At 40.2% G+C, this 51,979-nt stretch carries 41 protein-coding genes and 3 pseudogenes (1 of these 44 running past the window's edge); 21 read left to right on the plus strand and 23 right to left on the minus strand.

All coding sequences use genetic code 11. The annotated features are described in order from the left end of the window. The 6 genes in view from IIB39_01395 to IIB39_01420 are tightly spaced (at most 53 nt apart) and all read right to left on the minus strand, a layout consistent with a single transcriptional unit that may run on beyond the window. Positions 1–528, minus strand: the 5' portion of a protein-coding gene (locus IIB39_01395) for a WbqC family protein (GenBank protein MCH8927354.1). Its footprint begins 117 nt before the window's first position; 528 of the gene's 645 nt are visible here — the first part of the coding sequence; the start codon lies at positions 526–528; its stop codon lies beyond the left edge, outside the window. A gap of 53 nt (positions 529–581) precedes the next feature. Further along, positions 582–1,091 (minus strand): GNAT family N-acetyltransferase, encoded by a 510-nt coding sequence (locus IIB39_01400; GenBank protein ID MCH8927355.1) that lies wholly within the window; start codon positions 1,089–1,091, stop codon positions 582–584. Further along, positions 1,088–2,170: a hypothetical protein gene (locus IIB39_01405; GenBank protein MCH8927356.1), complete on the minus strand. Its 1,083-nt coding sequence runs from the start codon at positions 2,168–2,170 to the stop codon at positions 1,088–1,090. Before IIB39_01405 ends, IIB39_01400 begins: the two co-directional genes overlap by 4 nt. Continuing rightward, on the minus strand, positions 2,167–3,672 hold the full coding sequence (locus IIB39_01410; protein MCH8927357.1) for an oligosaccharide flippase family protein: 1,506 nt from the start codon (positions 3,670–3,672) through the stop codon (positions 2,167–2,169). Before IIB39_01410 ends, IIB39_01405 begins: the two co-directional genes overlap by 4 nt. Continuing rightward, entirely contained in the window at positions 3,656–5,269 is a 1,614-nt protein-coding gene (locus IIB39_01415; GenBank protein ID MCH8927358.1) for a glycosyltransferase family 39 protein, read from the minus strand. The genes IIB39_01410 and IIB39_01415 overlap by 17 nt, the downstream gene beginning before the upstream one ends. Positions 5,270–5,286: 17 nt before the next feature. Continuing rightward, positions 5,287–6,252 (minus strand): GNAT family N-acetyltransferase, encoded by a 966-nt coding sequence (locus IIB39_01420; GenBank protein ID MCH8927359.1) that lies wholly within the window; start codon positions 6,250–6,252, stop codon positions 5,287–5,289. 140 nt (positions 6,253–6,392) lie between these two features. Here IIB39_01420 and IIB39_01425 point away from each other — a divergent pair, with 140 nt between their 5' ends. The 4 genes from IIB39_01425 to IIB39_01440 all read left to right on the plus strand — a co-directional run bounded on the left by IIB39_01425 (position 6,393) and on the right by IIB39_01440 (position 11,457). Beyond that, positions 6,393–6,896, plus strand: a complete 504-nt coding sequence (locus tag IIB39_01425; protein MCH8927360.1) for a ferritin — start codon at positions 6,393–6,395, stop codon at positions 6,894–6,896. 77 nt (positions 6,897–6,973) lie between these two features. Beyond that, positions 6,974–7,789, plus strand: coding sequence for a carbon-nitrogen hydrolase family protein (locus IIB39_01430; GenBank protein ID MCH8927361.1), 816 nt, complete (start codon positions 6,974–6,976; stop codon positions 7,787–7,789). Beyond that, entirely contained in the window at positions 7,786–9,633 is a 1,848-nt protein-coding gene (locus tag IIB39_01435; GenBank protein ID MCH8927362.1) for a M28 family peptidase, read from the plus strand. The genes IIB39_01430 and IIB39_01435 overlap by 4 nt, the downstream gene beginning before the upstream one ends. A 15-nt stretch (positions 9,634–9,648) precedes the next feature. Next, the gene (locus IIB39_01440; protein MCH8927363.1) at positions 9,649–11,457 is read left to right on the plus strand and encodes a M61 family metallopeptidase; all 1,809 of its coding nucleotides are present in this window, start codon (positions 9,649–9,651) and stop codon (positions 11,455–11,457) included. On the opposite strand, the gene IIB39_01445 is transcribed toward IIB39_01440, so the two are convergent. The 3 genes from IIB39_01445 to radC all read right to left on the minus strand — a co-directional run bounded on the left by IIB39_01445 (position 11,454) and on the right by radC (position 14,429). After that, positions 11,454–12,836 (minus strand): aminopeptidase P N-terminal domain-containing protein, encoded by a 1,383-nt coding sequence (locus IIB39_01445; protein MCH8927364.1) that lies wholly within the window; start codon positions 12,834–12,836, stop codon positions 11,454–11,456. The genes IIB39_01440 and IIB39_01445 overlap by 4 nt on opposite strands. Before the next feature lie 51 nt (positions 12,837–12,887). Beyond that, the gene (locus IIB39_01450; GenBank protein MCH8927365.1) at positions 12,888–13,628 is read right to left on the minus strand and encodes a hypothetical protein; all 741 of its coding nucleotides are present in this window, start codon (positions 13,626–13,628) and stop codon (positions 12,888–12,890) included. Between the two features lie 75 nt (positions 13,629–13,703). Continuing rightward, entirely contained in the window at positions 13,704–14,429 is a 726-nt protein-coding gene (gene radC / locus IIB39_01455) for a DNA repair protein RadC (protein MCH8927366.1), read from the minus strand. A 65-nt stretch (positions 14,430–14,494) separates the two neighbouring features. Between radC and IIB39_01460 the strand changes: the two are divergent. Then, positions 14,495–14,683, plus strand: a pseudogene (locus IIB39_01460) (IS1 family transposase). Positions 14,684–14,849: 166 nt separating this feature from the next. Here the strand turns inward: IIB39_01460 and IIB39_01465 are convergent. From IIB39_01465 to IIB39_01475, 3 genes are read right to left on the minus strand one after another with little or no spacing between them, the layout of a single operon-like run. After that, positions 14,850–15,002 (minus strand): hypothetical protein, encoded by a 153-nt coding sequence (locus tag IIB39_01465; GenBank protein ID MCH8927367.1) that lies wholly within the window; start codon positions 15,000–15,002, stop codon positions 14,850–14,852. A gap of 38 nt (positions 15,003–15,040) precedes the next feature. Then, positions 15,041–15,439, minus strand: coding sequence for a type II toxin-antitoxin system PemK/MazF family toxin (locus tag IIB39_01470; GenBank protein ID MCH8927368.1), 399 nt, complete (start codon positions 15,437–15,439; stop codon positions 15,041–15,043). Then, the gene (locus IIB39_01475) at positions 15,436–15,705 is read right to left on the minus strand and encodes a hypothetical protein (GenBank protein MCH8927369.1); all 270 of its coding nucleotides are present in this window, start codon (positions 15,703–15,705) and stop codon (positions 15,436–15,438) included. The genes IIB39_01470 and IIB39_01475 overlap by 4 nt, the downstream gene beginning before the upstream one ends. 236 nt (positions 15,706–15,941) lie before the next feature. Between IIB39_01475 and IIB39_01480 the strand changes: the two genes are divergently transcribed. The 4 genes and pseudogenes from IIB39_01480 to cadA all read left to right on the plus strand — a co-directional run bounded on the left by IIB39_01480 (position 15,942) and on the right by cadA (position 21,382). Next, a complete protein-coding gene (locus IIB39_01480; protein ID MCH8927370.1) occupies positions 15,942–16,598 on the plus strand; it encodes a metal-dependent transcriptional regulator in 657 nt (218 codons plus the stop codon). Then, the gene (locus IIB39_01485) at positions 16,595–16,873 is read left to right on the plus strand and encodes a ferrous iron transport protein A (GenBank protein ID MCH8927371.1); all 279 of its coding nucleotides are present in this window, start codon (positions 16,595–16,597) and stop codon (positions 16,871–16,873) included. The genes IIB39_01480 and IIB39_01485 overlap by 4 nt, the downstream gene beginning before the upstream one ends. 55 nt (positions 16,874–16,928) lie before the next feature. Then, positions 16,929–19,048: pseudogene (gene feoB / locus IIB39_01490) on the plus strand (ferrous iron transport protein B). 12 nt (positions 19,049–19,060) lie between these two features. After that, positions 19,061–21,382: a cadmium-translocating P-type ATPase gene (gene cadA, locus IIB39_01495; GenBank protein MCH8927372.1), complete on the plus strand. Its 2,322-nt coding sequence runs from the start codon at positions 19,061–19,063 to the stop codon at positions 21,380–21,382. 11 nt (positions 21,383–21,393) lie between these two features. On the opposite strand, the gene IIB39_01500 is transcribed toward cadA, so the two are convergent. Continuing rightward, positions 21,394–23,856 carry a patatin-like phospholipase family protein gene (locus IIB39_01500; GenBank protein MCH8927373.1) on the minus strand — a complete coding sequence of 821 codons (2,463 nt, stop codon included), beginning with the start codon at positions 23,854–23,856 and terminating at the stop codon, positions 21,394–21,396. A gap of 139 nt (positions 23,857–23,995) precedes the next feature. Here IIB39_01500 and IIB39_01505 point away from each other — a divergent pair, with 139 nt between their 5' ends. Next, complete coding sequence (locus IIB39_01505; protein ID MCH8927374.1) at positions 23,996–24,889, plus strand: alkaline phosphatase family protein; 894 nt, start codon at positions 23,996–23,998, stop codon at positions 24,887–24,889. On the opposite strand, the gene IIB39_01510 is transcribed toward IIB39_01505, so the two are convergent. The 6 genes from IIB39_01510 to IIB39_01535 form a co-directional block, all read right to left on the minus strand. Beyond that, on the minus strand, positions 24,854–25,372 hold the full coding sequence (locus IIB39_01510; protein MCH8927375.1) for a hypothetical protein: 519 nt from the start codon (positions 25,370–25,372) through the stop codon (positions 24,854–24,856). The genes IIB39_01505 and IIB39_01510 overlap by 36 nt on opposite strands. 21 nt (positions 25,373–25,393) lie before the next feature. Then, on the minus strand, positions 25,394–26,221 hold the full coding sequence (locus IIB39_01515) for a tetratricopeptide repeat protein (GenBank protein ID MCH8927376.1): 828 nt from the start codon (positions 26,219–26,221) through the stop codon (positions 25,394–25,396). A 164-nt stretch (positions 26,222–26,385) separates the two neighbouring features. Then, positions 26,386–26,565 (minus strand): hypothetical protein, encoded by a 180-nt coding sequence (locus IIB39_01520; protein MCH8927377.1) that lies wholly within the window; start codon positions 26,563–26,565, stop codon positions 26,386–26,388. 22 nt (positions 26,566–26,587) lie between these two features. Beyond that, a complete protein-coding gene (locus tag IIB39_01525) occupies positions 26,588–26,947 on the minus strand; it encodes a cupin domain-containing protein (GenBank protein ID MCH8927378.1) in 360 nt (119 codons plus the stop codon). A gap of 72 nt (positions 26,948–27,019) precedes the next feature. Then, positions 27,020–28,384 (minus strand): hypothetical protein, encoded by a 1,365-nt coding sequence (locus IIB39_01530; GenBank protein MCH8927379.1) that lies wholly within the window; start codon positions 28,382–28,384, stop codon positions 27,020–27,022. Positions 28,385–28,398: 14 nt separating this feature from the next. Continuing rightward, positions 28,399–28,707, minus strand: coding sequence for a cupin domain-containing protein (locus tag IIB39_01535; GenBank protein MCH8927380.1), 309 nt, complete (start codon positions 28,705–28,707; stop codon positions 28,399–28,401). Between the two features lie 373 nt (positions 28,708–29,080). On the opposite strand from IIB39_01535, the gene IIB39_01540 reads away from it, so the two are divergent. From IIB39_01540 to IIB39_01585, 10 genes are all read left to right on the plus strand, one after another. Continuing rightward, positions 29,081–29,839 (plus strand): MurR/RpiR family transcriptional regulator, encoded by a 759-nt coding sequence (locus IIB39_01540; protein ID MCH8927381.1) that lies wholly within the window; start codon positions 29,081–29,083, stop codon positions 29,837–29,839. Between the two features lie 119 nt (positions 29,840–29,958). Continuing rightward, on the plus strand, positions 29,959–31,833 hold the full coding sequence (locus tag IIB39_01545) for a T9SS type A sorting domain-containing protein (protein MCH8927382.1): 1,875 nt from the start codon (positions 29,959–29,961) through the stop codon (positions 31,831–31,833). A gap of 176 nt (positions 31,834–32,009) precedes the next feature. Then, a complete protein-coding gene (locus tag IIB39_01550) occupies positions 32,010–34,868 on the plus strand; it encodes a TonB-dependent receptor (protein ID MCH8927383.1) in 2,859 nt (952 codons plus the stop codon). A gap of 5 nt (positions 34,869–34,873) precedes the next feature. Beyond that, positions 34,874–38,146, plus strand: a complete 3,273-nt coding sequence (locus IIB39_01555) for a hypothetical protein (GenBank protein ID MCH8927384.1) — start codon at positions 34,874–34,876, stop codon at positions 38,144–38,146. 8 nt (positions 38,147–38,154) lie between these two features. Then, positions 38,155–39,255: a PorV/PorQ family protein gene (locus IIB39_01560; GenBank protein ID MCH8927385.1), complete on the plus strand. Its 1,101-nt coding sequence runs from the start codon at positions 38,155–38,157 to the stop codon at positions 39,253–39,255. A 46-nt stretch (positions 39,256–39,301) separates the two neighbouring features. Then, a complete protein-coding gene (locus IIB39_01565) occupies positions 39,302–40,831 on the plus strand; it encodes a hypothetical protein (protein ID MCH8927386.1) in 1,530 nt (509 codons plus the stop codon). A 70-nt stretch (positions 40,832–40,901) separates the two neighbouring features. Beyond that, positions 40,902–42,200 carry an MFS transporter gene (locus IIB39_01570; GenBank protein MCH8927387.1) on the plus strand — a complete coding sequence of 433 codons (1,299 nt, stop codon included), beginning with the start codon at positions 40,902–40,904 and terminating at the stop codon, positions 42,198–42,200. A 37-nt stretch (positions 42,201–42,237) separates the two neighbouring features. After that, positions 42,238–43,794 (plus strand): NAD(P)/FAD-dependent oxidoreductase, encoded by a 1,557-nt coding sequence (locus tag IIB39_01575; GenBank protein MCH8927388.1) that lies wholly within the window; start codon positions 42,238–42,240, stop codon positions 43,792–43,794. 8 nt (positions 43,795–43,802) lie between these two features. Beyond that, positions 43,803–44,798: an NAD(P)/FAD-dependent oxidoreductase gene (locus tag IIB39_01580; GenBank protein MCH8927389.1), complete on the plus strand. Its 996-nt coding sequence runs from the start codon at positions 43,803–43,805 to the stop codon at positions 44,796–44,798. A 34-nt stretch (positions 44,799–44,832) separates the two neighbouring features. Continuing rightward, entirely contained in the window at positions 44,833–46,338 is a 1,506-nt protein-coding gene (locus IIB39_01585; GenBank protein MCH8927390.1) for an alkaline phosphatase D family protein, read from the plus strand. A 16-nt stretch (positions 46,339–46,354) separates the two neighbouring features. Here IIB39_01585 and argH read toward each other — a convergent pair whose 3' ends face one another. From argH to IIB39_01605, 4 genes are all read right to left on the minus strand, one after another. Further along, on the minus strand, positions 46,355–47,536 hold the full coding sequence (argH, locus tag IIB39_01590; GenBank protein ID MCH8927391.1) for an argininosuccinate lyase: 1,182 nt from the start codon (positions 47,534–47,536) through the stop codon (positions 46,355–46,357). 10 nt (positions 47,537–47,546) lie between these two features. Then, positions 47,547–48,809 carry an argininosuccinate synthase gene (locus IIB39_01595; GenBank protein MCH8927392.1) on the minus strand — a complete coding sequence of 421 codons (1,263 nt, stop codon included), beginning with the start codon at positions 48,807–48,809 and terminating at the stop codon, positions 47,547–47,549. A 176-nt stretch (positions 48,810–48,985) separates the two neighbouring features. Beyond that, positions 48,986–50,575, minus strand: a complete 1,590-nt coding sequence (locus tag IIB39_01600; protein ID MCH8927393.1) for a phospholipid carrier-dependent glycosyltransferase — start codon at positions 50,573–50,575, stop codon at positions 48,986–48,988. Positions 50,576–50,597: 22 nt separating this feature from the next. Beyond that, positions 50,598–51,338 carry a glycosyltransferase family 2 protein gene (locus IIB39_01605; protein MCH8927394.1) on the minus strand — a complete coding sequence of 247 codons (741 nt, stop codon included), beginning with the start codon at positions 51,336–51,338 and terminating at the stop codon, positions 50,598–50,600. Between the two features lie 347 nt (positions 51,339–51,685). Here IIB39_01605 and IIB39_01610 point away from each other — a divergent pair. Next, a pseudogene (locus IIB39_01610) lies at positions 51,686–51,793 on the plus strand (MBL fold metallo-hydrolase). The last annotated feature ends 186 nt before the right edge of the window (positions 51,794–51,979 follow it).

Here is a 51,979-nt window from a genome sequence, read left to right on the forward strand (position 1 = left end):
TTTTACCGGAAGGTAATTTTGATATTCTAAAGCTATTTTCTTATCCTTAAAAAGTTCTTCGTTCAGATATTGCTTACCGCCGCTGCCTGATAGATACGAATCAGCATTGAGTTCTTCACAATAAAAAAGTAAGAGTTCCGTTCCCTTAAGATTAATCTCAGGCAGTTCAGATGCCAAAATCATCCGTGTTTCAATGCCAAGCATATTCTTAATCTTAGTAATGAGTAAAATGTTTAACTCAATGAGAGACTCTGAATTTTCATCATACGTATCATACAGCAACGATTTAAATTCCTCAAAATGGGGCGTTTTAGAATAGTTATATGTTACAGTTTTCTTATGAAGTTTTTTCCAATCAACATTTTTAGAAATCTTCACGTCCCGGGAAAGAGTATTAATTTTGGGCGTACTGACGGGAACCGTCAGCCACTGTTCTCCATCGGCAGTTTTTATTTTGCACCTGTTGTCGTATTCAGATTTTACAAATTGAACGGTATCGAGTAAAAGAAAAACGTCTGCTGAAGCCATTTTATGAAAATATCCCGGCCATGGTAAAAAATTCGGTTGGTGAATCGCTAATTTCAATTTTTACTGTTTTCGATTTCAGTTAGAATAGATTCGGGTGTCCCCCGGAGAAGGAAATAAGTTACGCCTTCTTCATCGTTTCGTTCTTCACCGTAAACTGTGAATCCGAGCTTTAAATGAAAATTCATTGACATTTCATTTCCCTCTTCGACTTTTACAGTAACAAAAGTTTCACCCAATGTTTTCGCCATAGTTGCGCTGTTAAACATCATTGCTCTTCCGATCCCGGATCTTCTATGTGATTTATCAACTGAAGTCATATGGTGGTGACGGGAGTCTCCCTTTTTTGATACAAGTTGCACACCAATTATTTTCTCGTTATCCATAGCCAGAAGGCTGTATTCCCATTTCATAGGTCTGTCTGCTGTTATTTCTTCTCTGGACCATTTTCTTCCGGGTATCATATCCAGGAGCTCTTTTATCCGGTTGTAATTTTCTGACATAATATCCTTTGTCAATCTGATGTTTACGATTTCAGGCTTGTGTTTCGAACTATTCCCGGTCAAAATTGTATTCCGATACCCTTATAATAGTCATATAGTTTGCTCACAACGTTGGAAACATCATGATATTTCACGACCCATTTTCTGCCTTCAATCATTTTATCTTTTAATTTTTCACGCTCCGAAATCAGTCTGTTCAATTCGGATTTGAGGTTATCGGCAGAAACGTTTACGAAAGGATGATCCGGAATAAAATTAACATATTCCTCGTTCATCTTGGTGAAACAGACAGCGCCCATTGAAAGAGCCTCAACGCTGTTCATGCCATATCCCCAACCAATATCAGTGATTTGATCGATATAAATATCGCTTCTGGATTTTGCTTCCAAGACCTCCGAATGCGGTTTGTCTTCAATAAAGATAAATTTAATTTTTCCTTCGTTTTCCAATTCGGTACATATCCTGAGAATATCATCAGAGCCTTTTGCCTTACGATTCCGGGTAGCATGAGAAACAGTAATTAAATCATTAGGTTCTGTTCGTGGAATGAAATCGGAAGTAGCAAATGGTAAAAAAAGATAATGAATCTCAGGATGCATTTGCATAAGATCGAGCTCACTTGTCAGATTCAGATCGCTCAAAGCATCAATAGAAGGGATAACTCCGCGGTTTCGCATATCCTGACCATGATATGTGCATACGATATGCTTTCCCTCGTTTTTCCTTTCAGCGATGAATCTGCCGTCTCTGTAAAATTCCATACCCCATTCGAGGTGATAAACGTCATAACCGGATAATTCATATTTTATAATCGCTTTCTTGATATAAAAATTCCAAATAAACTCTCTCATAGTAAAAAATAACGATTCGGCCATGTTCTTCGGATGCCAGACAGGCGGGAATCCGGTTTTGATAGTCTTACTTCCAAGTTCACCGTGAGTGCGATAGACAAAATTCCGAAGATTATCATATATTTTTCCTGTGGAAACAAGAGGAAGATTAAGACAAATATCTTCTTCATATCCGCTTGCCGACGGATAAAGAGTAACGAATCTGCAATCGTTACCCCGTTTTTCATGTTCTTTTTTCCAGAGAGAAAGAGCGCCCACAGTGTGCTCAGGAGAAATGTAAAGTATCTTCAACTCTGATTTGTCCTGCCAATCAGTTTCAAACTTAAACTCTTCATCTCATTCCATTCGGATTTCAGGAAGAATTTGAATATAAAGAGAAGAACGGGATATGCTAAAAGGATAGCAAATTTGATTTCGATAGTTGCTTCCGAAAAGTATATCTTGAAAGTAGAAAAAACAATGGCTGTGGATACAAGAATCTTCAGGAGTCTGCTATATTCATATTTGATGTGATAGAATTTTTGTACGGTAAAGTATTGAATAATAGTCATCACTCCATAGCCGATAGCTGTCGATATTGCGGCTCCATAAATTCCCAATATAGGTATCAGGATGATGTTCGCCATAAAATTTGTTAAGAGCCCCGCTCCGGTAAATATTGGAGTATATTTTGTTTTTTTCTCAATATGAATTCCCGCAGCGAAAATAACGTATGACCCGGAGATCAAGTAAGAAAATAGAATCCATGGGATTATGAATGTACCTTCCCAATACTTTTCCGCAATTAGATGGAATCCGCCGATGTTGACTCTTACAATGTTATCTATAAAGATTGATATGAAAAGGAATATTCCGCATGAGAATAATAAAAAGTATGAAAAAACTCTGGCGAAAGTGCGTTTGGCATCGGGGGAATTACTTAAAGATAAAAAGAACGGATGCCACGCAAGCCTGAAAGCGTTGACTATTATTGACATCGCAGCTCCGAGCTTGTAATTGGCGGAGTATAAGGCAACCTTTTCTGCATTTATAAATCGTTCGAGCAGAAGCCGATCGCTGAGGTCTATCAATACCACAAAGAGATAGTTGGCAACGTACGGTATTCCGTACTTAACAAATTCTTTATATTTAGCAATTGAAAAATGGAATGTTAAGTTTTTCAATACGAGTGGAATCGTAACTACAAAAGCGCCTATTCCGGCGATTAATGCGGAGTATAAAACTCCGTTTATGCCAAGTCCCCGCTGAACAATAAAATAATAGCTTAATCCGAGATTAAGAGTCACATTCAGAAAAACCACACCAATATATCCGAGTGATTTATTCTGTGCCTGAAGAAGCATTTGGGGGAAATGGAAAAGAGCGTCCATAAGGAGTATGAATCCTGCGATAAACAGCATCGGTTGGTAAATTGTATCACGAAGAAGTATTTCAGCAATAGATGCTGATGAAGTAACTGTTATTAACGTGAGGAGAAGGGTTACTCCGGCAATTCCATAGTAGCAAATGCTGAATATTCTCTTTCGCTCCTGAGCGTCCGTTTCCGGTACATACCACCTCAAAAATGAAACGTTGAGACCGTAAGTTGTGAATACGGTAGCGATGCCTATGAATGATAGCACCAAGATCAATATCCCGTAATCGTGCTGTGAGAGATATGCCGTATGTATCGGTAATAGGATAAATGATGTGAGCCTGCTTAGAACACCCACTCCGTAAATGATGGAATGTTTGGAAAGTTCTTTTATGTTTTTATTTAATGATTGAGAGGGAGCGTTATCGGAGACTGTCAATACTCACCTTATAAATTTTAAATAAATGTTCGTTTTTGTAGAATGCATCGGGATGGTTGGTATGTGTAGTCAACTTCCACAAAAGAAAATTTCTTTTAGTCTCAAATGTCTTCACAAGTTCTGTATTATAATCAGCTAAAATATGGTTTATTCCTTTGATATTAGCAGCCGGATACATCATGAGCAAATTTTCTTCCCTCTGCCAATATTCATTCATAATAAGATAAGTATCCGGATGCTTGAATAATATGCTATCTACATTATCAAAGACCGAATACGTTTTTCTATCCGAATAATATTCACCTACCCAGATGTCCTGTCCGATCGCTTCCCAAATATTGAAGTGTCCATAATAAGGCGATTGAGTCAGAACGGCGCTCTCCGGAGCGGTATTCTCTTTCACCCAGCTGAATGAACTACTCATTGCTGAGAGATGCTTTTTATTTGATGAAGCGAGCCTGAATGTTTGAGCTGCAAAAGGCAGTAGAATAGTCAATAGAACGGATATGAGTAAGATTCTTTTTTTGTATGATCCAAATTTTGATAAGAACGGTAATTCCCTAATTCTTTTAATGATTTCTTCGCCGCCGACTGCAATCAGGAGAATTAGCGGAGCGGACACAATGAAAAAATATCGCGGAACTACTAAATAGAATATCATTGGCAGAATGCCTAACAGCGTCCAAATCGTCAATAAGGATAGAATTTTCGGACGGTTTCTAATTACGAAATATCCGGTAACCAAAAGCGGTATTCCAATGGGAGCATATATATCAAAGGAAAAAAACAGGCGATAAATTATACGAATAGGATTTAGAATAATTTTAAACGTTTCGGTATCGAACCCGGAAGAAGTCGCAGCGGCGTATTGAATGGGAAATATGTTTCCATACCCAGCGTAGTTAATCTGAAATTGGACAATTGCGAAAGGAATCATCGCACCGAAGAAAATAATAATCGGAGTGAGGAAGTTTCGGGATTGTTTAAGAAAATTTGGCAGTTCTCTTTTACGCTTTTCCCAAAGTACGTATAAAAAGGGAAGTAAGATAAACGTGGCGGATTGATAACGCGTTATCACGGCCATAGAGAAAAACAGTCCGGAAAGAATAATTAATTTTGAAGAATAATGTTCTCTTAATATGATGAAAAAATAAATTCCTGACAGAGTAAAAAACAGTGCGTGGGTGTCCGATGCCACATTTACCGAGCTAAAGAAAAACGTTTCAGAAAATCCGAGCAGCAGCGCCGCGGTCAGTCCGGTTCTTCTCGAGAATAGTTCTGCTCCGATGAGATAGAGCATAATCATACCCAACGTGGAAAAGATAATACTTGAAGCTATTGCTGCGTTAACTCCGCTGAAGAGCAAGAAAAACGGAATGATTGTTAATGAGTATCCAACCGGCCAGATGACAGGTATCCCCATAGCGTAGTAGCCGTTTCCCGAAAATAGATTTTGAGCGCCGAGAAAATAATTTACCGGATCGCCGTCAAAAAGATATGGTGTGGCGAACAGCAACCTGAAAATTATCGAAGCGACGAGCAATAGCAACAGATACGGAAAGTGTTGTTTTAAAGTAAGATTATTATTTTCGTTCATTCAGAAAAGTTTACCATTTATAATTCAATCTTGAATGTGTCACGGAAAAGACCGCTGGCTCCAAAACTTTCCTTGAACCGACCAAGTCCCCAATTAGGATCCATATCTACCGTGAACGTTCCGAAATCCAAAAATTTAAATTTCTTTTGGATGGCTCTCTTTATGATATCGTGAAAGAGAAGGTTTACAGCTCTGAATTGTTGATATTTTTCGTCGTGACAAATATAAAAAGCGATAATTGCTTTCGGATTACATTCAATCAGTATCACTCCGGCGATCATTTTCCCTTCGGCGAATGCCGCAAGCAGTTCAATCCGATCCGGGAAAAGATTTTTTAATTTAACTAACTCGTCTATCGTATGAGTTGGAGTTACGCCGTGACGTATGGAAAGGTTGGATTCGAGCAGCTTATAAAATGTGGAATAATCGTCCGATTCCTGTATTTCCACACCGAGCTTTTGCGCACGGCGGAAAGCTGTTCTTGCCTCTGCTCTGAAATTTTTCAAGTTTGCCGCAAAAGATGGCTTCAGAGAAAGGACGCTGGAAAGTTCTCTTTTGGAGTGTGAAAAACCGTTTTTAATCAGAGCGAAATCAAGGTTGTTTGATAGCCTGGTCAGATAAATGATTGGCGGCAGAGTTAGAACTATTTCGTTGAAATTATTTTCCTGAGAGTAATTTTTTAGGGCTTCCACGAGATCAAAAGTCTCTTTCAATCCGGCAGATTCTTCTAACACGAATCCGCCGAATGAAGCTCCCCGATGAGAATGAAGAGTTGTTTTTGAACCGTTCCGTACAATACAGGCGGGAAAGGCGGCTACGAGTTTACCGTTCTTATGAAACAGCAGCGAATGGTCCTCGAACCTGTTTTTTGGATGATACCCCAAAAATCGGCGTAGATGAAATATGGTGCCGTTGTTTGCGGAAGTGACAAACTTATCCCACTTTACGCTATCCTTTTCACCGTAAACGGAACACTCAATCATCTTATTAACCAATTATTTTTTATATTCAATAAGGACCCGACAAATAAGTCGCCTATAGTAATTTAACATCAAGTTTCATAAATTAGTATAACGATTTACCAAAAATATGATGAATTTAAAATATAAGGAGCGCAGATAAAATGTTAAGTAAAACGCTTGAAGATGCTCTGAATGAGCAGGTAAACAAAGAATATTACTCAGCTTTTCTTTATCTATCAATGGCTTCACATTTTGAAACTATCAATATGCTCGGTATGGCGAGCTGGATGAGAATGCAATATGAAGAAGAAATTATGCATGCTATGAAGATATTCGATATGATCATTGATATGGAGGGTAGGGCAGTATTGAAAAAAATTGACGGCCCGCCCACTGAATTTGATTCGGTGATAAGCGTGTTTGAACAAACGTTGGAACATGAGCGGAATGTCACAAAAATGATTAACGGAATTTATGCACTTGCTCAAAAAGAGAACAATTATGCGGTGCAATCAGCTCTTCAGTGGTTCATTGACGAGCAGGTGGAAGAAGAAAAATCGGTTCTCGAGATAGTCAATCAATTGAAGATGATAGGTGATGAAACTACTCCTCTGCTTATGTTAGACAGCAAATTGGGCAGCAGGACGGATTCTCCTGAAGCTTGAAAATTGCGAATTATCTTTTACCGAAAACTTTATTTACTTTCACATTTAATCGGTAAATGAGAAGATAGGGAAAGAGGATGAAAGTCGCCGCTATTCAAATGAACTCCAAGGATGATGTTTCGGCAAACCTCCAAAGTGCGCTTTCACTCACAGCCGAAGCTGCGCAAAATAGCGCTGAGTTTGTAGCGTTTCCTGAAAATATGCTTTATATCGGATCCGATAAATTCTTCGATTTTGAGGCCGATGGAGAGGAGATAACAGCGCTGGGCAACGCCGCCAAGACTCATAATCTGTATCTACTTGCCGGTTCAATTCCCGAGCGGATAGAAGACGATGAAAGGCATTACAACACAAGTTTGCTTTTTTCTCCTGACGGAAGTGAATTAGTGCGTTACAGAAAGATTCATCTGTTTGATGCAGACCTGCCCGATGTAGATCATAAGCGGCTCGAATCGAAACGGGTGAAAGCCGGCGATATGGCAGTAACTACCGATATTCCTTTCGGTAAAATCGGGCTTGCTATCTGTTTTGATTTACGTTTCCCGGAGCTGTTCAGAACTCTTGCTTTCGAAGGCGTGGATGCAATATTTTTACCATCAAATTTTACTCATTATACAGGGAAAGATCACTGGTTGCCTCTAATAAAAGCGCGCGCAATTGAAAATCAAACTTATATAGTTGCGCCGGCACAAATTGGAGAAAAATCTCAAGGAGAGGTAAGTCACGGGAAAACTGTCATCGTCGATCCATGGGGGATGGAGATGGCAATAGCAGATGATTTAGATGAAACGATAATCTACGCAGAACTTGATATGGAAATATTAACTTCTCTTCGCCAAAGGATTCCTGTACTGAAGAGCGCCACTCACTGGCAATCAACTTTTAAGGTTTGAGAAAAATTCTGAAGAAATTTCTAATTCTTTTATCGGGTCTTGCGCTCATAACGTGTAAGGGCGCTATTGAATCTGCGAAGGAGGGCAGTAATTACCCGATAATCAATACGTCCCCGGAAATAACGGAAGAAGACGTTTTAAGGCAAATAAAATATCTCGCATCGGATGAGTTGGGAGGCAGGCGTTCAGGAACTCCAAACGGCGTTAAAGCAGCGGAATATGTAGCCTCAGAATTCAGAAGGATCGGGCTTACTCCAATCGATAAAAACAGTGACTACTTACAACCATTTGTTTTTTCCGCTGAAGCTAAACAGGGGAAAAATAACTCGTTTTCGGCGATCATAGACGGAAAACAGATAGAGTTCAAACATGAGGATGATTTCAGACCATTACCTCTTTCATCAAACGATGAAACAAAGGGGGAACTGGTTTTCGCCGGTTACGGAATTTCGCTTAAAGATTCAAGTTATGATGATTATGCGGGTATTGACGCAACCGACAAAATTGTCATAGTTCTTAGATATTCCCACGACTTTGGAGACATAGCCTCAAAATACAAAGGTTATGTAAGTCTGTCATATAAAATGAAAAATGCTCGTAAGCATGGAGCTGCCGGCATAATCTTGATTACTCCCTTGAAAGAGAATGAAATAGATGAATTAATAAAATTCAATTATTTAAGATATTCTGATATTGGATTTAAGGTAATAACCATGAAGAGAACGGCGGTTAACAGACTCATTGCGCCTCTCAATAAGACCATCACTGAATTAGGGAATGAATTGGACGAATCAGGCGTGCCGATGTCGCAAAACATTCCCGGAGTAACTGTCACCATAGAATCGGACATTGTGCCTATTCCAAAAAACAGCTTCAACGTTATGGCTTTTTTAGAGGGAAGTGACCCTGAATTAAAAGATGACTACATTATTATAGGCGCTCATTATGATCATCTCGGTATCGGCGGTCAGGGTTCTCTTGCGCCGGATGAATATGGAACGGTGCACAACGGCGCGGATGACAACGCTTCAGGGACAGCCGGGATGTTGGAATTGGCAGAGTATTTTTCGGCGAACAGAAAAAAACTCCGCCATTCAATTTTATTCCAGGCATACGGCGCAGAAGAATCGGGATTACTTGGTTCAAATCATTATGTTAATAATCCGTTAATGCCTCTTGAAAATGCAATCGCAATGTTGAATTTGGATATGATAGGCAGGGATACAGATACATCAGTCGTAATCAACGGGATATCAGCTTTTCCATTCTGGGAAGCGATTTTGGAGAAGGCGAATTTGAGCGTGGGCTTAAAGATCGATCGAACCAAACTTTCAGGAGGAAGATCGGACCACTTCTCGTTTAGAAATAAGGGTGTTCCCAGTACATTTTTTTTCACCGGAACGCATAGCGACTATCATCGACCCTCAGATGACTGGGAGAAAATAAACTTAAAAGGTGAAGTACGCATTATTAATCTGGTAAGAAACCTGGTTTGGGGTCTTGATGAGCTCGATGAATTTGAAGAGACATCCGAACAGATTATGGACGAGAGTCCTTATATTCAGCCGAATCAGATGTCCTTTAGGGTCATCCTTGGAATCTTACCCGACTATGGTTATTCAGGTGATGGGTTAAAAATCAGCAGTGTCAAAGAAGACGGCGCTGCTTCGAAAGCGGGGATGAAAGACGGCGATATAATAGTTCATATGAGTGATAAAGATGTTTCTAATATTGAAGATTATATGAGTATTTTGCAGCAGCTTGAGCCGGGCGAAGAAGTGGCATTATCAGTTAAACGGGGAGCCCAAATCATTGAGCTTAATGCCACAGTTCAAAGTCCATAAAAGAGAGATAAACATATGAAGAAAATATTATCCTCCTTCGCTATTAATTTACTGCTTCCGGTTATTCTATTTTCGCAATCAATAACTTACACCCTGTCGATGCCCGAGCCGTGGACGCACTATTTCCATGTGACTCAGACTATTAAAGGCGAGCGAAAAAGGAGCATTGACTTTGTGATGCCTGTCTGGATTCCGGGTTCTTACAAGGTAAGGGATTATCCCAAAAACGTCGAGGGATTCACTGCTCACAGTGATAAATCTGAAAATCTGAAATGGGAGAAGTTAGATAAGAATACGTGGCGTGTGTTCAGCGAAAAGGCAAAACAAGTAACTATCAGCTATAGGGTCTATGCTTTCGAAAAAAGCGTAAGAGAGTCGTTTTTAGATGATTCCCACGGTTTTGCTTCACCTCCGGGTTTATTTATGTATGTTGATAATCTTAGAGGTAAGCGGGCAAAACTCGTGATTGATCCGTATGATGATTTTTCTACCATCTCAACAGGTCTCGAGGCAAGCCCGGAAGATAAATATACTTTCGAAATTCCTAATTATGATATTCTTATAGATTCCCCTATAGAGATAGGCAATCAGAAATTGTTTCTATTTGATGTGGACGGTGTACCACATGAGATTGCCATATACGGCGAAGGGAATTATGATTCTGTTATGGTAGCAGAAATAAAAATGATCACAGAAAGTACGATAAAGATCTTCGGAGAAATACCTTATAAACGTTATGTGTTCATAGTACATCTTGCAAAATCCAACAGAGGCGCTATCGAACATCTAAACTCGGCAGTTTATATTTACGGAAGATGGAATTTTCAACCCGAAAAAAAGAGAAAAGCGTGGAGAAGTGTGGTAGCGCACGAAATGTTTCATACCTATAATGTCAAGAGAATCAGGGCACGGGCGCTGGGACCCTTTGACTACACAGCGGAAAATTATACGTCACTTCTCTGGGTTATGGAGGGATTCACCAGTTATTTTGGCTCACGGATACTACTGGATGCGGGATTATTAACAAGTGATGAATATCGCGAAAAAATGGCTTCCCTAATTAAAAAAGTTTCCACGCGGAAAGGAGATAAGTATCAATCAGTATCTGCTGCATCATTTGATGCGTGGATACGCTATTATCAGCCGAATGAAAATTCTCGCAATAGTGAGGTCAGCTATTACGACAAAGGGAACTTACTGGGGATGCTATTGGACCTCGAAATCCGATACTCTTCTAAAAATGAAAGATCGCTTGCTGACGTTATGAGGCGGCTTTATTCGGAATACTATAAAAAGAAAAAAAGAGGTTTCTCCAAAGAGGAATTCAAAAAAGAAGTGCAAAGAGCGGCAGGGAAAAAATTGGATAACTTTTTCAGAGATTATGTAAACGGTACAAAGGAAATTGATTACGATAAATATTTGTTATATGCCGGACTTGAGTTAGATAAAATTTCGACAGTCTCGAAGGCTACAGATCTTCTTGGGGTTGCTACAAGCGGAACAGGGGGAAAACTAACAATCACACGGGTTGTGCGCGATTCGCCTGCGTGGAATTACGGTCTGAATGTTAATGATGAAATTATAGCCATAAACGACCTTCGTGTCAGCAAATCAGATTTCGCTAAAACGCTGAATAGATTTGACGCCGGAGAGAAATTGAAATTTACCCTTGTCAGAAACGATTGGTTAAGAGATATAGATGTTGTAGTGGCTGAATCATCTGAAGAAGAATACTTTCTCTTCCCCATAGAAGAGCCGACCGAGCTGCAAAAAGCGATTTACGAATCATTTTTTATGATTGAGGTGACGGAAGAAGAGGACTAATCTTTCTGGGCGAGACCCTTTTTCTTCATAAGTTTTTCTATATCCTTTATCTTACGGGGCACACCTCTGCTCATATTAATATTCCCTTTTTTCGTGATGAGTATGCAATCTTCGATACGAACGCCGATGTTCCACCATTTAGGGTCAACAGATTCATCTTCATTTATGTAAACACCGGGCTCAATTGTAAAAACCATTCCCTGTTCCATAACAACCGATTCTCCGTCAACGGTATAGGCGCCCGCATCGTGAACGTCTAATCCTATCCAATGTCCGAATCCATGTAAGTAAAATTTCTTGTGAGATTTGTCTTCTCTTATCTTTTCTCGACTGCCGGTAAGTAATCCCACATTGATAAGTCCGTCTATTACGCTGTTTTCGACTGCGTCTGAAATATCCTGTCGGGTGTTGCCCGGTTTACTCATTTTCATTCCTGCTTGCTGAGCATCGTAAACAATTTTATAGATAGCTGCCTGCTCTTTGGAAAATTTACCGCTCACGGGATATGTTCGGGTAACGTCAGCCGAATAATATCCCCACTCGGCAGCTGCGTCCAACAAGAGCAAATCACCTTTATTCATTTTCATCTCGTTAGTGTTATAATGAAGAATAGTTGCATTTGCTCCGGAGCCTACTATAGAATTATAAGATACTCTCTGGGAACCATTTTTACGGAAAACGTATTCGATTACAGCTTCAATTTCATATTCGCTCATTCCCGGCTGCGTTGACATCATTGCCTCCCTGTGCGCTTCGACGGTAATATCAACAGCCTTTTGCAGCAATTCAATTTCCCGTTTGGATTTTACTTTGCGCATCTCGCCCAATATATATTCAGCGTCTTTCATAACAGCATCCGTGCGTCTTGCGAGCGCTGTGAATTGGTCTGCAACCATCTCCGAAAATTCTTCGTCCGCTCCGTAATTATGGTAAACGGTTTTATGTCCTTTAAGCAGAGAGGGAAGCATAGCCTCAAAATCATCTATGGCATAAGCGGTGTCTGCATTGAAAACTTCCATAGCTCCTTTTACGCCGTATCTTTTTCCATTCCATGTTTCTTTCAGCTTATCGCGCTTTCGGACGAATAGAATGAACTTATGCTTTTCTGCTCCCGGACGAAGCACGGCGATCGACCGAGGCTCTTCAAATCCTGTAAGATAAAATAATTTGGAATCCTGACGATAGTCGTGATCCTGATCGTCATTCCGGACATAAACTCCGTGAGAAGCAATTATGGCCACAGCATCATCGCCGATCTTATCCATATAAATTTCCCTTTTTTCAGCGAACAGCGATTTATCAGGATAAGGATTATACTGTCCGATGGCGTGAGAGACCGGCAATAAAAGAAATATCAGTGAGAAAATGAGTTTTGTCAAAGTGTCAAATCTCCTTCGGTATAATATAGTGTGAAATGAGCGGCAGCTGATTTATTTTACTACGAAAGTTCTGATTGTATGGTTGAAATTTCCTAATACCGGCTTGCCGTTAGGGTCTATCAGATCAAGTATCAATTTGTGTTTTCCCTTTGAAAGATTTTTAATCTCAAAAGATTTCCAAAGCTCAAACTCGCCTTCATGACCGTCAAGAGAATATTTTACCTTATAATCGAAGATACCGAGTTGGGCGTTGGAGAGCCAAAAATCAAGTTTCACGCTTTCCGATTCGCCTAAATCATATGTCCCGGAAGGAACATTCAGAAGAAGCATAGGAGCAGAATTATCAATATGCATATTTCCGACGGCTTCTTTGACATAAAATTGGACCATATCAAAAGTTCGGGAAGATTTAATGCTCAGATGATTTTCGTCAACAGCAAATGCTCGAATAATATGCGGCCCGTTTGAAAGATTTTCTAATTTCACGGGTGAGTTTGAATCGGTATGCTCAATCACTTCTCCGTCATCAAGTATAAAATGAAGATGAAACCTGTCTTCTGAAATATCAAACCCAGCCGCTGAAAAATAAACTTCGACATCATCTTCAACAACTTCTTCCGGTTTAGGAGTAACAATTTTAAACGCTTTGTTCAACGGAGCCGGGTCAACTGCGAAAACCTCTATCGTAAATGGGAGACCGTTTCCTCTCTCCTGTTTTTTCTGACAGCCCGAAAGGAGAATTGTGAAAGCAGCGAGCAGAAAAACAGAGAGTATCGGAAATTGATTCTTCATACCTAAATATATTATTTATTAAACTTAAATGTTACCGAAACATCCATTTTCGAAATATATGTTATTTATCAGGTTTCAAATCGATTTTATGAATTTTTCGTACTTTGACCGATAGGTTTCGATAAGCCCGTGATTGGCAAACGAATAGTAAGAGCCGTCGCTGATGATAATATGGTCGAGAACCCTCAGTTCCATTAGCTCGCAGGCGTTCAATAGCTCCTGAGTGATTTTCTTGTCGTCCTGGCTCGGTTTTGTGTCGCCGGAAAGATGGTTATGGGCGAATATGATTGAGACTGCGTTATGATTCAGCGCGTTTTTGATGGTTTCCCGCAGATAAACAACACTTGTATCAACCGTTCCCTCGAAAAGATCCACAACTTCAATGATTTTGTTTTTCGCGTCAAGGTACACAGCCTTGAACACTTCCTTGTCAAGTCCTGACATCGAATGCTTCAAATAGTCATAAAGCGCTTCCGGTGAACTTGTGACAGGCCGTTCGGCTGATTTCTGCTTCAGGTATTCGGAAGCCACATCGTGAATGAATTTCAGTCCGAAAAGATTGTTGGGACCAACGCCTTTAATAGATTTCATTTCCGTCTCATCGGCGTCTAAGACTCCCCGCAGAGTCTTAAATTTCTTTAAGAGGTTTTTGGCAGGTTCTTTTACATCTTTCCGCGGTGTTCCGAGAGTAAGGAGTAGCTCGATTATTTCGTACTCGCTGAGCCCGTTCAATCCCGATTTCAGATAACGCTCTTTAAGCCGCTGCCGATGCCCTAATCTGTGGTCTGATTTTTTATCCATAATAAGCGGATAGTAATATTCGCATTAGACACCGCAAAGTCAAGAAATGGCGGCTGGGAGTAGTGTCTTATGTAGAGAGACAGAACCTTACAATGCGTATGCAGATGCGAAGATTTACAAGGCTGACAAACGCTTTCAGCATCAAACTAATAAATCTGAAAGCTGCGTGTGCCTTACATTTTGCTAACTACCACTTCTGTAGGATACATCAGACCTTAAAATGCACTCCCGCTATGGCAGCTGGCATAACTAATTGATTGTGGAATATAGAGGATTTATTACAGCGTGAGTTGGCTTTTTAAAACGCTCACTAAAATTATTTGTGTGAGCGTGGAGCTTAAAATTATGATATATCTAAGCGCTTATGTGAGGTAATCTTGGTTTTAAAATTATCGCGCATAATGAGCATAAGTGCATTGATTATTTGAATTTCGTCGTCATATTTTCAACTTCACGTAGGATAAATCCATCATCATCTTTTTCAATCACTCTGCATTTAAAATAATATGTCTTGTTTCCAATACTTGTGCAAACGTAAAGTGATTCACCTTCTTTTGCAGTTGCAAATGTCATAATAATCTCAAAATTAATTAAGTGGTTTTAGTTCTGCTCTACAATATGTCTAAGTGAATACTTATTGCCTCATAGATAATATTCATCTTCTCTGTCGAGAGATGCCCAATTCTATGCTTTACTCTGGTTTTTGATACTGTTGTAATATTGTCACAAAGTGCATAACACTCCTCCGTAATCCCGCCCTCTCCTCTACCTATTTTGATATGAGTGTCTGAACCCTCTAAGCCATCTTTGGTTGTAAAGGGGACTATTGTTACGTTAGGATTATCTTCTTCGTTTGCTACTTCCCACTGAACATTTACCGCAGGTCTAAACTTGCCCATCTCGCTTTTAGCTATTGGCAAATTTGCTAAATCTACCCAAACTACTTCCCCCCGTTCAAACAAAGGTTCTTGAAGTGAGCCCTCTTCGACACTCCCCGATTCTACACTCAAGGTATGTTCTCAACACTGGCAGTATCCCACGCCTTCCCCTCTTCTTCTAAAATATGACGATTAGCCTTGTAAGCTGCTCTCATTCTTAGTATTAGTTGTTCTCTTTCTACTACTCTTAATCTCTCTGAAATTGCTTCTCGAGTAAATTGCGCCAGCGATTTATTTTGATATCTTGTCGCCTGCTCAAGCCTCTCTTTCAAAGAGGTTGTAATAAATATGTTGAGAGGAGCGGAGTTTTTCTCTTCTATGTCAGCTATAGTTTGCATGCGTTCCCTCCAAATTAGTGATAATTTCCTTAGCACAGAATAATAACTTATAATGTAATTGTCAACATTTAATTATACTATTATTATATAGTATTGTTCCTACAATTTATTATAGTACATAATACGTTTAAGAATTAAGTATATTCAAATTGACCCACTACCATATAAAGCTTGACAAGTGCGTACCTAACTATTATGTTAGGTATGTCTAACAAATATGTTAAGGGGCGCTACAAGTGGTAACGAATGCGGTAGAAGATTATTTAGCGATAATATATAAGCTACTTTCCGAGGGAGAGCAGCCCACTACCACGCTAATCGCCGAACAAATGGATGTGTCGAAGGCATCGGTCACAGATATGTTCAAGAAAATGGCGAAGGCTTCACTCATAATCCACGAGCCGTATAAAATAGTAAAATTGACAAAGTCGGGTGAGCGAATCGCATTAGAAGTGATACGTCATCACCGACTTGTGGAGCTTTATTTGCAGGAAGCGATGGGTGTCAGCTGGGATAAGGTTCACGACGAGGCTGATAAGTGGGAACATATACTGTCGGAAGACCTTGAGGACAGGATAGTTGAGATGCTCGGAAATCCAACACACGATCCGCACGGCGCGCCGATTCCCACTAAAGAGGGTAAAGTTGAAGACGAAAAATTATCTCCGCTGTCGGAAGCGCATGAAGGTGAGAAGTTATTGGTGCGGTTGGTAGAAGACAGCGACCCGGAAAAACTGCGCTACTTAGCCGACAGAGGAATTTTCCCGAAGACTGTAATTAAAGTTAAGGAAGTGCAGCCTTTCGAGGGACCATTAACATTGGACGTTAACGGAGATTCACAGATTATCGGGCATGAAGTATCCCGCATAGTTTATGTCTCGCCGATGAGTTGAGTACGACAGCTGACATAAAGCAAGAAATTCATAATGCGGAATTGGTTCCTATGACAGAATTATTGAAGGGGGAGAACGGGGAGGTAGTACAGATTAATACAAAAGGCTTATTGAGACAGCGATTGATGGAAATGGGATTGACAACCGGGGTAAATGTAAAGTTTCTTCGTAGAGGCGCGTTTGGCGACCCCAAAAGTTATTTGATACGGGGAACTATGATCGCTCTGAGAAATGAAGAAGCTGGCAAAATAATTGTACGGAGGATATATGAGTAGTGTATGTCATTCATGCGGTCCCAGCGGCTGCACACCAACGCACAAGCGTAAAAAAATGGGTATAAATGGAGACGGTTACGACTATTTAATTGCGTTGGCGGGAAATCCCAATACAGGGAAAAGTACTCTGTTTAATGCGCTTACAGGTCTTAAGCAGCACGTCGGCAATTGGGCCGGAAAAACTGTTACCAGGGCTGAGGGAAGTTTCGTTGCAGGCGATAATCTGCTAAAACTGATAGACCTGCCCGGCGCGTATTCGCTCCGTTCTACTTCCCCTGAAGAGGAAGTGGCGAGAGATTTTTTACTCTTCGGAGAGCCTGATTGCACGATTGTAGTTGCTGACGCGACGAATTTGGAGCGAAATCTTAACCTGATTTTACAGGTAATCGAGCTTAGTGACAGAGTTGTTGTTGCTATCAATCTGATGGACGAAGCGGAAAAAAAGGGCATCAGCATTAAATCGAAAGTATTAGAGCGTAAATTAGGTGTACCTGCTGTTCCTATCGTTGCGCGAAGTGGCGAAGGAATAGATAAATTGATGCAGATAGTTCTTATGGTATCTACAGGCGAAATTCAACCTTCGCCAAAACGGTTCAGATTAAACGGGAATTTGAAAAAAGCGGTTGCTTCTCTGCTTCCGAAAATCAAAGAGACGTATCCTGATTTCCCTAATCCAAGATGGCTCGCTATGGAACTTTTATCAGGAAATGAGAGGTTATCACAGGAACTCGTCTGGACTAATATTGCGGAGCAAATGCAGATAGAGCAGGGGACGAGGGAAACCGCTACCGCATGACGGCAAAAACCGTAAAACTTTTAGACGATGCTGAAAAGATACGCGCTGAATCTGATTTCAATTTTTCCGACGAGATTATCGAATCAATATATGAGGAAGCCGAAAAGATAGCGAGTGAAGCTGTCGTTTTCGGCGGGAAAAAGTCTCGTGATTGGAGCGAGACAATTGACAATATAGTAACCTCTCCCATTACGGGCATTCCTATTATGATGATAGGGTTAGCTACGATATTCTATATCACTATCTGGGGAGCGAATGTCCCCTCACAGATGATAGCAAAAGCATTGTTTTGGTTTGAAGCTATTGCCGCTCAATTCTTTGACTCAATGGGTGCGCCATGGTGGTTGACAGGATTTATCTGGCATGGTGTTTATCGAGGGCTTGCGTGGGTAATAGCCGTGATGCTGCCTCCTATGATGATATTTTTTCCAATTTTCACGCTTTTGGAGGATTTCGGCTATCTTCCAAGGGTGGCGTTCAATCTTGATCCGCTATTCAGAAAGGTAGGAGCGCATGGAAAACAGGCATTGACTATGAGTATGGGATTCGGTTGTAACGCCGCGGGTATTGTTTCAACGAGGATAATTGATTCGCCGAGAGAGCGACTAATTGCTATAATTACAAATAATTTCGTGCCGTGTAACGGAAGATTCCCAACTCTTATAATGATTTCCATAATCTTTGTTGCTGCCGCATTCCCTCCTGAATACACTGCGCTGATTGCTTCGGCGACAGTTACCGCTGTCGTGGTGATCGGAGTTATAGTTACTCTCGCTGTTTCATTTTTCTTGTCCAAGACGGTTTTGAAAGGCGAAGCGTCAACATTCGCTCTTGAATTGCCTCCTTACCGCAGGCCGAAAATATTGCAGGTACTTTATACATCATTCATAGACAGAACGATTTTCGTACTTTATAGGGCGGTCATTTGGGCTGCGCCTGCAGGCGCTGTAATATGGTTGCTGGGAAATATTGACTTAAACGGCGAATCCCTGACTTCAATTACTGCAGGCTTTCTTGATCCGTTAGGCAGGATCATAGGTCTCGATGGCGTAGTGATGTTGACATATATAATCGCAATTCCGGCAAACGAGATCGTCATACCGACTATGATTATGGCGTATATGAACGAGTCGGCAATGCTTGAGCTGGCTACCCTTGACCAGCTAAGAGAATTATTGGTAGTTGACCATGGCTGGACCCTGATAACAGGCGTGAACCTGATGTTGTTTTCTCTTCTTCATAATCCGTGTTCGACTACGATAGTAACAATTTGGAAAGAAACGAGAAACGTAAAATGGACAATGTTAGCAACGTTTATCCCGTTGTTTTTAGCGTTCTTAATTACTTTTATCGTTTATCAGGTTTCACTCTTAATATAATTATTCATCTCAATGTCTGAATTAGAAGCGGCACAGATAGAAATTCGTGGAGTAGATTGTCAGAACTGCGCCCAAACTATTGAAAAAACTATAGTGGGCTTGGAAGGTGTGGAAGAAGCTGATGTAAATGTATTGAACGGCGATATGAGCATCAGATTCGATCCTTCGATTATTTCTTCTTATAAGATATCCGATACTGTAAAATCGCTCGGCTATACTGTCGGAGAAAACGATAAACAACTATCAAGTTTTAAGATCAGCGGGATGGATTGTGCCGATGAGGAAAAGATTATCCGTAATCAGCTCGATAAGGTCGAAGGCATCCATAATCTGAATTTTGATTTGATAGGGGAGCGGCTGACCGTCGAACACAGCCTGAGTTCGCATGCCATCATTCAGTCTATTTCCGGAGCAGGTTTCAGAGCCGAACTTGAAGGTAAAGAGCAAAAGTCTGGGGGCGATAACAAACTTCGAACGAGAGTAATTTTTACAACGCTTTCCGGTTTACTGATTGCCACAGGCGCAGCTATAAATCTTTTCGACACAATAAATGTACCGGTACTTCCTTTCTATATTGCCGCGATGATCCTGAGCGGTTTTACCGCCGCGCGTAAATCTTATTTTGCGGTAAAAACATTTACTCTCGATATGAATTTCCTTATGACGGTTGCAGTTATCGGAGCTGCCTTTATCGGAGAATGGCTTGAAGGCGCTATGGTAATATTTCTTTTTAGCATAGCAGAACTTCTTGAGGCAGGAAGTTTGAACAGAGCCAGAGAAGCAATACACTCTCTTATGGGAATGGCTCCCGAAAACGCAAGAGTGATACGGGAAGACGGCAATTTTGAAACGGTTAAGATCGATGAAGTCGGAGTCGGTGAACTTCTATCGGTGAGGCCGGGTGAACGAATTCCATTGGACGGAGAAATAACACAAAGTAACGGTTTTGTAAACCAGGCGCCTATCACAGGAGAAAGTATTCCGGTTGAGAAAGCTGAAGGCGATTCTGTTTATGCCGGAAGTATAAACGGGGACAGCGCTCTTAAAATCAGAGTTACGAGGATTTCTTCAGAGAGCACGTTATCCACTATCGTAAAGTTGGTGGAAGAGGCGAGAAACAACAAATCACCATCTGAAAAATTCGTGGATAAATTTTCGCGATATTATACGCCGTCAGTCGTAGCGAGCTCAATTTTTATGGTTTTAGTACCAACCCTGCTGTTCAACGAGCCATTCAACATATGGTTTTATCGCAGCTTGGTTCTTCTTGTAGTGGCTTGTCCGTGCGCATTGGTAATTTCCACTCCTGTAACAATTGTGAGTGGTTTAACTCGTGCGGCAAGGTCCGGTGTTCTGATCAAGGGAGGAAATTATCTCGAAGCGATGGCGAATATTAACGCTGTGATATTGGACAAAACAGGAACAATTACGGAAGGGAAGCCTGAGGTGGTGGATATATTGCCGCTAAATGGGATGTCTCGTGAAAATATAATGAGCACAGCCGCAGCAGTGGAATCGGCATCGGAACATCCTGTTGCAAAGGCTGTTCTAACCGCAGCAGAAAATATGGGAGCCGAGTTTGTGAAAGGCGAAAAACTGCATAATCATCCCGGAGAAGGCACGCATGCTGTTGTTAACGGAAAACAGTTTTATGTGGGAAATCACAAATATTTTGAAAAATCAGGTCTCTGCAATTCAGAGATAGAGGAAACACTTGAAAGAATCGAAGAGGCTGGAAGGACGGCGGTGCTGGTATGGGAAGAAAAATCTCCAATCGGTGTCATAGCAATCCAAGACGTAGTTCGTCCTATTGCGAATAAAGTGGTGGCGCAGTTAAAATCTCTGGGAGTGGAAAAAGTTTTACTACTTACGGGGGATAACAGCAGAACAGCAGCTGCCGCAGCAGAAGTAGCGGGAATAACCGATTTTCGAGGTGAATTGATGCCGGAAGACAAGATGAATATTGTTTCCGAACTGACCAGAAACGGATATAAAACAATGATGGTGGGGGACGGTGTGAACGATACACCGGCGCTGGCCGCAGCGGATGTTGGTGTTGCTATGGGTTCCGCAGGTTCTGATCAGGCGATAGAAACAGCTGATGTGGCGCTTATGTCGGATGATCTGACCAGACTTCCATTCGGAATATCGCTTGCGAAGAAGTCCCTTAAAATTGTAAAACAAAATATCAGCTTCGCTATAGGAATAAAAGCGTTATTCATGCTGATGGCGCCGTTCGGGCTGGCAACCCTGTGGATGGCGGTTGCCGCGGATATGGGAGCAAGTTTAATAGTTATTGCTAACGGTATGCGGGTATTACGCTTTAAGGGCTGAGACTTACCTTTCTAAAATTCGTATCCAGCCGTAATATACAATCGTTCAATACCTTCTGAACTTCTTCCCCACTCAATACCGGCAGGACCTATTGGCGTTTCAATGATCAGCGCTCCGCCATAACCCGAAATGAAATCATCAATCGAAAATGGCGTCTCCGGGTTTCCCACAGCCTGCCCGACATCATATCTTAAAGAGATATATGTATTAACGAATGAATTCACGGGCATACGATACCTGATTTCAAAACTGGTATGAAAGAGTTTTCGAGCAACAAATCTGTTCTCTCTTGTACCATAAATCTCTGATCTGCCGCCTAATCGGAACTGTTCGGAAAATGGGAGAGTCAAATCGCCGATCGCAAATCTAAAATATGGCCGAAAAGTCAATCTATTATTAATCGTATTATAATTTTCGATTATCCATTCTAAAGATGTGTATCCGATTTCGCTGCTGAACGACCTGGAAGCAAAAGTATAACTGAAGCGGCTGTACAATCCTTCTGTCGGAATTGAAATTTTGTTCCGGCGGTCCACGGTAGAACGGAGTCTGATGGCAACTATATCGTTTATGGATTCAACACCGAATCCGCGTTCGCTCAACCCCTTAATTTTGGAATTAATTAACAATATTTCGCCTGTAGCGGAGCCAAATCTTCTCACCTGTGCGCCGATAAGAAATGACCCTTCAAATCTGCGTTCCTCGTATTCGCCTACCCGAACAGCATTGCTTCCGTATAGATGATGTTTTTTTTCGCCGAAATCAAATTTAATTCCATTAGTGAGAAAACTATTTCCCAATCGTGGCGTACGATAACGAAGACGAACGGCAATATCGCGTTCACCGAAAGTTCCTGACAGTGAAATGCTATTCCCGCTGCCGAACAAATTTTCATGTCTGATTTCTATCTTACCAATTGTGTTTCGTTCTCGGTCAGATCTTATTCCGATTAACACTCTGATATACGGCTGCTCTACAACCCTGAGAATTATTTTATGCTCTTCGCCGGCTTTTTCGACGGAAAGTGAAACTTGTCTGAAAAACCGTGTGGCATATATATTATTTAATCCTCTGTCTGCTTCTCGAATGTTGAATAAATCCCCGGCTGTCATTGGAAACTCTCCGAAAATTACATGATCCGATGTAAAGTAGTTTCCCTCTATAGAGATCGAATTTATCAATCCCTCGTTAATTTTAATATCAAGAGACGAAGACGTGGAGTCATACGAAACGCTATGTACAGCAGCTAAAGAATAGCCGCCATTACGGTATATTCTTATCATTGATTCGAGAGCTTCATCAAATGATTGTGCATTATAAATTCGGTTATTATGAAATCCTGAAGCCTTGAGTAATTCTTCGGTAGAGTATTCTGAATTTCCTGATAAGGTAACTTTAGAAATGGTGATAGTGCTTTGGTTTAAATCCTGATAGTCTTTCTGCAAGCTATCTGCGAAACCTATCCTTTCCTCTTCCCCGGCATTTAAAAGCAAATTAATATCCGAGATTATTTCTTCTGTTGCGATTCTTCCCGCATCAATCAATTCAGACAGGTTGGAAAAATCTGTTGGTAGCCTCGAAGATAATTGCGGCGTTACTAATACATCGGCGAGTTTCCGGAGATTTTCAAGCGCGGGTTGCATCATTATAGTGATGATTTGATCGGCTATTTCCCAGGGAAGTCTTAGGTCTTCAGGATTTCTCAAAGGTGATACTACATCGAACGCAATCACAATATCGGCGCCTAAATCCCGAGCAACGTCAGTTGGAAGCGCGTTTACGATGCCTCCATCGGTAAGGAGCATTCCGTCTTTTTCGATAGGAGATATAATCAGGGGAATCGCAATACTTGCTCTTAATATTTCCACAATATCGCCCTCGGAGAATACTATGGGCTTTCCGGAATTTAAATCCAATACGACCGATCTAAACGGTATTTTAAAATCGTCAAAATTTGTACTGCTGTTGTAAGGGGCTTGAAGAAATAACCTGTTCAAGCGTCTTCTAAGTTTTTGTCCCGAAGACAGCCCTAAAGGTATATATGGTTTAATGCCTTTGAATCGAAAGGAAAGGTTGAAATTCTCTCCTTCTTCCTGTTGACTTGCAAGAAGAGTTTTCCGTTCTAAATCATCTTTTAGGAGATCGTCCCAATCTGAACTTAATACGAAATCCTCAAGTTCAGAAGGAGTATAACCTGCGGCGTAAAGTCCTCCTATAATACTTCCCATGCTGACGCCTATTATCATATCTATAGGGATGTTCCATTCCTCAAGAACTTTCAACGCTCCAATATGGGAAATCCCTCTCGCACCTCCGCCTCCGAGCACTACTGCCACAGTAGGCCGGTTTTTACTTTTTATGCTGATAGGAAAAAAAGATTTACGATGAGAAATAATTTTATTATCAGTTTTGTCCTGAGCCCATATAACAGAGCTTATCAAACTGATGAGGAGTAAAATAAGTGTTTTCTTCATATAGCGCTAAAACTATCCTTTGCAGGTTTGAAAGGCAATAAGATGTAAAATTTAGATTAGCAGGATTTTCTTGTTTTATCGCAAGGAACATCTATTATTAAAGAGTCGGAATCAGATTCAGAAAGAGATTAACAGAGATTTGAGTTTTTTATTTTTATTTATAGATGGAATTGGAATTGGTAAACGTGACAAAAGCGTAAACCCTTTTGCCGCTGCAGATTCAAAATATTTCACTTCATTCCTGGATAATAATGAGCCCGAGATTTCTCCGCAGAATGATGGCATAACTATCCCAACAGATGCCTGTCTGGGAGTAAAGGGTTTGCCGCAAAGCGCAACGGGGCAGACCTCATTATTTTCAGGAATAAATGCACAGAAAGAAATCGGAAGACATCTTAGCGGTTTTCCTACACCTTCACTGAGAGCAATATTGCAATCTACTAATATCTTAAAAGATCTGAGCAATAATGGAAATAAAGTAACATTCGCTAATGCCTACCACAGAAAATATTTTGAGCGACCCGATAAGATGATAAGCGCTACTACTCATATACTGTTAACTGCCGAAATAAAAATAAATTATCTTGAAGATCTGAACGCCGGGAAAGCTGTTTTCCATGATCTCACAAATGAATATCTGATTGCAGAAGGGTATGATGTTAAGAAACGGACTCCGTTTGAGTCGGGCATTGTTCTTGCGGGTATTGTAAAAGATCATGACCTTACTTTATTCGAGTATGTCCAAACAGACACTATTGGACATAAAAAGGATTTGGATATGGCAATCAATCAGGTAATAAAAATGGACGAATATTTAGACGGAATATTTGACTCACTTGATCTGAGCGAACACACCGTTATAATTTCAAGCGATCATGGAAACCTGGAAGACGTTTCAGTTAAAACTCATACCCGAAATCCGGTGACAACTATTGTATGGGGAAAGGAAAAGAAGAAATTTCAGGAAGGGATCAGCAAGATAACTGATATTACTCCATTATTCATCAATCTGTTTGGTACTGCTGCCATTTGAGGGAACGTTCATAGCCTCACGATAACTCGCAGCAATCGTATTCATATATTCCGAGTTTCGCCAGAGATATTTGAACGAATCGAATGTTCCTTTCAGATAAAGAACTACGACGATTAAAGCCACTATTCCATGAACAGTTGAACCCCACGAGGGGAAAACTGTAGTTCCGCCAAAGACGGCGGCTATAGTAATATAAATGATATTCATTGTGGCGCCCTTTGAAGCAACGCCGTGATTCCGACGAATTTCTGTGAGTTCGGGAATATCAATGCCGGCTTCTTCGGCGCCGTCCTTAACTCCTCTGCCAGTTTGGACGAAATAGAAAATCGTGAGAATGTCGTTTATATAGATCAATAATATTGTGGGAAGCGCAAAAAGCGGATGTGGCATTCCCATTGGCTCGAATCCGAGATAACCGGAAAGCAATAACGTAGTAAGCGCCGTTATTGAAAATATTTTCAGCATAAAAATTGATAATAACATGATATTCCTTAAAAAGTCTCGCTACAGATTGTCAAGATTTTCTTTGGCGGAAATTCCTATTTCGCTGTCCGGATTTTGTTCTGCCAGCTGTTCCCATGCCTCACGTGCGCCTGTCTTGTCGCCCATAGTCGCTAAAATGATACCAAGATTGTAAAGCGCGAATTCATCCTTTGGATCAACTCTTAAGGCTTCTTCGAGATGGAATTTCGCTTTTTCCGTATTTCCCGAGTTTGCGTACATCTCAGCAAGAGAAATTTTGACTCGTCCGTCATCCGGCTGTAACTCAACGTAACTTTCAAAATACTCGCTGGCTTCCTCATAACGGCCGATGGTGGCGTACATACTTCCAAGTTCGAGATAAGCATGAAAATCGTTCGGGTCACTATCTATGCGGTCATTAAGTTCTTCTAATTTCTGCATAACAGGCGCCATAGCATCGGAATCAATTGTCGGTCGGTTGCCCCGTGGAGCGGACATTCCGGACACAGTGTTGAGATCAATACGAGTAGTAGTAGAATCTTCCTGCTGCATAATTTGGTAAAAAAGAATAGAAAGCACAGGCACTGAAATTAACAATGCAAGAACACCGTTTTTTCTCCTGGTAGGAATTGCTTTAGAAACTCGTTTTTTCTGTGCCTTCGCCTGCGTTCGGTCAGGTCTGATAGCCCCTTTTCCGGTTGACACTTCAGCTCCGCAGGAGATGCAAAAATTAGAACCAAGCGGGACTTCGCTGCCGCAAGTGGAACAAAATCGTTTGGTTTTATCTATAGATTGCAGAGAATCTCCGCATTTTGAACAGAATTTTGAAGCATCATTGTTTTCAGTTGCGCATTTTTCACACGTAATCATTTTCGTCCTTTACCATTTAAATTTAAGTGTGAAACTTAATCTACGAAAGTAGCTAAATCAATAGATTTAGTAATTCAGTTCCGGTTAATTTATCCCGAACGAAGGGCTATAGGTGCCTTTTAAGAAAATCCTCAGTAAGGAGCCACGTAAGCCGAGTAGCTTCTTTATCGTAGTATTTTGCCCCCATTGAATAACGGCTGAGCGTAAGCATGCGCTGCTCCGGGATATACATACAATTCTGCAATCTTGCCCGCTTCCTCCATATAAGAAAGAAAGTTGGTGGATGAGGGCAACGACCAATAGTCCTTTGATCCGGTTATTGCAAGCTGAATATGATTTTTCAAATCACTGCTCCGTATTAAAGTATTAAATCCGATCTAAGTTATTTACGGTAAAATCGTCGTCAATGTTTCCTGTGTTGCGTGCAGATGCAGGTTCGAACATCAAAACGGATACTTCTTCCTCCGCAGAAGGCTTATGTTCAACTCCTTTGGGTACGACTATAAATTCACCCTCATTCAGAATTTTATCACCATCCCGAAAACTGAGTGTTAAAATCCCCTTTATGACAAGAAACATCTCATCCTCATTTTCGTGAGAATGCCAGATAAATTCACCCTTAAACTTTGAGAGTCGTACATGCTGTCCGTTGAGTTCCGCGATAATTTTAGGGCTCCAATGATCACTGAAAGAGTCCAGCTTTTCAGCGATATTTATTATTTCCATTATTTCTCCTCGAATTGTTCAGGTAGAAATATAAATATTTATACGGCATAATGCCTGACAATCTTTTATTTTTTATGATTGGAAGAGATTTGTTTTCCTTAAATTCCATCCAAACGCAGCGATTGCTATCATTCCCAATATACCCGACAGGGCGAACATCGCTCCCATCAGCTGTTCCCCATAAGGGATAATTTCAACAACTGCGTACGGCAACAGAACAGGGGTTACCCTGAATATTGCCGATAAGAGGAGAAGCCAGAATGCGGCGACAACGAGTTTTCCAGAGTAAATTTCTCTTCGACCGATAAATCCCGGCAGCATTTTGGAGCCAACCCCAAAAACAAGCATAGAAGCAAATCCGAGCAGCTGTATATGTTTGATGGCATCGGTTCCTGCAACTACGTCATATCCTAAAACCATCTGAAAATGTGAGGTCAGCTCTAATATGGAAGACAAAAGCAGCCATAAATAGGCTACTCGTATCGAAATATAAGACCATCTTTCCGCCACGCTCAATATTTCAGTCGGCAACCTGTTGATTAGAGGTAATTTCAAAATTTTGAGTGAAAGGATGAGGTATATTATAAGCGATGGAATGAGAAATCCACTCAAGGTCAAAAGAAAATTCGTCAATTGGCTATCTATCCCCAATAAACCCACTGAACTTAATACGATATCAACAAATACTGAAATTCCATACGACAGACCGAGATACACGGAGACTTTTTTCATAGGTTCTACACTGAACAAAAGTGGGAAAAGTCGTATGGAGAAAATAAAAGTAATCGGCAGGACGATCAAGCTGAGAAACAAACGTGTGAGAATCTCATTCCAATTCTGGTCAAGTACTGAGTCGCCCGTGAATATCATAAGCATAATTAATAAGGTATTTAGCAGGCCATAAAGGAGGAATCCGGAAACCATCACGAACAGGAACGGTTTGACATCATTAAAAGCGTCCGAAAGCTTTATCGATTTTTTGATAATTGAAATCAACGTGTACAGATAAAGAAGTATTCCGGCTAATTCAAATAACGCGGATAAGGCTATAAATATAGATGTAATAAAATATCCGGCTGTCCCACTCTGCAAATAGGGTAGGACAGAGCCCGCAAGAATCCGTAACGCGAGTCCTGTCGTTAAAAGAAATAAGATACGTTTTAAAATTGAGGGGTTTCCTATTGGAGAATGAGTGAGCCTCGGAATGAAATGAAGGCTGATTCCGATTATCATCAGGCCGAGCCAACCGAGAAGTTGTGTGTGCCCGTGAATCTGAATAAAGGCGTAAAACCCTTTACTCATTTGGAAATCAAACCCTATTGTGAACGAAAGATGAGCTGCTATCGCAAATCCGGCCGTCAAAGCTAAAAGAATCGAAGCTCTTACAAAGCCGAAATTGAATTCCAGTTGCCTTGGAAGACTTTGTTGATTGGTCATGCTGAGATTTTAATCTATCCCGTAAGTCCTAAAACGAAGATCAAGTCTTCTTCGGCGCTTATAGCGTGTTTCGCATTCGGCTCCATTGGGATGAAAACACCCGGAACCATTTGAATCACTTCTCCTTCTAATGTGAAAACTCCTTTGCCGCTTACCACCGTTACAACTGCTTCCGATGTTGATGTGTGCTCAGATAATTCTGTATCTTTCTTCATACAGAATAATACGTATTTTGCGGATTCTGTCTCGGATAAAACCTTTGTCACAATTCCGTTATCAGTAAAAGTAGCTTCGTCAAAAATATTTATATGTTTGGTGTCCAAAATTTCCCCTCTTTTAATCCGTGAATAATATAAAAGTTTTAAATGTTAGAACAATCAATATCTGACTATTATTTAGCCTATCTATAAATGGTTTAGTATTGAGTTACCTGAGAATTGTGTCTCAAAATTTAAATATCCTGATCTATTCAGATAATTTTAGCTTGACATTTATTTGCACAAATTGTAACTATTGTTTAAGAAGGTAGTAAAATAAACATATATATGTCTGTTTATGTTGTAGTAACTACATATTGTGTTAAAATATATACTTTTAGCCATAATTATAAGGTGAGCAATCTCGAATACTGATACAAAAAGCCCGATTTTTCTGATAAATAATAGATATAATTCCCTCAGGAAATCAGAAAAGCGTGTGGCCGATTACACTCAGAATCACATGGATGAAGCAGTGCTTCTCTCCCTCCAGGGACTCGCTAAAAAATGCGGAACCAGCGATGCGACTGTTCTACGGTTTTGCAGGTCATTAGGATATTTAGGATTTGCGGACTTTAAAATCTCTCTTGTTCCGGAACTTCTTCGCAGTGGTAAGAAAGCGTATATTGACGTAGATAAAAATGAAGGCAAATTCAATGTCAAGGAAGTCCTTCAGAAAAATTTTCAACACCAGATGGAATCTACTCTTGGCAATCTTGATGAAGATACGATGAAGACACTTGCTTACGAGATCTCTCGGGCAGGTAAGATCTTATTGATAGGTTTAGGCGGCTCATCAGGAGTAGCGCATATTTTTTGTGATTCTCTCGGAAGCCTTGGAATTTTCAGCACATTTTTGAGTGATCGTTCTATTATCCAAAATGTTATGTCTACCTTTAATAGGGGGGATATGGTCATCGGAATTTCACATTCAGGTGAAACACAGGAAGTTGTATCCGCCTTAAAGACGGCGAAGGAACATGGTTCAATTACGGTAGGAATCACGAATTTCTCACCGTCACCATTAGCTGACGTTTCTCAATATGTACTTGCAACCGGAGTTCCAACAAATCTATTGGGGAGCTATTCCTGTCAGGCACGGATATCTCAGTTGATGATATTGGAACTAATGCTATATGAAATTTCGAACTTAATCTCGGCGAAGAATAATGGCCAGGATTTGCAGCAAGGAGTTTAAAATTGTCGATTAATAATAATTATTATAATCAATAAGGAGAAAGTAAATCCAAGGAAATGTGGATTGGCACAGTGCCAAAATCAAATGAATGATACAAAATGGTTCATGGAGGTAAAAAGATGAAAAAAACAGTAACGATGATATTTCTGCTCACGGCCTTATTGTTTGGCGTGACGGAAGTAAAAGCTAATGTTTATGCTTCGTCGGTTACAGTAGCTTATAGCGGAACGTTTCCCGCTACAATTACTTACAATCTTAATCAGGACGCGACGTCTGTTGTTATTACTATTACAGATAATTCTACTGGCAGTGTTGTTCAGACCATTACCATTGCAGGCGGTAATGCAGGAACATTAACAGGATTTAACGATGTAGAATGGGATGGAAGCTTTGCCGCAGGAGGCAGCGCTACATCAGGAGTATATACTATAGAAATATTAGCATCAGACGATACAGGTTCTTCAGGATATGAACTGCTCAGTTTTGATACCGGTCCTGATAGTTGGTATTGGAGTTCTTCGGGTGTTGCATCAAATAACAGAAACGGCAGCACTCAATTCGGTACAGCTTATGTTACCGAACGTACAGGAGGAAAATCCGGAAATACAGGTGGAATTCAGACCGATAGAGGATTGTATCTACACGACTCTTTCGGAAAATATCGTGGTGGTCAACAATCAGTTGCATTTGCATCAGGTAATGCAGATGTAGATTGGGCAGCAGGATTTTCCGATGAAGGATCTCCTTGGGGTGTAACAGTTGGACCCGATGATCAGGTTTATGTATTTAGTCTCGCAAGTAACCGTGATACGCCTAAAAAAGGTGGAATAGCAGTTGGTGATGCTGATTTCTCAACAGGTAGTGTCGTTACTTTATTGGATTTCTCTGATCTATCAAACCACAACCCCATATCAGACGCTATAGTTGTTGGTACGGGTGCAGACCGGGTGTTATATACAGTCGAACAGACCGGAGCAAGAACCGGTTCGGATAATGACAGTTTCACTGACGGTGACGGATTTGATACGGCAGAGATCAAGAGTTATGCGTTAGGCGAGACAAATGCGCTTTTCACAGGCTCCGGAACGGTAGTAATTCCTACAACAACATTGAGTAATCCATTTCGCATAGAAATAGACGCTGCTGGCTTTCTATATGTAGTACAGCAAGCTCATGATACATTAGCATCAGCCAATAATGTTTTCGGACTAAGTAAATGGGATATTTCTGGCGCATCACCGGTTGAAGTATGGCATGTGAATCTCAATTCTGCACCAGATCATACCGAGCCACAAAATACTAATGGCACACAAGCGACGAACTTCAACGGACTCGCATTGGACGAGGCAGGCGGCCGAGTTTATGTAACTCGTAAAGGCGCAGAACGACCATTGCACAATGTCATTGCATACAATATGAGCACTGGCGCTTTAGGAGCAAGTTTCGCTGCAGCTCAGTCGGTAGTTGATACCGGTACCGTAGACCTTGGTGGCGGTGCTGGAAATAGCATCCGCGACGTTGGTGTTGATGCAGCCGGTAATGTTATGATCGTTAATAGTTCATTCGAAGCGTTTAGAATTTATTCTCCTCCGGATGGAGCCAACAGCTTCACGACTTTCAGTCCATCCGCTGTTGATGTCGATAATGCCGGAGTAATAACCGGTGTTGAAGACAGTAAAGTTGCCAGCCTACCAAAGGCTATCACTTTAGCACAGAATTATCCGAATCCGTTTAACGGCACTACTACAATCAATTACACACTTGCCAATACCGGAGATGTAAAATTGGTTATTTATGATATTCTCGGCAAGGAAATAATCTCCCTTGTAAATACAAGCCAAAGCGCAGGTTCTCACACTGCAATATGGTTTGGACAGAATACAAGCGGAGTAGATGTAGTGAGTGGTATCTATTTTTATAAACTCACTTTCGGGTCCGGAGCAAGTGTCAATGCTCAATCAAGTATAATAAAACGCATGCTTTATCTTAAGTAATATGATGAAGATGAGTTTTAAACAGCTTATATTGACCGAAAGGATTTCATAGGCTGTGGAAGAAACATTAAGAGGGGAGAAAATTATATTCTCCCCTTTTAATTTTATTATAGATAATTACTGCTTATTAGAGAGCTGTAAAAAAATTATAATTAGATCCTGAATTGATATACAATTTGGATAGAACTTTCACATTTATTAAAAAAGCGTTTTTGTATCTATCCATCTTTACCCTGAGTATCCTGTTATTTCATTCTTCATCTGTGCTGTATGCCGGAACTAAAGGAAAATTAAAGGGGCGCGTAGTTGATGCGGAAACCGGAACTCCGCTGCCCGGTGTAAACGTCAAAATCCTCGAATCAACTTTAGGCGCTGCGACAGATGGAGATGGGTATTTTATAATACTCAATGTTTTCCCGGGGAAACATATATTGAATGCTTCGTACATTGGATATGCTTCAACATCGGTATCAGTGGAAGTCAGTGTTGACTTGACCACAACACAGAACTTTAACTTATCTCAAAAAATGATTGAAGGCGGTGAAGTAATAGTAGTTGCAGAACGACCAATTGTCGAAATGGGACGTACAAATTCAGCATCAATTATGAGCGCTGAACAAATTGATGAACTACCCGTACAAAGTTTGACGGACTTAGTCCAATTACAGGCAGGTGTCGTTCTTGACAGAAGCGGCGGTATTCACATCCGAGGCGGGAGGACGAACGAGGTGGCATACCTGGTGGATGGAATTCCGATAAGCGACCAATTTTCATCCGGCGGTGGAAGCTTAATAGGTCTTGAAAGCGGTAATATTCAACAGTTACAAGTGATTAGCGGAACGTTCAACGCAGAATACGGACAAGCACAATCCGGAGTCATCAACGTTATTACGAAAAATCCCGGCACTAAATATACCGGCTCAATACTTTTTTATTCGGGAGATAGAATAAGTAGTAATAACGATATATTTTTAGGAGCAAATGATTTCAGTCCTACTAATGAGCGCAATATTGAGGGTAATATCAGCGGACCGATAGCCGGCAGTTCAAAGTTGGGATTTTATTTTTATGGTCGTCATTTGGTTGATGATGGGTTCCTAACAGGCAGGCAATTAGCTCTACCCGAAGATGGATGGAAAATTTCGGCTTACGATACCTGGTTTAGAAGAAAATTCCCTAATGATCCTTCTGTACAAAATGATATAATTTCTATTCCTGATTCTCTTTTGACCGGTGATGGATCAATTGTTCCTATGAATCCGAAAGAACGATTATTCTTAAACTTAAAGTTAATCTACAAAATTAATCAGGTTATGAATGCCACATATGGTTTATTCTTTGAGGATGAAACAGGTAAAATTTACGATGATGATTATCGGTTTACACCTGATGCATTGAAAAATTCGAAGAAGAGAAGCCAGATTCATTTATTAAATTTCAACCATACTCTAAGTCAAAATATGTTTTACAATGTCGCCTTCAGTTACACAAATCGCAGAAACGAATCATTTCTATTCGAAGATATTATCGACGAACGATTGCAGACAGTTTCTCCGTCGCGTGACCGTTTTAATCTTGGAGGAACCAAGAGCGGAATCGAAAAGATTGAAAACGATAAATTTTTGGCAAAAGCAGATGTTACATGGCAGATTGATAATACTAATCTTCTCAAGATTGGTGGCGAAATTATCAGGCACAGAGTTTCCTTCAGAAGCACTACGCCGGAATTTTCCGATGATGCCGCAGTAGGGTCTAATTTTTTCCCCTCGGATGCCACTCTATCTTTCGATGAATTCTTAAGCCAATCAAGGGAAGCATTACTGGTAGCGCCGCAATTGACCTTAACCGGCAATACCGGATTTAGTGATATTCGATATGATCATAAACCTACCGAGCTGGCTCTATATGCGCAAAATACTGTTGAACTAAACGAGCTTATTCTAAATATGGGTCTGCGGTTTGATTGGTTTAGTCCGGATCATAGCACACTCGTAGATCCACGAGTGAATCCCGCTTTAGGGAGTGTCAGTCTCCTGAGCGCTACTTCATTACAGGATGTGAAGACACAAAAACAGCTTAGTCCCCGGTTTGGCATTGCATATCCAATTTCTGATAAAGGAGTGTTGCACGTAGCTTATGGTCATTTCTTTAAGACTCCGCCATTTGAGTTTATTTTCGATAACTCAGAATACAAAGTAAGCGGTATAAGCGGACCTGTTGTAGGGAATCCGGATCTGAAGCCGCAAAAAACAGTAGCGTATGAAATTGGTTTACAGCAGGAGGTCTTTGATAATATTGGTCTCGACCTGACAATTTTTTATTCCGATTTCAAGAATCTTGTTGGTCTTGAAATTGTACGACAGATTGGTAATTTTAGTAGCTACTTACAAAGAGTCAACATTGATAATGGTACAAACAGAGGGTTTACATTGGCTGTCTCGAAAGTCGGCGGATTTTTATCCGGTTCGCTCGATTACACATTTCAAGTAGGTAGGGGCAGTGAATCTGATCCAAACAACATTGCTATTATTCAAACAGCAGGCGCGGCGGGAGGAGTTATTGAGGATGCGGAAAAGCAGCTTTTATCTTTGGACTGGGATCAAAGGCATACACTAAATGCTACATTGGCAGGAAATATTAATGCCTGGACAGTCAGTTTCATAGGGCGATTTTCCAGCGGTCAGCCTTATACGCCGGAACTATTAAGATTAGATATAAAATCCAAGTTTAAAAATACTGAAAATAAGCCATTGCAACACAGTGTTGATATGTTTATAAGAAAGAATTTCTTACTTGGTAAAAGATCCGCATCATTATTCCTGCGAGTCTTTAATATTTATGATAAAGCCAACGAACTAACTGTTTTCCCTGTAACCGGAAAAGCCGGCAGAGACCATCGATTTGAAATAGAAAAAGAATTAGATACAGCCAGGCTTGTAAATCTTTTCACACTGCAGGATGTAGATATTCGTCAGGACTGGTATTCTGAGCCGCGCAAAGTTGAATTAGGGCTTTCAATCGCGTTTGGGAAATAAAGGATATGAAAATCGATAGAAAAAATCTTAAGAAAACGTTTATGGGGAGTTTAAGATTTCACCTTATACTGATATTACTTTTTGCATTTCAGCTAAATGCGCAAGATAAAGGCGATACATCAAAATTGACCAAACCGTCTTTTAGCTTTTTTCTTAATCGAACCGGAGTTCACACAGGAAATCTTATTCGTAGCGCCTATTCAAATTTTGGAAATATTGGAAGCCGAACGTTAGCGGAAGCACGAATGGAGTGGCCTGCAGGTAGTGGCGTAACGTACGGATTTGAATTCATATTCTGGGTAGCCTCGGAAGTTGTTACCGATAACGGTGATACACTTCATATCATATCTGACAGATATACAGGTGGCAGTCGTGATGTGCCTTCTCCCGAAGACCATAACTGGGGATGGGAACCCCTGCCTGGATATTTTAACGATGGAGAAATAACGCTCGGAGTGGATGAGGATATTAACGGCAATGGAATATTAGACGAGGGTGAAGATCTAAACAATAACGGCGAGTTAGACCGGCAACTAATAAATAAAGTAGAGTTTCCGGCAATGAGTCATTTACCAGAAACATGGCCATTCGATTGGCCTGATGGGAGTTTCCCGGGAGAAGCAGGGACTCGACGCAATAAATGGAATGGTCTTTTTGGAGCCTTTGTTCGAGCCGATCAAGAAAGTTATTATGTTATAGATGATCGGAGTAATGATGAATTTCCATATTTCCCTTTTGATGACCCCACACCATTTTTGCAAGGCGGCAGTCAGGGTGTAGGGCTGCAGGTGGAAGTACGCAATTTTCAGTGGAGTAATCCCCTGGCAGAAGACATTCTTATATCTATCTACCAAATTAAAAATGTCAGCGGAAAACCGCTGAACAAGAATATTGTAGGTATGTATATAGATGCAGATGTTGGACGGGGAGATTCAGAAGATGATATTTCAGATTTTGATATTGATGATGACATCACTTTTCAATGGGATTTGGATGGATTAGATCTTCAAGGACGGAAGACAGGGTATTTTGGTTTTGCGTTCCTGCAAAGCCCCGGTCTCATTGATGGACTTGATAACGATGGCGATGGATTGATTGATGAGAGTCAGGAAGACGGTATCGACAATGACGGTGACTGGGTTTCGTTTACTGATAGCGACGGTAGCGGTACCTGGGATTTTGAGGATTTAAATCTAAACGGTGTTTTAGATACAGGTGAAGACCTGAACGGTAATGGGAATTTAGATGTTGAGGATCTTAACGATGACGTTGGTTCTGATGGGTTGGGGCCTTTTGACCCGGGATATCCGGGTCCGGATCCCGATGGTACAGAGGGGAATGGAATTCATGATCTTGGAGAACCTAATTTTGAATTTACGGATAATGACGAAATAGACCAGATTGGTTTAACAAGTTTTTTCGGCGGTGGAACAGGTGGAAATTTTGTTCCACGGGATGATGAAGATTATTGGCAGACAAAGATAGTACCCGGTACGTTTAATGAACCAAAGTTCGGTTTTGATATATCCTTTACATACGGTAGCGGATTTTTTGATATTCAGCCCGGCGCTACAGAGAGTTTTGCCATTGCAAATTTATTTGGTAATGACTTTGAAGATATTCTTCGAAACAAAAGAACTATGCAGAGAATCTATGATTCCGATTTCAATTTTGTAAAACCTCCAATAAATTCTACATTGAAAGCAACCGCGGGAGATGGTAAAGTATTTTTATTATGGGATAATGCTGCTGAACGTTCCCGTGACCCGATTTATGGCAATGATTTTGGAATGTATAAAATTTACAGATCAACCGACCCGTTTTTTAATTCTATCAAAACTATCACGGATGCATTCGGGAATGCTCTTCTATGGGAGCCTATTGCGCAATTCGACAAGATTGATGGACTTGTGGGGCCTCATCCAATACCGCTTGAAGGTCTGGGAATAAGTTATGATATGGGCGACGATACAGGACTAAAGCATTCATTCATTGATACAACAGTGGATAATGGACGAACATACTATTATGCCGTCGTTTCTGTAGACCTGGGTTACGACATTGATTTTTTTGATCGTGGTATCTCCGATAAAGAATTTCTTGAGCCGATTTCTCCTACCGAATCCAGGAAACGAATTGAAGTCGATATTCTTGGTAACGTGATCTCTCTGGAGCGAAATGTCGCTGTTGTAGTTCCTCGAGAGCCGGCTGCGGGAAATCAAGCTCCTGTATTTGAATCCGGCATAGAACATATTGAGGGAGCAGCCACGGGCAGTGTAATAGTAAAAATTGTTGATCCGAATGATATTGAAAACAGAAATTACGAAATCTTTTTTACTGATGATTCAACTTTGGAGCATCTGACCACAGAGTACACAATTATTGATCAGGTATCCGGAGAAATCTTGCTCACTGGCGGCGCAGACCAATTTGATTCAGGAGAACTTGAGATAGTGGTTGTTGATGGATTGAAATTCGATTTCGTAAATGATGCAGCAGCGGAGATTGTTAGTATTGAATGGACAGGAAAGACCAACCTGGATGTGACAGAAGGCGTTCCGGTAGTAAGAGCGCCATTTGATTTCGAAATTCGAATTTTTGATGATTTTGCCGACACTTCTTTTTCATCCTTCGCAGCTTTTCGAATACCGGTTAAATTTCAAGTTTGGAATACTACTGATGATCTGAAGTTGGAATTTCTATTTGTAGAAACAGGTTCTGTTAAAGATAGTACTCTTAGTGTCGGTGATGAGATAACCATTATCGCAGAACGCTTGGGTAGCAGAAATATTACGACTACTTGGAAAATAAATTTTGATATTGTAACCGGATTGGATCCCGTATTACCTAAACAGGGTGATAAATTAGTTGTAAAAACAATAAAACCTTTCTCCTCCCGAGATATTTATGAATTTTCGATGAGGGGATGGGAAGAGAGCGCACCCAAAACAGAAAATGTACTGGATAATATCTTCGTAGTTCCTGATCCTTACGTAGCGGTTAATTCTTTAGAGCGAAAACAAGCAGCCGCTTTGACCGGAAGGGGTGAGAGGCGAATTGATTTTGTTAACCTGCCGATTGAGTGTACGATACGAATATTCACAGTCAGCGGAAAATTAGTACAAGTTATTGAACATGTTGGATTTAGGGATAATGGTCGTGAATCTTGGGATTTAACGACAAGCGATGGACTTGAGATAGCATATGGTATTTACTTCTTTCACGTGGAAGCGCCCGGAATTGGCCAAAAAATGGGTAAATTCGCAATTATAAAATAGATGAGACGATGACAATACGAAGTGTGTTTGGAAATAAGCTGGATAAACTAACGTTTATAGATTCATATCGAACATTTCTATTCGCGGTTCTCCTGCTATTTTTCGCCCTTTTTAACGAGGTGTCTGCTCAGAAAAGCGGAGTATTCAGTAATAGCGGAACTAACGTCGGAACAAGCGCTGCCGCATTCTTAGAAATTGGTGTTGGCGCGCGCGCTCAATCTATGGGTGGTGCATTTGTCTCACTGGCAGACGATGCTACAGCGATGTATTGGAATCCGGCCGGTATCGGAAAAATCTCGGGATTCGAAGCAAGTTTTATTCATATTAATTGGCTATTGGATACAAACTACGATTATACCGGCATTGTTACGCCAATTGGTGGAATCTTTGTACTGGGCGTAAATACTATCGTATTTGGAACGGATGAGCAACCGGTGCGGATAGTCGGGCAAGAACAAGGAACGGGAGAATTTTACTCTGCTCAGGATTTGGCTGTTGGCGTTACGTTAGCTCTAAATTTAACAGATAGGTTTTCATTCGGGATAAATACAAAATATATTAACCAGAGAATTTGGAATAGCAGCGCTACCGGATTTGCTATTGACGTAGGGGGGATGTATACAACACAATTTGACGGATTAAAAATGGGATTCAGCATTTCTAATTTTGGTACAGATATGCGGCTTTCCGGAAGAGATATACGCAATGTACTTGATCCGGATATTCTCAATGAAGGGGTCGAAAATATTCCGGTAAGTTATGAAACGGACTCCTTTACACTGCCGCTCCTTTTTCGCTTCGGTATTTCCTATGACCGTCCGGTGCTTTCCGATCAAACCGATTTGATCCTTGCGGTAGATCTATTGCATCCCAATAATGATGAAGAAACCATAAATCTTGGCGCCGAATATCTGATACACAAGACATTTGCCTTACGGGCTGGATACCGATCTCTATTTCTCTCTGATCGTACAAGCGGATTGTCTTTAGGCGCCGGCTTAAGTGTTTCTCCGTCACGTTCCTCCATGAAAATAGTAGTTGATTATGGTTATGTTAATTGGGGGATACTGAATACGGTTCATAATTTTAGCCTCGGTTTAAAATTTTGATTAATTTTATTCAGTATCTTATCAGCAACTGTAGATAGCATTTTATATGGTTAGAATTAAATTCAATTTTGTTGATATTTCAGTAGTCATTACTCTTCTGCTTATATCATTTAGTGGCTGCGGCAAACAAGAAAATAAATTAGAAACGGATATTCTGGCACAAGTTGGAGAGCACACAATTAATGTTACGGAGTTTTTATTAAACTATGAATTTGGATTTGCAAACTTAAAAAAGAATCCTGACAGAAAACTTTCCTATTTGGATTTTATGATCAATGAAAAATTACTTTCCTTGGAAGGTTATCGTTTAGGGTTGGACAAAACGGAACACTTGCAAATTCTCGAAAAACGATTGCTGCAAGAACTACTTGTGGAAGAGATCTTTAAGAACGAAGTAGATGAAAAGATAAAAATATCGCCCGAAGAAATTAAAGAAGCCATTTCGAAATCAACGGTAGGATGGAAGCTCAGATACTGGGTAAGGCCCACATTGGAGGCGTCCGAATATTTATTCCGAGCAATGCAGGAGCGCGGAAACACAAAGATGGCTCAAGAAAATTTGGAAACAGACTACCTGACATGGATGGATTTTCCACCCGAGCTGCTGGAGTCAATTAAAAATCTTGAAATCGGCGAACTTTCGGAGCCCGTAGAATACAACCGGGCGTATTATTTGTTTCAGGTGACTGATATCCTGAGGGAAGGGATTTCGGATTATGACTATCAATATACTTATAAGCGGTATGAACAAATTCTATATTATCGAAAGCTCAATTTAGAGACCACAAAGTTTGTCTCAAATTTTATGACGCCTAAGAATGTCGTTACGAAAGGCAAAACGTTTCAAATATTTGCTGATGCTTTAGCCGAATGGAGGAAGCAAGGTAAGAACGCGTACAGCTTCTCAGAATCTCTTGAAAAGGCAGGCAATACCGAACCGGCAATGCAACATTTGAATGATAATTTGGAAAAAACGTTTATTATCTTTGATGGTGGGCAGTGGTCGCTAAAGGTATTTATAACTCATTTTAATCCCGCTTCCGTGAAAATTGATCCTTCAAAAGCAGAGCATTTCCGTAGGGAACTTAAACATCAAATAGCTCTCTCCATTCGGGACTACTTTTTAGCAAAAGAAGCTGCAGAACAAGGATTAGATAAATCGCCTGATGTGCGGGAACAATTACAGATGTGGCGTGATAAATGGGTTTATGAAGAAACACGGCGATTCTTTACGAAGAACGTGGAAATTGACGAAACTACGGCGTTGAATTATTTTAATAATCATAAATCTCGATTTAAAACCGTTAACGGTAATGAGCCTACGTTCAGAGAATTTGAAAATCTGACAAAACGCTATGCTTATATAGAAAAATCTCAAACGCTTCTCGAAGAAAAAATACGATCGCTTAAAAAGGAGTTCACAGTTCATATAAATCAAGCCATGCTCGATAAAGTTTCTGTAATAGATTTTGAAAAATCGCGTTGGGCGCATCTATTATTATTTAAACGTGGTAGTGGTAGATTGGCACTGCCCTCAGTTGATCCAACGTGGGGTTTTGAAGCTAATTACAATTGAGTAGGTAAGATATCAGAAAATCTAAAAGTCTTAAAATGAGGACACAAATATAAATGTCAGCAGAAAAAATATGTTTGTAAAGGATGCAAAATACGAATATTGGCGCTGGAGAGTTTTTGGCATCACCTGGTTGGCTTACGTGGGGTTTTATCTGACGAGAGCTTCTTTTTCGATTGCCAAAATTGGAATCCTTGAGGATCCTAACATTGAAATGACCGCAGAACAAATGGGAATTATTGACGGCGTTTATCTTGCTGCTTACGCCGCAGGACAATTTATTTGGGGGATATTAGGAGATAAAGTAGGTACCCGTAAAATCGTGTTGTTCGGGCTCTTGGGATCAATATCTGCAGGATTTGCCATGGGAGTATCATCTCTCGTGTTAGCATTCGGCGTCTTTGCTCTTGTACAAGGGTTAAGTCAATCAACCGGATGGGCGCCACTCACGAAAAATATCTCTAATTGGTTTTCCTTGAGAGAACGCGGTGTAATAATGGGTTGGTGGGCGACAAATTATACTATAGGCGGATTAATAGGAGCGCCTCTCGCCGGGATCATGGCGGTTTATTTTAATAATTGGCGATACGCATTTTTTGCTCCTGCGATTATCCTAATCATCATCCTGATATTATTCTTCCTGCTTCAAAAAAATCGTCCGCAAGACCTCGGTTTACCGGCTATTGAAGAATATCACGACGAGATAGAATCCGATCTTAGTCAGGACGAACAGACAAAAGTTGAGTCGGAAGAAGGATCATGGGAGTCGATATTTGAGGTTGTGAAAAATCCGATGGTTCTGCTATTAGGAGCAGTGTATTTTTTTCTTAAACCGACGCGTTATGCTATCTTATTTTGGGGGCCATTATATATCAACGAAACTTTGGGCACAGGGATGACAGAGTCTGCCATAGTGAGCGCCAGTTTCTTTTTGGCCGGCCCATTCAGTGTTTTAGCGGCGGGATATATTTCCGACAAAGTATTCAATTCGCGTAGAATGCCGTACAGCGTTATTTCTATGCTTCTTCTCGCAGTTTTGCTGTTCTTTTTCAACGACCTAGCTTCAGTTCAGAGTAGTATAGTAACGGCGATTCTTTTATTTTTTGTCGGGTTTTTAATTTTTGGTCCCGATTCGCTGGTAAGCGCCACTGCTGCAATTGATTTCGGGACAAGAAAAGGCGCATCTACCGCTTCCGGGCTGATAAATGGATTTGGTTCAATTGGCGCTGTTGTTGGCGGAACAATTCCCGGGTTTTTTAAGGAGAGCTGGGGTTGGAATGGTGTTTTTGTATTTCTTTCCGCATCAGTTTTGATAGCGGGGATTCTTATGATACCGAAATGGAATGCTCTTCCTGAAACAAAAGGAGCGTAATTACATTTCGCAGAGTAATGGGAGCGACGTTAAATAAATGGATACCGTCGGAAGACTGATGTATAATTGGCCGGGTGCAGAGTTTAACGCATCATTACAAATCCCGGGTAACTCACAGTTAAGTGAAAAACTTTATGATATAGTAATAGTCGGTGCCGGAGTGGTCGGCTGCGCTCTTGCATATAAGTTGTCCATGTATAAACTGAAGGTACTTTTACTCGACAAAAATTTTGATGTAGGGGAAGCAACAAGTAAAGGTAACAGCGCTATTATTCATACCGGATTTGATGCGCCGGTGGGCAGTTTGGAATCGCAGTTAGTTACGAAGGCTTCCAGACAATGGCCTGAATTAGCCGAGAAATTGAAGATTCCCGTTGAGAATTGCGGCGCACTGCTCATAGCTGTTAATGATGAACAGAATAAACAATTAGATGTTATTTACGAAAAGGCATTGAAAAACGGTGTTGATGATGTCCGGTTGATTAGCGGGGCAGAGGCTTTGAAGAATGAGCCGAACATTTCGAAAGATGTTATACGAGCGCTATCAATTCCGAGAGAATCAATTTCTGATCCATTTGGAACATCGGTAGCCTATACAGAAGTAGCGATGGCAAACGGCACTGATATTCTTTTCGGAGTCGAAATAAAAGATATTCTAAATGCGGATAAAGAAATTAAAACACTTGTAAGTGCGGACGAATATCAGATCAACACGCGAATTATTGTCAATGTAGCAGGTCTGGGTAGTCGGAAACTGGCTGATCTATATGATGGAGAAGCATTTGAAATAAATCCGAGACGGGGACAGTTTCTAATATTCGATAAATTCAGTCGCTCGTCAATCAAGAGGATTCTCTTACCAATTCCCACAGCGCAGACTAAGGGTGTTCTGGTTATTCCAACTATTTTCGGCAACTTGATCGCAGGTCCCACAGCAGAAGATTTTACGAACGGCGATGCGGAAGTTACCGACACTACTCTTGAAAAGTTTCATTTATTATTGGAAGGCGCTTCAAAATTGTTTCCGAGATTGGTAGATAATCCTGTCATCGGAACTTTTTCAGGAGTCCGCTGCAACTGTACTCAGGGAAGTTACCTGATTCATTCTAATGATGGTCATGACGGAATTCTGACTGTAACCGGAATTCGATCAACAGGCTTTACATCTTCTCCTGCTTTAGCCGAGTATTTGATCGAGGAGCTTCAAGAAAAATGTGGATTATTTCTGGAAAATAATCCCAACGCTTCGGACAGCCGCTCCGAAAACAGCTGGCCGGGCTGGTGGAATAGGCCTTATGATAATGGAGATTTAGTTAAGGAAAATTCGGAGTATGGCAGAATAATCTGTTACTGCGAACAAATCTCGCAGGGTGAAATCTTGGACCATCTCACATCACCATTGCGGCCACTTACGCTTGATGCGATTAAGAGGAGAACGCGAGCTCAAATGGGCAGATGCCAAGGTTTTGACTGTCAGATAAAAATTGCTGAGATAATATCGGATCATTTTGGTATCCCGATAAACAAAGTTACGAAGCATGGACCAATGACCGAGATAACAGCTTCGCCGTTATCCGACGCAGTAGAAAATTAGGGTTCGAATTGAAAACGGCTGAGCATTTTAAAGTTATTATCATCGGCGGCGGTCCAGCCGGAATAGGGGCTGCGGTGGGATTGTCCAAAAGGGGAATCAAGTCCATCCTCATACTCGAACGAAACGATGAACTGGGCGGCATTCCATCATTTTATAAGAAGAAAAAAGGGGGAATACGAACTTTTATAAGATGGTCACGAGGGGGCGTTCCCGTATTCGGCGAAGATTATGCAAAGTGGCTTGAATCTCAAATATCAAAACGAAATATTGAATATCGGCTGCAAAGTCAGGTTCTTGAAATCGAGCCAAAAGAAAAAAAGGTGACTTTCGTAAATCCGGCTGAAGGGAAAAATAGGCTGACTGCGGATGTCATAATCATGGCATGCGGTTCCAGAGAAGAAACAACCGCAGAACGTGGATTTATGATGGGTTCAAGACCAATGAGAGTGTTTTTCACGAAGCAACTTCTCCAACTGATAGATAAACATAGCTTATTGCCTATGCGAAATCCTGTTATCATCGGTTCTGATCTGATTGCCTATGCAGCGGCAGCCAAATTAAGAAAAGCCGGAGCAGAAGAAGCGATTATTGTGGATAAGGGTCGAAAACCTAAATGCTCCATATTTGAACGCCTATATTTTCGGCGTTGGAGCAAACCCGTTTATCATGGGCTAAACTCATTGGAGTCGGTCACTGTCGTTGGGTCCGGTGCCGTTACCGGTATCAAATTTTCCAATGGTGAATTCATTAAATGTGATGGAGTTGCAATTTGCGGAGAGCTTATTCCTAACAGCGAGTTGGCGTTGGTGGGGAATCTGAAGGTAGAGCTTCCATCGCGCAAGCCGGTAGTCGGACCGGATTATCAACTTTCTGAACCCGGGTGGTTTGTGGCCGGTAATATTCTTGGTGGATTTCACGGCGCTGAGTGGTGCTATTTTAACGGCAATAAAGTCTCCAAAAAAGTTATAAAATATTTATCTAAAAACTCAAGCAGTAATTATTAGACAATTATAATTAAGTAGTTAGGAGGTAAACCGGATGGCGATAAAACTATTAAGACTTTTTATCTTTATACTTACACTGAGTTTTTTGGGTTGTGCAGGGCAGAACGCGCTATTTCAAGAACCTATTGTAGGCATCATGCAGGATAATCAAATTCCTGTATTAGTAAAGGGGATTACCGATGGCGGAGTCCGCATCAATTATAAAACGGTAGATGAACAAACCAGTGTCTCAACTGAGTGGAAGAATCTTTCTGAATCGGATGATTTCACCACCAGTTTAATTCTCAATAGTATCAAAGCAGATTCAAAATACGAATATCAAGTCGAATTCAGCGGTGGAGAACAGTCCGAATGGTTTAATTTCAATTCTTTCCCAGCACAAGGTGAGTCCGGTAAATTCAGTTTTGTTTTTTCTGCCTGTCAAAGAGAGAATTATTTAAGTAATAACATTTATGAGCATATTGAAAAGGAATCCCCGACATTTGTAGCTCTTCTCGGAGATCAAATGTATGGAGATTATGACGGGAATCTTAATAAGCTGGAAGAGTATCTTGAAGATGGCGCTGAAATGCGAAAAGCGAAAGAAGAAGGCGCCGTTATCCTGTCGGACAAGACTATTATGGAAGCATTTCGCAACAAATACCATCGTACTTTTGGTAAGGACTTTCAGAAAATGAGCAGTACTGTTCCTATATTAGCTGTGTGGGACGATCACGATTATGGCAAAGACAACTCTGACGCTACTTATCAATACAAAGAGGAAGCCAAAAAAGCGTTCAAAGAAAATTATCCATCCTATCCATACGAAGTGGAGGATGGAGGAATTTATTACTCATTCTCAATAGCAGATGTGGATGTGTTTGTCCTTGATACAAGGTGGTATCGTTCTCCAATGGAGAATGAAGACGGAGAAAACAAAACAATGCTCGGCGGCGAACAGTTCGCTTGGCTGCTGAATGGTCTGAAGCAATCCCCATCTGCGTTTAAAATAATTTTTTCAAGCGTACCCATGAACGACTACGGCGGTGATACTTCTTCCGGTAGGGAAGGATATGACAGCTGGATGGGCTACAATTACGAACGGAACAAATTAATATCCTTTATAAAAGAAAATAATATTCAGGGCGTTCTTGTTTTTTCAGGAGATCAACATTATCCAAGCGCGCACATTTTAAATTGGCAGTCTCCGTTGACCGCTGTTTCGGAAACAGAATCATCCGTTGATTATTCACTCACGGAAATGGGAACAGCAATTTTCGATTTTTCTGCGTCTCCCTTGAACTATAAAGTTACGACAGGACATCCTCTGATTGCTGAAAATCAGGAAAACCCCGATTTCTCCTATGAAATATACCGCACCGAATGGGCAAAACCGGAAAATAAGATCAAAGACGCTCCGCGAAGAGTTGCATCTGTTTATGGCGTGGCGGAAATAGATACGAAAAGCTCGCCTAAGACGGTTTCCGTAAAATTTCTTGAATTGAATGCTGAGACTTCGGAGTTGGTAGAGCTATATAAAATCAGGTTAACTTTAGAATAGATGTAAGAATTTTAATCTAATATTTCTTAGAAATAATTCTGTAAGCTTCTCTGAATGGAATTCCTTTTTTCAGTAATTTATAGACTTCTTCAGTCGCATAAACATCTTTTGTCAGAGCCGCGCTGCATTTCTCCTTATTTACTTTTAACTCACTGAATATGAGGCTCATAACGGATAAACTTTCTTTTGTTATTTCAATAGATTCCATTGTTGGGCCCTTGATAAGCTGTAGGTCCCGATTATAGCCTGATAAGAGATTGCCAATTATATTCTTGATTTGGAATTCGTAAGAAACAGTGATATGGTACTTCGCTCTTAATAATTCCAAAACGTCAGGATTTTTCTTTTGCGGCATCATTGAGCTTCCTGTTAGGAATTCCTCAGGAAGTTCAAAATAACCAAGTTCCGGAAGACTAAACAAAATGAGGTCAGATGCTATCTTGTTCAGATCAAACATTATTTGGGTCAGTGCGTGCAGCAGTGTTGATTCAAATTTCCCCCTGCTATTCTGCACGTAAATAGGATTCTTTTGCAGTTTTTTAAATCCCAATAATTTAGCGGTGAAATTCCTATCAATTTTAAATGGTATTCCGTATCCTGCTCCCGTCCCCAGCGGTGACTGGTCTATCAATTCTAACGCAAGGGTTACAGTTTTTAAATTATCCTTCATAGAGTCAACAAACGAATTCCCCCATAGCGAAATCGAGGAAGGCATCGCTTTTCTTGTATGGGTAAACCCGGGTAGTTTTACTCTCCCATACTTTTTGAGAAAATTTTTAATTTCCTGAGTTAACTCATTAACTAACACTTCGCAGTTTCTTAATTCTTCCTTGTAGTACAGTCTTAAAGCTACGAGTACTTGATCATTCCGCGATCTGGCTGTGTGTATCTTCTTGCCTAAATCTCCCAACTTTTTTGTCAGGTGATTTTCAATGGCGGTATGGCAATCTTCCTGTTCTTTTGAGATTTTAAACTTGCCTTGCTCGTGTAGTTTAATTATATGGTTAAGTTCTTTGACTAATTTTTGTGTTTCCACTTTTTTCAACACACCAATTTTGCCAAGCATTTTAGAATGAGCTATTGAGGCAAGACTATCGTATCTGACTAACTTCTGATCCAGGATATAATCATCCCCAACTGTAAAATCCTGAATTTGTTCATTGAGTTTGTAGTCTTTTTGCCAAAGTTTCATTTTCACTACCTTAGTTTTACTTTTTGCGCCAGCCATACGGTTTTCTCTTATGTAATACTAAGTGATGTGCTTTTAATCTTAGAGCATTAATGTTGATAAAGCCAATAGAATCAGTCGCATCAAATCCGCCTTCCACCTCCATGCTGGACAATTCTTGATTATATGTAGAGGTATGTGATTCTCTGCCAATCACGTTAACATTTCCTTTGTATAAGGATAAAATTACTTTTCCGTCAATTGCTTCCTGGCTTTTATTGAATGCGCTCATTATAAAATCCATTTCCGGAGAAAACCAAAAACCATTGTATATCAATTCTGATAACTTTGGTATAAGCATATCTCTTATGTGCATCACTTCTTTGTCCATAGCAATCCCCTCAAGGTCTCTATGAGCAAGCCAAAGAATAGTTGCTCCGGGAGATTCATAAATACCTCTGGATTTAATACCAATAAATCTATTTTCAACCATATCAACTCTTCCAATTGCATTTACGCTGCCTAATTCATTGAGATACATAAATAATTTCAGCGGATTAGTTTTTACAGTTCCATCGTTTTTGTTTTTAACTTTTACCGGATTCCCATCCTCGAAGTGAATTTCAATTATTGTTTCTTTGTTTGGGGCTTTCTTCGGAGAAGCAGTCATACTAAACATATTTTCTGGTGGTCGAAATAGGGGGTCTTCTAATATTCCAGCCTCGTGACTGATATGCATCAAGTTTTCATCTTCGCTATAAGGCTTTGCCTTAGAAGCCTTTACAGAAATATTCCATTTTTCCGCATAATTAATGAGATCGCTTCTACCTTTGAATTCTGTCAGAAATTCAGGATTTTTCCAAGGTGAAATAACTTTTATATTCGGGTTTAGCGAGTAATAAGCAAGTTCAAATCTAACTTGATCGTTACCCTTGCCTGTGGATCCGTGAGATACATATTCAGCTTTTTCTTTTGCTGCAATTTCAATTTGTTTTTTCCCAAGTAAGGGCCTGGCTAATGATGTTCCGAGCAGGTATCTTCCCTCATAAATGGCGTTTCCGCGAAGGGCTGGGAATATAAAATCAGTGACAAATTCTTCTCTTAAATCTTCAACATAAACTTTTGAAGCTCCGGTTTTGAAAGCCTTCTTTTCAACTGCCTTGAAATCATCTTTTTGCCCGACATTACCAACAAAACAAATAACATCATATCCTTTGTTGACTAACCATTTTAAAATTACGGATGTATCCAAACCTCCGCTATAGGCAAGTATTACTTTTTTCTTCGACAAATTCTTCACCATACTTTTTAATTATTCAACAGGCGAATTATATTTCTAACGTAGAGTTTAATCGCCTTTCAGTGTAAACCTCAGTAATGTAGCAAGCAATATAATAGTAGCCATTCCGGAAGGTTATATCATCCGTAAATTAGCGACGTGGTTCTCAAAAGTAACGTAGGGCAGGCAGTATGTTTCGATTAAAGATTCAATTTTTTCTTAGCTTTTTCGGCGTCAAAAGAGAGTAAGTAAGAGTCCGGGTTTTTTAAGTGCAATTTGACTTGAAATAATTCGTTATTCTTCTGTATGGCCGGATATAAGTATCTAACTGTAGAGCTATAGCCTAATTGCTCTAAAACAACAAAATCGACTTGTTTGTCAATAAGATGCTTTAGAACTTCTTTGTCATTCAGGCTAAATTTATAATTCGTAACGTAGGCATTCGAGTAATAATAGAACATAGCCGGCTTCCTGCATGCTATTACCAAATCATTATTTCCCATTTTTTTAACACTATCGGCTAATTCAAAGTAATTCTTATAAGCAGGATGATAGTCATGTTTAGCTGCTTTATGCATTTCCTGAAGTTTTGGTATAAAAAACAAGGAAAGGATTAATATACCGTAAGCCAATACTTCCGGTGTTTTCTTTTTTCGGCTTTCAAAAAGTATGTTTATCATATTGTATGCCCCGTAAAAAAAACAGTATGCAATAAAAGATGCCAATGGCCATACATACCTTGCGCCATTTCCTCCATGCCATATAAGAAAAACGGAAATGTTTCCTAAAATATAAAAGATAAAAAGGTATCGGTAACGTTTAAGTTTCCAGGCGCCGAACAGTGTTGTGGCTAAAATTATTATCCCCAATGCAAACAGCGGAAGTTTGGAAAATCCATTTAATCGAATAAAAGGAAAAAGCACTTCACTGAACCCCTTAATTACAGTATCATAAAAATTTATCATCATCTTGTCAACGAACTCACCTATCGAACTAATTTGCCCTTCCTCCGGTCTCCATGGATTAACGGACATTATCGTTCCAAGGTATCTACCTTTGATGCCATGTATAGAATTCCTGATAATCCAGGGGAGATACAATACAGAAAAACCGGCTAAAAACCCGGCAGCCGTTTTCCATCTCTTTTCAATAAGCCAATGTATGGTTATAGCTCCAATAAGAACGATTCCTATAGTTCTCAGGTAATACGCAGCCACGGCAGACAAAACTGCACCGTAAAAATATTTTGAATTCCAAAACTTTATTTCATCATTTAATTTTGAAACGCAATAAAAGGCAAGTACCGAAAAAAACAAATACGGCATTTCTGACATAAGTATGGTCGAATATCTCAAAAGACCACTATTTAATAAAAGTAAGAGGCTGACAGAAAAAGAGAAAACGGCATCATCTGTGATTCTTCGCATTAGATTATTGAAAATTAAAACAGTCCCCAGAAAAAATAATCCGTTTATGATTTTGAATAATACGATTTTTTTACCGGTAATAAACATTGCCAGCGCAAGAATGGTCGAGTAACCGGGAGGAAACCAGTTGGTTGGAGGAAAATCAGGAGTATGGGGCGAGGAATAGCCGTTGCCGTCAATAATTGAAGTAGCGTAATTCAGGTATTTGAAATTGTCTCCATTTAAATCAAGCTTACCATCAAAAATGTAGCTGTATGAGATAACAAAGATAAAACCTAAAATCAGTTGATAAATCAGATTGCTATAGTTGCTTAAACTTTTGTCAATGATGGGGCCGATAGGATTCTTTTTTTTTCGTTTCATTGATGCACGTACTTTTTACAGGTCAGTTGTATAACTTAGACTTGATTATGCCCCATTTGTGAAGTCTGTAAAACACCGATGTTTTTAAAACGCCCAATCCGTAAATAAAGCTTCTTTTTAAATTGATTGACGATGCTTCAGCAAAATATTTAGTAGGACAGGTAATTTCCGCAATTTCGTAACCTTCATTAATTATCTGCGATAACATTTCATTGTCGAATATAAAATCATGAGAATTTTTTGAGTAGTTGATTTTATTTAAGACCTCAGCGGAAAAGGCTCTAAAGCCGGTATGATATTCTGATAATTTTTGATTGAGTAATAAATTTTGAAATAACGTTAAAAATCTATTAGCGATATATTTGATTAAAGGCATTCCCCCTTTCAATGCGCCATTTCCCAAAATTCGTGAACCTAATACTACCTGGTAAACGTCATTAGCAATAAGGTAAGACATTGAATGAATCAATTTAGGGGTGTATTGATAATCAGGATGAAGCATTATAATAATGTCCGCTCCTAATTCTAACGCTTTATTATAACACGTTTTCTGATTTCCTCCGTATCCCTCATTTTTATTATGTCTTATTATATGTTTTATGCCTATTTCTTTCGCCACCTCAATGGTTCTGTCAGTGCTAAAATCGTCAGTTATTATGACTTCATCAACTATATCAAAAGGGATTTCCTTGAATGTTTTTCGTAGGGTCAATTCCGCATTATATGCGGGCATTACCACAAATATTTTCTTGCCGTTAATCATAAAGTTATTTCTCTTAGCATTCCCAATACCCCCTATTTGTATAATAAACGCAATTGCATTTAAATCTACTATATGACCCTACGAGAATAAAGAGGACATTAAGTTATGCAACTTTATTCTCATATCCAAATTCTATGGGCGTTTTGTAACCCAGGCTTGAATGAAGCCTCCGACAGTTGTAAGTCCCGTAGATTATCAAGCGTAGAGTAGATTGAAGATAATTACTTACAATAACCGAAATTGAGGACTAAAAAATGAAACAACGTAGAAGATTCTTCCTGGTGTTACTATTAGCAGCCTTATTAATTTCAAATTCATTTATCTTAGCCCAAGAAAGCTCGGTATCGCAGGTTAAATCACTTCGAATACAGCTTCTTTCAACAATGCTCGCCGAGGACGGCATAGGCGAATGGGGTTTTTCAGCACTTGTAGAGGTAGATGGGCATCAAATTCTGAATTTCCAAAATTAAGATTTATTGTCCTTTTGGGGGCACTCAATTGTAAACGGGATTAATAATATTACATTGATTATGGGAATTTGAGTAAATATTTTTAATGCACTTGAAAGCTTTAAACGATAAAATGTCCTGTGAGATGATTACCAATATAGAAAATAACACAATATTTGGGTTAAGAGTAAT

Source organism: Candidatus Neomarinimicrobiota bacterium, from assembly GCA_022573815.1.
Lineage (GTDB): Bacteria > Fidelibacterota > SORT01 > SORT01 > SORT01 > JACZTG01.

Coding starts and splice junctions, on each gene's coding strand:
- IIB39_01430 (MCH8927361.1), top strand. CDS start 6,974: ATGAAAGTCGCCGCTATTCAAATGAACTCCAAGGATGATGTTTCGGCA.
- IIB39_01600 (MCH8927393.1), bottom strand. CDS start 50,575: ATGAAACGAAAAAAAAAGAATCCTATCGGCCCCATCATTGACAAAAGT.
- IIB39_01425 (MCH8927360.1), top strand. CDS start 6,393: ATGTTAAGTAAAACGCTTGAAGATGCTCTGAATGAGCAGGTAAACAAA.
- IIB39_01555 (MCH8927384.1), top strand. CDS start 34,874: ATGAAAATCGATAGAAAAAATCTTAAGAAAACGTTTATGGGGAGTTTA.
- IIB39_01530 (MCH8927379.1), bottom strand. CDS start 28,384: ATGACCAATCAACAAAGTCTTCCAAGGCAACTGGAATTCAATTTCGGC.
- IIB39_01605 (MCH8927394.1), bottom strand. CDS start 51,338: ATGATTAACGGCAAGAAAATATTTGTGGTAATGCCCGCATATAATGCG.
- IIB39_01585 (MCH8927390.1), top strand. CDS start 44,833: ATGGCGATAAAACTATTAAGACTTTTTATCTTTATACTTACACTGAGT.
- IIB39_01475 (MCH8927369.1), bottom strand. CDS start 15,705: ATGCAAACTATAGCTGACATAGAAGAGAAAAACTCCGCTCCTCTCAAC.
- IIB39_01545 (MCH8927382.1), top strand. CDS start 29,959: ATGAAAAAAACAGTAACGATGATATTTCTGCTCACGGCCTTATTGTTT.
- IIB39_01560 (MCH8927385.1), top strand. CDS start 38,155: ATGACAATACGAAGTGTGTTTGGAAATAAGCTGGATAAACTAACGTTT.
- IIB39_01595 (MCH8927392.1), bottom strand. CDS start 48,809: ATGGTGAAGAATTTGTCGAAGAAAAAAGTAATACTTGCCTATAGCGGA.
- IIB39_01525 (MCH8927378.1), bottom strand. CDS start 26,947: ATGGAAATAATAAATATCGCTGAAAAGCTGGACTCTTTCAGTGATCAT.
- IIB39_01420 (MCH8927359.1), bottom strand. CDS start 6,252: ATGATTGAGTGTTCCGTTTACGGTGAAAAGGATAGCGTAAAGTGGGAT.
- IIB39_01565 (MCH8927386.1), top strand. CDS start 39,302: ATGGTTAGAATTAAATTCAATTTTGTTGATATTTCAGTAGTCATTACT.
- IIB39_01575 (MCH8927388.1), top strand. CDS start 42,238: ATGGATACCGTCGGAAGACTGATGTATAATTGGCCGGGTGCAGAGTTT.
- IIB39_01515 (MCH8927376.1), bottom strand. CDS start 26,221: ATGATTACGTGTGAAAAATGCGCAACTGAAAACAATGATGCTTCAAAA.
- IIB39_01570 (MCH8927387.1), top strand. CDS start 40,902: ATGTTTGTAAAGGATGCAAAATACGAATATTGGCGCTGGAGAGTTTTT.
- IIB39_01450 (MCH8927365.1), bottom strand. CDS start 13,628: ATGAAGAATCAATTTCCGATACTCTCTGTTTTTCTGCTCGCTGCTTTC.
- IIB39_01465 (MCH8927367.1), bottom strand. CDS start 15,002: ATGACATTTGCAACTGCAAAAGAAGGTGAATCACTTTACGTTTGCACA.
- radC (MCH8927366.1), bottom strand. CDS start 14,429: ATGGATAAAAAATCAGACCACAGATTAGGGCATCGGCAGCGGCTTAAA.
- IIB39_01500 (MCH8927373.1), bottom strand. CDS start 23,856: ATGAAGAAAACACTTATTTTACTCCTCATCAGTTTGATAAGCTCTGTT.
- cadA (MCH8927372.1), top strand. CDS start 19,061: ATGTCTGAATTAGAAGCGGCACAGATAGAAATTCGTGGAGTAGATTGT.
- IIB39_01440 (MCH8927363.1), top strand. CDS start 9,649: ATGAAGAAAATATTATCCTCCTTCGCTATTAATTTACTGCTTCCGGTT.
- IIB39_01415 (MCH8927358.1), bottom strand. CDS start 5,269: ATGAACGAAAATAATAATCTTACTTTAAAACAACACTTTCCGTATCTG.
- IIB39_01510 (MCH8927375.1), bottom strand. CDS start 25,372: ATGTTATTATCAATTTTTATGCTGAAAATATTTTCAATAACGGCGCTT.